Raw genomic sequence first — 57,671 nt, 5'->3', positions numbered from 1 at the left:
CCAACGGTTTGGCAGCCATTTCGACACGCGGCAGGGCCTTGCGGTCCACCTTGCCGTTGGCGTTCAGCGGCAGGCGTTCCAGCAGCATCAGTTGGGCCGGCAACAGGTATTCGGGGACTTCGGCGGCCAGGCTTTCACGCAGACTTTCAACGCCCTGCCCTTCAGCCACGGCCCAGGCCAGCAGCCTCATCGGTCCGTCGCCCTCACGCTCGGCCAAGGCCACGGCATCACGCACGCCGGGCAGGCGCTTGAGCGCCTGCGCCAGTTCGCCCGGCTCGACGCGGTAGCCACGGATTTTCACCTGGTCATCGACGCGGCCGAGGAATTCCACGGCGCCGTGACGGTTCAGGCGCACACGGTCGCCACTGCGGTACAGGCGCTCCCCCTCGATCTCCACGAAGCGTTCGACCGTCATTTCCGGCTGGCCGAGGTAGCCCAGTGCCAGGCCGGCACCGCCGATGTACAGCTCGCCCGCTACGCCCGGCAGCAGGTCACGACCATGCTCGTCGAGCACGCGGATGGCGGTGTTGGCCAACGGCGTACCGATGGGCAGGCTGGCCGCCGGCAGATCATCCACCAGCGACCATTCGTGGGTCAGCGCGCCCACGGTGGACTCGCTGGGGCCGTAGTGGTTGACGATGCGCAGCTTGGGCGAGAGCTCGCGCAGCGCTTGCAGCAGCGCGCGGTCGCAGGCTTCACCACCCACCACCAGCAGGCGGCGCGGTAGCACGGCAGCAGCATTCGGTGCGGCCGCCAGCAAACCGGCGAGATGGCTGGGGACGATCTTCAGCACGTCCACATCCTGCATGAACGCGGCGAAGCGTTCGGCATCCGCCACCGCCTGGGCATCCGCCAGGTGCAGGCGGCCACCGCCGCACAGCGCGCCGAACAGCGTGGTGTGGCCGAGGTCGGCAGCCACCGAGGAAACCATCGCCATGCCCAGGCCCTGGGCGCGGCCCTGGTCCAGTTGCAGACGTTCCAGCACGGCCTGCACGTAGTTGGCCAGCGCGCCGTGGCTGACGCGCACGCCCTTGGGTTGGCCGGTGGAGCCGGAGGTGAAGATCACATAGGCGGCCTGCTGCGGGTCGATCCGGCGCGCGGGCGCGGCAGCGCTGCCCTGTTGCGGGCCGCCGAACGGGATCAGCATGGCCGCTTCGCCGAAGGTTTCCAGCAGCGCAGCCTCACTCAGCAACACGCGGCCGATGCCGTTGTCCTGGATCAGATTACGCAGGCGTTCGGCGGGTTGCGCCGGGTCCAGCGGCACGTAGGTGGCGCCAGCCTTGAGCACGCCCAGCAGCAGGAGCACCCACTGCGCGCTGCGCTCCTGGCAGATGGCGACGCACTCGACCGGCTCCACGCCGCTGCCAATCAGCACATTGGCCAGGCGGTTGCTGCGCGCATCCAGTTCCGCATAGCTGTAGCGCACGCCCTCATCCTGCACAGCGATGGCGTCCGGTTGCGCGACGACCTGCGCGGCGAATAAGCCGAGCACGTCCTGCTGCGGCCACTGGCGCGCCTCGCCACGGCGGCGCGACGCTACCGGGCGCGGCAGCTCACCGAGGGCGCGCTGCGGCTCGGCGCACAGCTGGCGCAGCAGCGTTTCGAACTGGCTGGCGATGACGGCGACGCTGGCATCAAGGAACAGGTCGCGGGCATAGACGAAGCTGCCGCGCAACTCATCGCCCGGCTGGCCGTTGGCGTCCAGCGCCTCGGCCATGTCCAGGGCCAGGTCGAAGCGCGCGCCGTACTGCTCTTCGCTGAACAGTTCCAGCTTCAGCGCGCCGGCATCGGGCAGGCGGCTGACGTCGAAGCCGAAGTTGAACTTCACCTGCACCAGCGGGTTGTAGGCCAGGCTGCGTTCGGGTTGCAGCGCTTCCACCAGTTGTTCGAACGGCAGGTCCTGGTTCGCTTGCGCACCCAGCGCCAACGGCTTGAGGCGGGCCAGTAGCGCGGCGAAGGATTCGTCGTCGGCGAGTTGGAACGGCATCACCTGGGTGTTGACGAAGAAGCCGATCAGCCCTTCGGTTTCCAACTGCTGGCGGTTGGCGATGGGCACCGCGATGCGCAGGTCGCGCTGGCCGCTGTAGCGCTGCATCAGCACGGCATAGGCGCCGAGCAGCAGCATGAACAGGGTGACGTCCTGCTCGCGGGCCAGTTGCTTCAGACGGCCACCCAGCCCGGCATCCAGGCTGAAGCCGAGGCTGCCGCCGCGGTAGCTCTGCAGCGCCGGGCGCGGGCGGTCGGCGGCCAGTTCCAGGACCGGTGTGTCCTGGCTGAGTTGCTCGGTCCACCAGTTCAGCTGACGCCGGCCCTCCTCGCCCGCCAGCAGCTCGCGCTGCCATTGGGCGTAGTCGGCGTACTGCACCGGCAGCGCCGGCAGTTGCAGTGCCTCGCCGGCAGCGAAGGCGCCATAGAGACGGCTGAACTCGTCCACCAGCACGCGGATCGACCAGCCATCGGAGACGATGTGGTGCATCGTCAGCAGCAGCACGTGGTCGGCGTCGGAAAGCTTGATGAGGGTCAGGCGCAGCAACGGGCCATTGCGCAGGTCGAACGGACGCTGCGCTTCCGCCTCGGCCAATTGGCGCGCGGCACCTTCGGCATCGTTTTCGGCGGACAGGTCGACACGCGCCAGGTCCAAAGGCTGGGCCGGCTGGATGCGTTGGAAAGCCTGGCCGTCCACTTCATCGAAGGTGGTGCGCAGGGTTTCGTGGCGCGCCACCAGGGCGTCGAAGGCACGGCGCAGCGCGGATTCGTCCAGTGGACCGCGCAGGCGCAGGGCGCCCGGCACGTTGTAGGCGGCGCTGGCCGGTTCCATCTGCCAGAAGAACCACAGGCGGCTCTGCGCGGCGGACAGCGGCAGAGCGCCGTTGCGTGCCACGGCGCGTAGTTGCGGACGGGCGCTCGGGCTCAAGGCGCTGAGGCGAGCAGCGAATTCGTCCAGACGACTGGCTTCGAACAGATCGCGCAGCGGGACTTCGCAGCCCAGATCGCGGCGCAGGCGGGAGATGACTTGCGTGGCCAGCAGCGAGTGGCCGCCCAGCTCGAAGAAATCATCCTCGCGGCCGATGGCCGGCACGCCGAGCACTTCGGCCCAGACGGCGGCGACACGGCTTTCCAGGCCCTCGCGCGGGGCTTCGGTTGTGCTGGCGGCGTCCTGTGGCTCGGGCAGCGCCTTGCGGTCGATCTTGCCGTTGGCGTTGAGCGGCATTTCGGCAAGGACGAGGATGCGCGACGGCACCATGTAGTCCGGCAGTTGCGCACGCAGCGCGGCTTTCAGGATGTCTTCGGCAACGCCTTCACCCGTCACGTAGCCCAGCAGGCGCTTGCCGCGCTCGCTGTCACGGGCGATCACTGCCGCTTCGCGCACGCCGGGCAGCGCACGCAGGCGGGCTTCGATCTCGCCCGGCTCGATACGGAAGCCACGGATTTTTACCTGCTGGTCGACGCGGCCGAGGTAGTCCAGCGCGCCGTCTTCACGCCAGCGCACGCGGTCGCCGCTGCGGTACAGGCGCAGGCCGTCGGCGTAGGGGTCGGCGACGAAGCGTTCGGCGGTCATGCCGGCGCGCTGGTGGTAGCCGCGGGCGAGGCCGTGGCCGCCGATGTACAGCTCGCCGGCCACGCCACGCGGCAGCGGCTGCAGGCGGTCGTCGAGGATATACAGGCTGCGTTCGCCGACCACTTCGCCGATGGGCGCATACGCCGCGCCGCACGCCGTGCGCGCATCCGCCTTCCAGAGCATCGGGGTGACCACGGTTTCGGTGGGGCCGTAGCCGTTGATCAGGTGTTGCGGTTTCAGCGCCTGGTGCGCCAACTGGTACGCCGCTTCCGGCACCGCGTCGCCGCCGAAGCAGTAGATGCGCATGCTCGGTGCGTGGCCATGCTCTTTATCCAGAGCCGTCGCTTGTTCAGCCAGCTGTTGCAGGTAGGCCGGCGGGAAGGCGGCGACGGTCACTGCATGACGGCGCAGTTGATCGAGCGTCTGCTCGGCGGTCCACAGCGCGTCGTTGCGAATCAACAGGCTGCCGCCGTGGGACAGCGCGGTGAGCCAGCGCTCATGGGCGCCGTCGAAGGCGAAGGACATGAAGATCAGTTCGCGATCGTCGCTGGTCATCGCATAGCGCTGGCCGATGGCGCGGCAGTGCGCGGCGATCTCGCCGTGGGCGACGGCAACGCCTTTGGGCTGGCCAGTGGATCCGGAGGTGTAGATCAGGTAGGCGAGGTTCTGCGCCTGGATGCGCAGCAGCGGGCGCACGGCCAGGGCGTTGGCGAGGTCGGCTTCTTCCAGCACCAGGCGCTCGACGCCTTCGGGCAACGGCAGGCGTTCGGCCAGCGCGGCGTTGGTCAGCAGCAGGTCCACACCGGCGTCCTGCATCAGCCAGGCGAGGCGCTCCTCGGGATAGTCGACGTCCAGCGGCAGGTAGGCGCCGCCGGCCTTCATCACCGCCAGCAGGGCCAGCGGGATATCCACGCCGCGCGGCAGCGCCACGGCAACCCGGCGTTCCGGGCCGATGCCACGCTGGATCAGGCGCTGCGCCAGGCGGTTGGAGCGGTCTTCCAGCTCGGCGAAATTCACCTCGCGTTGATCGTCGATCAGCGCGACCTTCGCCGGATGGCGGCGGGCCTGGGCGGCGATGGTCTCACTCAGCGCCTCGAAGGCCGGCGCATCACCGGCCACGGCGATGCTCCAGTCGCTGGCGGGCAACCAGTCGCGGGCATCAAGCGCGGCGTCGGCATTCATCTGCGGCAAGGCGCGCAGCAGGTCGAGGAAGTGCCCGACGAGGCGCTGCATACCAGTGGCGGCGTAGCGCTCCTTCGCGTAGCAGAAGCTCACGCGCAAGGACTGCTCGCCTTCGCGGACGCGCAGCACCAGGTCGAAGGGGGTTTCCAGGTCAAGCTGTTCCAAAGCTTCCACGCTGACGCCCGGCAGGCCGTTGCCGGCGCGCGGCTGCCACTGGTGGTCGAAGGCCACCTGGCACAGCGGATGGCGTCCGTGGCCGCGCTCGGGCTGCAGGGCTTCCACCAGTTGTTCGAACGGCAGGCCCTGGTGCGCCTGGGCTTGCAGCAGGTCGTCGCGCAGTTGGCGGAGCACGCCGCGCAGGCTGGCGCCTTCGGGCAGCTCGCTGCGCAGCACCAGCAGGTTGACGAAGAAGCCGACCAGTCCCTCGCTGTCGAGCTGCTCGCGGCCTGCCTGGGTCAGGCCGATGCGCAGGTCGTGCTGGCCGCTGTAGCGTTGCAGCAGCAGGTTGTAGGCGCTGAGCAGCACCATCGGCAGGGTGGCGCCGTGGGCCTGGGCCAGACCGCGCAGTTTTCCGGTCAGTTCGGCGTCCACTTCGCGCTCGATCAGCTCGGCGCTCTGGCCTTTTTCACCGGTCGCGAACGGTAGCTCCAGCGGCGAATGCTGGGTGCCCAGGCGTTCACTCCACCAGTCCAGCAGGCGCGCGCCCTCACCCGCTTCCAGCTTGTTCTGCTGGCCGGCAGCGAGATCGAGATACTGGCGCGACAGCGCCGGCAGCGCCGGCTCGCGCTGTTCGACGATGGCGCGGTAGCACTCGGCGAATTCGTCCAGCAGCAGGTTCAGCGACCAGCCGTCGGCGATGATGTGGTGCACGCAGAGCAGCAACGCCTGGCGGCCGCCGCCGAGGTTCTGCAGGCGCAGGCGCAGCAGCGGGCCGGCGGCCAGGTCGAAGGGTTGCGAGGCGAAGGCCTCGGCGTCCTCGCGGGCGGCGATGTCTCGGCGGGCGTTGCCCAGAGCACTGAAGTCGCTCTCGGTCAGCTCGACCTGATTCGCGTCGGACAGGCTCAGCGACACCTCGCCGTCGGCCTGTTCGATAAAACGGCTGCGCAGGGTTTCATGGCGACCCAGCAGCATCGCGAAGGCCTGCTCCACCGCGGGGCGGCGCAGCTCGCCGCGCAGGCTCATGCGCCCGGCGATGTGGTAGACGGCGCTTTCCGGTTCCAGCTTCCAGAGGAACCACAGGCGGCGCTGGGCTGGCGACAGCGGCAGCAAACCGTCACGCGGGACCTGCGGCACAGCCTCGACCTGAGTGGTCGGCAGTGCGGCCAGCGCGGCGACGAAGGCGCCCAGCTCCGGCGCTTCGAACAGCAGGCGCAGTTCCACGGCGCGGCCGAGGCGTTCGCGCAGGCGCGCCATCAGTTGAGTGGCCTTGATGGAGTTGCCGCCCAGGGCGAAGAAATTGTCGTCGCGGCGAATCGCCGGCAGCTCTAGCACCTCGCTCCAGAGTGCGGCGATGGCTTGCTCTTCGGCAGTCAGTGCAGCAACCGGCCTGGCGCTGGCGCCATCGCTGATCGGTTCGCCGGCACGCTGGATGGCGTAGGCCTGCAGGCTGCCATCGAGCAGCTGCGCGCGGCACGCCGAGCGCTGCAGCTTGCCGCTGGAGGTCTTGGGCAATGCGCCCGGCTCCAGCAACGCCACCACCAGCGGCGCCTCCTGGAAGGTCTCGGCCACGGCGGCGGAGATGGCTTTCGCCAGCGCCTCGGCGGAGATCAGCTTGCGCACGCTACGGCCGACTTCGGCGGCGATGCCAATGCCATCGCGGCCCTGGTGTTCGATGGCGAAGGCGGAGACGCGGCCCTTGCGCACCAGGTCCACCTCTTCTTCCACGCAGCGCTCCAGGTCCTGCGGGTAGAGGTTCTGCCCACGAACGATGAGCATGTCCTTGAGGCGGCCGGTAACGAAGAGTTCGCCGTTGTGCAGGAAGCCCAGGTCGCCGGTACGCAGCCAGGTGCGGCCGTCCTTCTCGACGAAGGTGCGCGCGCTGGCTTCCGGGTTGCGCCAGTAGCCCAGCGCGACGCTGGGGCCACTGCTGCAGATTTCGCCGACGCGATCCGGGCCGAGGGTTTCGCCACTCACTGGGTCGACCAGTTGCACGTCGTGGTCCGGCTGGGTGCGGCCGCAGTTGATCAGCGAAGTACCGCGCCCCGGGCGGGCGATGTTTTCACCCAGGGCGTTGAGGTCGACTTCCAGCTGGGCTATGCCTTCGCCACGCACGCCGCCGGTGACGAACAGGGTCGCTTCGGCAAGGCCGTAGCAGGCGTAGAAGGACGAGGCGTCGAATTGCGCCGGGGCGAACCAGGCGGCGAAGCGTTCCAGGGTGTCCGGGCGGATCGGCTCGGAGCCGGAGAAGGCCACGCGCCATTGGCTCAGGTCGAGGCCTTCCAGCGCGGCCTCGTTGACTCGCTCGCAGCACAGCCGGTAGGCGAAGTCCGGGCCGCCGCTGACGGTGCCGCCGAAGCGGGCGATGGCTTCCAGCCAGCGGCGCGGGCGTTCGAGGAAGTAGCGCGGCGACATCAGCACGCACTCGATGCCGCTGTAGATCGGCTGCAGCAGCCCGCCGATCAGGCCCATATCGTGGAACAGCGGCAGCCAGCTGACGATCACGTCGTCGTCACCGATGCCGAAACCGTGACGGATCAACCGCTCGTTGGCGACCAGGTTGCCGTGGCTGACCTGCACGCCCTTGGGTGTCGAGGTAGAGCCGGAGGTGTACTGCAGGAAGGCGATGTCGTCGTCGGCCAGTTCCGGCATCTGCCATTCGACGGCCAGCGCCGGATCGGCCTGGTCTACCGCCAGCAGCAGCGGGCTCTCGCCGTTCTCGCGCACGCAGGCCGGGCGCAGGGCTTCGATCAGCGTGGAGTCGGTGAGCACCAGGCTGGGTTCTGCGTCGTCGAGGATCGAGCGCAGGCGCGCCAGGTGCTGCGGGCGCACCGACTCCGGCGGATAGGCCGGCACGGCGATGATCCCCGAGTAGAGGCAGGCGAAGAATGCGGTGACGTATTCAGGACCGCTGGGCAATAGCAGCACGGCGCGGTCGCCCTGCTGGCCGTGGCGCAGCATCCAGGCGGCCATGGCGCGGGCGCGCTCGTCCAGCTCGCGGAAGCTGATGGGCTGTTCGACATTCTCGGCGATGAATCGCAGGGCAGTCTTGCGCGGCATTTCGCAGGCGCGTTGCAGCAGGGCCTCGACCAGGTTTCCTGCGGCTTCGTAACGGTCGTTCATGACATCACCTGTTCTGGCGGCGAATGGTGGGTATTCGCCGGGAAAAAATTTTCGGGAATGAACCTGAGCGCGCGAGCTAGAGCCAGGCGAGGCGGAAGGCAGACAAAAAAGCGCAGTTCACTGCAGTGAATGAGCATTTTTTGTCTGTCTTCCAACGACGCATGGCCGACGCGCAGCCGCTCAGGCCCCGTGACCTTCGGCCATCGCAACGACTACCTTGCGCGGCCCGCTGAACGGCGAGCGCGCATGCGCCGCCAGCATGTTGTCGAGCATCAGCACATCGCCGCTGGTCCAGGGGAAGCTCACCTTGGCCTCCTCCAGCACGCCGCGGACTTCGTCGAGTACCGAGGGTTCGATGGGGCTGCCGTCGCCGTAGTAGACGTTGCGCGGCAGGTCTTGCTCGTCGACGATTTCCAGCAGGCTCTCGCGCACTTCCGGCGGCAGGTTGGAGACGTGGAACAGGTGCGCCTGGTTGAACCAGACCCAGTCGCGGGTGGTCGGGTGCTGCGCCACTGCCTGGCAGACCTGGCGAGTGCGCAGCTCGCCGTCGTCCTTCCACTCCCAGCCGATCTTGTGAGCCCTGCAGTAGGCCTCGACCACGGCCGGATCGTCGCTGTTGAACACCTGTTCCCAGGCCACATCCAGGCCGTTGCCGAAGTTGCGGGTGTACATCAGCCCGCGCTCGGTGAAGCGTCGGCGGATGCCTTCGTCTACCTGGCGGTAGATCTCGCGGCTGTCGGCGATGGGAGTCTCGCCGCCGCTCTGTGCGGCCTGCACGCAGTAGAACCAGATCTTCATCGGCCACTCGCGGGTGTAGGCCTGTTCGTTGTGCAGCGGGATGTGCTGGTGCGGCGGGTATTCGGTGGAGGTGTACACGCCGCTGGTGACGTTGCTGCGCGGCGTAGAACCGAATTCGTAGTTGAGCAGCGGATGGCCGAAGCCGGCGGCGAACTCGCGGAAGCGCTCCGCCGCACCGACCTGGAAGCCACGGAAGAGAATGCCGGCGCACACCGGCAGGCGCTCTTCAACCAGCGGGCGCAGTTCGGCCAGGGCATCGAGCAGGTCGATACCCTCGCCGCGCGCCTGCACCAGCAACGGCAGGCCGCCGCGCGCTTCAACCAGTGAAGCTATATCGAACAGAGTGGAGGTAGGCATCTGGATTCTCCGCGAGGGGCACTCAGGCCAGCGCTGCGCTGGACGGTTTCCCCGGTTGCTGCAGGCGGCCGAGCATCAGTTCGAGCAGGCGCGCCTCGTCGGTGTTGATGAAGAAGTGGCCGCCTTCGAGCATCTCCAGGGAGAAACCGGCGCAGGTCTCGTCCTGCCAGGCCGACAGCGACTCGACCGAAAGCCGGTCGCCCTTGCCACCGAACACATGGATCGGGCAGGTCAGCGGCGCGCGTCGGCGGTAGTCGTAGCGGCCGCAGAGGAGGAAGTCGGCGCGCATCACCGGCAGGGTCAGGGCAAGCATCTCGGCATCGGCGAACACCGCCGCCGAGGTGCCGCCCAGCCGCCGCATGCGTTCGATCAACTGCGCGTCGCTCTGCTCCTGCGCCAGCTCACGATGGCTGTCGCGGTGTGACGGCGCAGAGGCGGCCGAGGCGAACAGCGCCTGCGGCAGCGGCAGGCCGCGCTCGCGCAGGGCATGGGCCAGTTCGAAGGCCAGCAGACCGCCGAGGCTGTGGCCAAAGATGGCGTAAGGCAGATCCAGGCGTGCGGCGATCTCATCGGCCAGTTGGCTGGCGAGAGCTCGCAGATCGGTCTGCAGGCCTTCGGCGAAGCGCCGACCACGGCCGGGCAACTCCACTGGGCAGACCTCGATCCACTCCGGGAGCTGGCGCTTCCAGCGCGCATAGAGCATGGCGCTGGCGCCGGAGTACGGCAGGCAGAACAGACGCAGCACGGGTCAGTGCCCCGCAGCCTGGCCGTCCATCTTCTGCCGCAGGCTCAGCGGGCGCATATCAGTCCAGTTGGCTTCGACGAAGGCCAGGCAGTCGGCCTTACTCCCCTGCTTGCCGGCCTCACGCCAGCCGGCCGGGACTTCCTTGTAGACCGGCCACAGCGAGTACTGCTCTTCGCCATTGACCAGCACCTTGTACACCGCGTCTTCGCGATCGAAAGCCATTGCTCTTCTCCTCTCTCCAGATGGGGATGCCGACGCAGAGCGGTTACCCCGTTTTTCCAGCTCTGCCATGAAGACGAGGGAGGCAATGAAATAGTTAGTGTTCTCGGATGCGATTAATTCTCATAAGATATGCGCCGGCGAAATTTCCTGGCTTGTCCTTCACCTGTAAGTCGAGAGTTCTGACGAATGGATGCGAATGAAAAAACTTCACACTTGTGTGGGAACCCTGTCCCAGAGCGATAGTCGGAGTCTCTCGAATAAATTGATAATAATTATCATTTGATCTAGATTACCGCCTCAACCCATGTGGACGTCCCCGCCTCCGCCGCCGCATAGGAACACCTTGCATGTCCAAGCCAATGCCCGCCGAGTCGCGCCCCGCTCTCCACGAGCTGTTCGCCACCCACCGGCAGACCTTCATCAATGCGGCCGCACGCATCCTCGGCTGCCGCAGCCATGCCGAAGACGTGGTGCACGATGCGTACATCAAGCTCAATGCGAGCGACCTCACCCCCGGCATCCAGTCGCAGAGCGGCTACCTGATGCGTGTGGTGCGCAACCTGGCCATCGATCTCTATCGCCGTCAGGCGCTGGAGAAGCGCTACTCGGGTAGCGAGGAAGAAGGCATGCACATCGCGACGCCGTCCGCGTCACCGGAAATGGAGCACGAGGACCGGGAGACCCTGGAAGCTATCTCCAGCGCCCTGCAGACGCTGCCCGAGCGCACCCGCTATGCCTTCGAGATGTACCGCCTGCACGGCCGCACGCAGAAGGAAATCGCCGAGGAACTGGGCGTCTCCCCGACCCTGGTGAACTTCATGGTGCGCGACGCGCTGATCCACTGCCGCAAGACCCTCAAGGGCCTGGAAGAAGGCCGCGGCTGATGCTCAGCCTTCCGCCGCCAGAGCGCGGAAGGTCGAGCGATACTGCTCCGGCGTGGTGCCCGACAGCCGCCGGAACATGGCGATGAACGCCGAGGGGCTGCTGTAGCCCAGGTTGAAGGCGATCTGCTGCACCCCCTCCCCCGATGCCAGTGCCTCGATGGCGGCAAGAAACCGCAGGCGCTGGCGCCATTCGCCGAACGACATCCCCAACTCCCGCTGGCAGGCTCGCGCGAGGGTGCGCTCGGTGCTGTGCACGCGCTCGGCCCATTGCGCCAGAGTGCGGTTGTCGCCCGGCTCGGCCTGCAGCGCGGCCAGCACCTCACCCAGCGCGCCGCCGCTGGCATAAGGCAGGTAATCATCATGGGGCTGTGCGGCCTGGAGCTGGTCGATCACCACTTCGGCCAGGCGCTGGTCGGCTGCGCTCTGCGGGATGTTGACCCGGCGTGCGGCAAAGTCGGAGAGGATCGCCTTGAGGATGTCGCTGATCGCCAGAGTGCAGGGATTCTGTGGCAGCTTGCGCGCCAGTTCGGCGGACACGTACAGCGAGCGATAGACGATGGCCTGCCGGTTGTAACAACTGTGTAAACGCCCCGGCGGCACCCATACCGCGTACTGCGGCGGCGAGAGAAAGCGCTGGCCGTCCACTTCCAGCTCCATCACCCCGTGGGAGGCGTAATTGAGCTGGCCCCAGGCGTGGCGGTGGCTGGGCGAGTGAGTCCCGGCGTCGAACTCGTCGTAGCGAAAGTACAGATCGGCGGGCAGGCGGTCGATGTCAGGAAGGGGAAGCGGCAGTACGCGGGTCATGTCCGAAAGCCGGGGTGGATTGTCTTATTTTCATTATACGTCTGGATTCGGACGAGCGGAGAATATGCACCGTTATCCCCGGAAGCGTTTCCCATGAATTACCTGTTCCCCTTGCTGGCCGTGGTCATCTGGTCCGGCAACACCGTCGTCAACAAGCTCGCCGTAGGGCAGATCGCCCCCGCGGAAATCGGCTTCTTCCGCTGGCTGCTGGCCGGCGCGCTGCTGACGCCCTTCCTGCTGCGCGCCACCCTTGCCCACTGGCCGGTGATCCGCGCCAACCTGGGCAGGATCGTCACCCTCGGCCTGCTCGGCATGGCGGTCTACCAATGCCTGGCGTACTACGCCGCCGCGCTGACCTCGGCGACCAACATGGGGATCATCCTGTCGCTGATGCCGCTGATGTCCCTCGCCCTGGCATCGATCCTGCTGCGCCACAGGATGAGCGCCACCGCGCTGCTCGGCGCGCTGGTGTCGCTGGGCGGCGTGCTGCTGGTGATCACCCAGGGCAACCCACAACAATTGATCAGCCACGGCGTGAACCTGGGCGATGGCATGATGATCGTCGCCACGGCGGCCTATGGGGTGTACGGCGTGCTGCTGAAGAAATGGAACCTGCCGCTGCCGCCGCTGCTGATGCTCTACCTGCAGGTGCTGGTGGCCATCGTTGCGCTGGCCCCGCTGTATATCGCTTCGCCGCACCACGGCCTGACCACGGCCAACCTGCCGCTGGTGCTCTATGCCGGGCTGCTGGCTTCCATCGTCGGTGCGCTGGCCTGGATGCAGGGCGTACAGCGCATGGGGCCGAGCCGAATGGCGCTGTTCTTCAACCTGCTGCCGGTGTTCACCGCCGCCATCGCCGCCGTGGTGCTGGGCGAGCAACTGACCAGCTATCACCTGATCGGTGGCGCGCTGATCCTGAGCGGCGTATTACTGGCCGAGCTGTGGCGGCCGCGGGAGAAACCCGTCACGGCCGCCAGCGCTCGCTGAATCAGGCGTTGTCACGCAACTCGGCCATCAGCGTCGCCACCAGCTGCGCCGCCGGCATCTCCCGTGACAACGGCGCGCCCTGCCCGGCCCATTGCACGGCGAAGTCGGTATTGCCCTTGGCGTTCGCTGCAGCCGTCAGCGCCTTGGCCGCGTCATAGGTGATGGGGTAGTCAGGCAGCGCCGGCGCATCGGCGCTGCCCAGGTCAGTGAACAGCCGATTCACCATCCCGCGAGCGGCGCGGCCGGAAATCGCCGCCGTCACCTCGGTGCGTTCTCCTCGCTCGCCACGCAGCGCTGCCTTGAATGCGGCGTTGGCCGAAGACTCGTCGGCAGCTATGAACGCGGTGCCCATCTGCACGGCCTGGGCGCCCAGTTCGAACACCGCGCGCATGCCCTGCCCATCCATGATTCCACCTGCCGCGATCACCGGCAGGCCTGTGCCTTTCACCAGCGTGCGGACCAGCGCGAAGGTGCCGATGCGCGCGTCCTTCTCCGGCTCGAACACGCCCCGGTGGCCACCGGCCTCATAGCCCTGAGCGACGATCGCATCGATGCCCGCTGCCTCGATGGCGCGGCCCTCTTCCAGGCAGGTGGCAGTCGCCAACAGGCGGATGCCGGCGGCCTTCAGGCGATCGATCCAGCTCTGCGGCGGCAGGCCGAAGTGGAAGCTGACCACGGCCGGGCGCGCCTCGATGAGGAACTCCAGCATGTCCGGATCGGCCAGGAAGCTGCGATAGATCTCGGTGATCTGCTGCGGCGGCTGCGCATCGAACTCGGCGAACAGCGGGCGCAGGTGCTCCAGCCAGGCCGCCTCGCGCGCCGGATCGGCCACCGCCGGGCGGTGGCAGAACAGGTTGAGGTTGAGCGGCTTGTCGGTCAGCGCGCGGGTCTGCTCCAACAGGGCGCGGGCCTGCGTCGCGTTGCTGGCGCCCAGGCCGATGGAACCCAGGCCGCCGGCATTGGAAACCGCCGCGGCCAGCGCCGGGGTGGACACGCCAACCATGGGTGCCTGGATGATGGGGAACTGGATGCCGAGCAGGTCGGTGATGCGCATGACGGGGTCCTCAACGTCAGGGTCGGCGAAGTCGCCGTTTGGCCTGTAATGGCTTGACTTAACATCTCATAAAGAGAATATTCGTCGCAACATATTCTCTATTGAAGATTAATCATGGATCTCTCCAGCCTGGAAATCTTCCGTTGCGTGGCCGAGGAACAGAGCGTCACCCGCGCCGCGGCCCGCCTGCAGCGCGTGCAATCGAACGTCACCACGCGCATCCGCCAGCTCGAGGAAGACCTTGGCGCGGCGCTGTTCCTGCGCGACGGCAAGCGCATGACGCTGACCGACCAGGGCCGCGACTTTCTCCGCTACGCCGAGCAATTGCTCGCCCTCGCCACCGAAGCCCGCCAGTCGCTGCACCCGAGCAGCGCCACCGGCAGCCTGCGCCTGGGCAGCATGGAAGCCGCCGCCGCCAGCCGGCTACCGGAAATCCTGGCGCGCTTTCACCGGGCCTATCCCGACGTGGAACTGCACATCACCACCGGCCACAGCCAGAAGCTGATCAATGAAGTGCTGAACCGCCAGCTCGACTGCGCGCTGATCTCCCATCCGGACATCCTCCACGCCGAACCCGGCTTCGAATCGCTGCTGGAGCGCGGCCTGTGCGCCGAACCGGTGTTCCGCGAGGAGTTGCTGCTGGTGCTGCCTGGCGACCATCCACCGGTAACCCGGCCCGAGGATGTGCAGATCCGCACGCTGGTGGGCTTCGCCCGCGGTTGCACTTACCGGCAGTTGCTGGAGCGCTGGTTGAACGGAGCGTCGCTCGCCGTGCAGGAGGTCGGTTCGTACCATGGCATCCTCGCCTGCGTTAACGCCGGCTCCTGTTTTGGCGTGCTGCCTCGTTCAGTGCTGGAGCTGCATCGGGATATGCCGGCCCTGCAGGTGGTGCCGCTGCTGGAAGTGGACACCTTGCTGATCTGGCGCGAAGGCTACGCCACCGGCGCCTTCCAGCGCTGGCGGGAAGCCCTCGAGGCACGCCCGTGAGCCGCACCCGCCGCCTGCCCGCGGCGCTGTCGGCAGCACTGATCCTTGCCGTGGGCATGGGCTTTGGCCGGTTTGCCTTTACCGGGCTCTACCCGCTGATGGTGCGCGACGGCGTGCTCAGCGTCACCGGCGGCTCGCTGGCGGCCTCGGCCAATTACGCCGGCTACCTGCTGGGTGCGCTGCTGCTGGCGCGCAGCCACGAACGACATGCTGCACGCATCTGCCTGATCGCCCTGGTCGGCACCTTGGCCGCCCTCGCCGCCATGGCCATTCCGGCACCCGTCTGGTTTGCCGTCGGCGTGCGCCTGCTGGCGGGCGTGCTCACGGCCATGGTGCTGGTCAGCGCGGCGCAATGGTTGTTGCAGAGCATGGGCGAAAGCCATGGCGCTCCGATGATGTTCGCCGGCGTGGGCGTCGGCATCCTGGTCTCGGCGGAACTGATTGCCGCCGGCAATGCCTTCGGCCTGGGCAGCGCCGCGATCTGGTGCGTGTTGGCGCTGGCCGGGCTGGTGCTGTCGCTGCTGGCCACCCCCGCGCTGGGCCGCGCAGCACCGACTTCGCCGCAGCAGACAACGAACGGTACGGGGCCGATGCCCGAGCTGTCCGCGTTGATCATCCTGCTGGTCTACGGCCTGGCCGGCTTCGGCTACATCATCACCGCCACTTACCTGCCATTGCTGATGAAGAGCGGCCTGGGCGCCATCGACCCGCTGCAGGTCTGGGCCGCCTTCGGCCTGGGTGCGGCACCGTCGTGTTTCCTCTGGCATCGGCTGCACCTGAGGCTCGGCGGCCGTCGCGCATTGGCGTTGAACCTGCTGGTGCAGGCCATCGGCGTGATGCTGCCGGCACTGGGCGAGTCCGCTTTCCTTTATCTGGGCAGCGCGGTGCTGGTGGGTGGCAGCTTCATGGGCACCGTGACCATCGCCATGCCGGCGGCCCGCGCGGTGGCCGCGCAGGTGCGCTTCAACATGCTGGCGGCGATGACGGCGCTGTATGGCGTCGGGCAGATCGCCGGGCCACTGGCCGCCAGCGCCCTGCGCGGGTTGACCGGCAGCTTCATTCCGGCCCTGGGCGCCGCCGCCAGCGCCCTGCTGATCGGCGCGCTGTGCTGCCTGCCACTGCGCCGGACTGCCCTTTGCAGGAGCGAGCTTGCTCGCGAACAACCTCAACACCACCGCTGCCTGTAAATCTGTTCGCGAGCAAGGACTGGGCGTCCCCCTCGGTCCGGCAGGCAAGGCACCCGCTCAGGCCGGCGGCGGCTGGCGGAAGGACACGCCCAGGCGGTTCCACACGTTGATGGCGCCGATGGCCACGGTGAGGTCAACCAGTTCGCGCTCGCTGAACTGCTCGCGGGCGAGCTGGAAGACCTCCAGTGGCACCTTCGATTCGGACAGCAGCGTCACCGACTCGCTCCAAGCCAGCGCCGCGCGCTCACGCTCGGTGAAGAACGGCGATTCACGCCACACACTGACGGCGAACAGGCGCCGTTCGGTCTCGCCATTGCGGCGCGCTTCCATGGCGTGCATGTCGGCACAAAAGGCGCAGTTGTTCACCTGCGACACGCGCAGGCGCACCAGCTCCAGCAGTGGCTTCTCCACCGACAGCTCGAAGATGGCGGCTTCCAGCGCCAGCACTGCCTTCAGCGCTTCCGGCGAGGCAGTGTAGTAATCCAGACGCGGCTCCATGACGGGAACTCCAGACGATGACCTGGCCATTGTGCGCCGGCGCCTCGCCCTGAGAGGTGGCCAATCCGTGGAAATTGCACCGCGCAACTTCACCACGGCCAATGCCGGCGCTACGCTTGCGCGACCGCCCTGCCCCGGAGTTCGCCCTTGGAGCTGCACCTGATCATCCACGGCCAGAAAGATCTCGCCGGGCAACTCTATCGCCAGCTGCGCGAAGCCATCGACTCCGGCCGCCTCGCCGCCGGCACCCGCCTGCCGCCCAGCCGCCTGCTGGCCGAGCAGTTGGGTATCTCGCGCAAGACCATCTCCGACACCTACGCCCAGCTCACCTATGAAGGCGTGCTGGTGGGCAAGATCGGCAGCGGCACCTTCGTCAACACGCACCTGCCGCGGCATGACCGGCGCCAGGATGGCGTGCGCTTCGCCAGCCAGGAAAACATCGAGCGCTGGTGCAACCTCGACACTCGCCTGCGTCACCCCGGCGCCGCCGGCACGGCGAAGGCCGACTTCATCGGCGGCGCCACCACCCAGTTGCAGTTCCCCCAGGAAGAATGGCGGCGCTGCGTGAACCATGCGCTGCGCCAGATGGCCGGCATGCGCGGGCACTACAGCGCCCCCGAAGGCATCGCGCCGTTGCGCGATGGCATTGCCCGGCACATCTCCTATGCACGCGGGGTGAACTGCCAGCTGGACGACGTGATGGTCTGCAATGGCGCGCAGCAGGCGCTGGACCTGCTTGCCCGCATCATGCTGCGGCCGGGTGACAGAGTCGCGATGGAAGACCCCGGCTATACCCCGGCGCGGCTGATCTTCCAGACCCTGGGTGCCGACGTGGCCAGCGTGCCGGTGGACGCCGAGGGCATCTGCGTTGACCTGATTCCCGAAGGCACGCGGATGATCTACACCACCCCGTCGCACCAGTTCCCGCTGGGCATGCCGATGAGCCCGGCGCGCCGCGAGGCGCTGCTGGCGCGGGCGCTGGAGCTGGGTGCGCTGGTGATCGAGGACGACTACGACAGCGAGTTCCGCTACGAAGGCCGGCCCACCGATGCGCTGCAGAGCCTCGACCGGCACGGCGTGGTGGCCTACATCGGAACGTTCTCCAAGGTGCTGCTGCCGGAGCTGCGCCTGGGCTATCTGATCCCGCCGCCCAGCCTGTTCCCCGCGCTGGTGCGCGCCCGGCAGATCAGCGACTGGCACAGCTCGACCTTGCCGCAATGGGCGCTTTCCAAGTTCATCGCCGAAGGCTATTTGCTCAAACACATCCGCCGTTGCCACGGTATCTACGCCGGGCGCCGCGAACGGATACTCGCGCGGCTGACCGGCGACCTGGCACCCTGGCTGGAGGTGGTGCCCTCGGTGGCCGGCTTTCACCTCACCGCGCTGCTGCGCCAGCCGACCAACGTGGCGCTGCTCACCGAGCTGGCGCGCAAGGTCGAAGTCGGCCTCTACGGCCTGGCGCCCTTCCACCACCAGGTGCCGGTGCGCGACGGCCTGCTGCTGGGCTTCGGCGCCATCGACACGCTGGATATCGACCCGGCGCTGGACAAGGTGCGCGACCTGCTGCAGCAGTTGGGCTGACGCCAAAACCCAATTCCCAGGGAGCGTAGGAGCAACTGTCTTTTCCTGGGGAGTCCGTACCAATGCATCCCCCTCACCCCAGCCCTCTCCCTCAGGGAGAGGGGGCCGCCCGAGCCAGCTGACGCTGAGGTTTCATCCTGCACCGAACGGTCCCCTCTCCCTTTGGGAGAGGGTTAGGGTGAGGGCCGACCCAAGCGCAGAAGCATCTCGTAGGAGCGGACTCTGTCCGCGATCGATTTCCGACCATTCCAGGCCCGCCGGTAGCACATCGCGAACGAAGTCCGCTCCTACGCTCCCGATAGCATCGCAGCGCGCAGCGGAAGGATTGGTCCAACGGTTTTCCCGGGAATTGGCAGTTCATGCGCAGGCGGTGCGGCCGTAACCTTCCAGCGTCGGTTTTGAAAGCCGGTTCCGGCCTTTACCGGATGCCGGCGCCAGGGCCCAATGGCCATCCATTGCAGAAGGAGCCCCGCCATGTCCCCGTCCGCCATTGCCATCGTCCGCGTCCAGGCATTCCCCGGCCAGGCCAGCGCGCTGGGTTCCTACCTGGGCGAGCTGCTCGAACAGGTGCGCCGCCAACCGGGCTGTCAGTCCGGCGAGCTGCAGGCGCTGGCCGCCGACCGCTGGCAGGTATCGACCTGCTGGGCCAGCCAGGCCGAGCTGGAGGCACACCTGTCCGGCCCGAAGGCTCAACAGTGGCTGGGCCAGCTCGGCAGTGGTGAACTGGCGCTGGGGCTGGAGTTCGAGAGCCACAGCGTCGAGTGATTCAGAACGGCGAGCGCACCACGCCGCCGTCCACCCGCAATGCCGCGCCATTGGTGGCCGACGAGGCCTCGGAGCAGACGTAGACCACCAGGTTGGCCACCTCTTCCGGGCGCGCGAAGCGCTGCAGCAGGGAGCTGGGCCGCGCACTGCGGAAGAACTCGGCCTCGAACTCCGCGAACGGCTGGCCGCCGGAGAGTTTCTCGACGAATTCGTTGACGCCCTCCGAGGCGGTCGGCCCCGGCAGCACCGCGTTCACTGTCACGCCGGTGCCCGCGCAGGTCTCCGCCAGCCCGCGGGACAGGCTGAGCTGGGCCGTCTTGGTGACGCCGTAGTGGATCATCTCCACCGGGATCACCATGCCACTCTCGCTGCTGATGAATACCACCCGGCCCCAGTTCTTCTGCTTCATGCCCGGCAGGTAGGCGCGGGACAAACGGACACCGGAGAGCAGGTTGACGTCGAGGAAGCGCACCCAGTCCTCGTCCGGGATGTCCTCGAAGGGCTTGGGGTCGAAGATGCCGAGGTTGTTCACCAGTACATCCACCGCCGGATAGCGCTTCACCAGCGCAGCAACCTGCTGCGGATCGGAAAGATCGCCGGCGAATCCTTCCACCTTGGCGTCCGCCTGAGTGGAGCGGATGCGCCCCAGCGCCTCGTCCACGGAAGCCTGGCTGCGGCCATTGACGATCACCCTCGCCCCTTCGCGGGCCAGGCCCTGGGCAATGGCGAAACCGATGCCCTTGGTCGAACCGCTGACCAAGGCGAGCTTGTCGGACAAATGCAGGTTCATGGGGTGTCTCCGGGGCGGAAGTATGGGGCGGGCGCGACATCGCAACCTGGGCCCGTGGACGGATCAGGATAGATGAAGGCCCGCAAGGCGCAGGCCTCAGTGGTCGGAAGGCGTTTCAGGCTTCGCCGGCGCTGCGTGCCAATGCTCCCTGGGGACCCATTTCGCTTCCTGCGGATCGCCCAGGTAATGCGGCGACATGATCTGCACGCCGTACTCGTTGAACACGTCCTGGATATTCGCGTGCAGTACGCTCAGCAGCAGTGCGCGCGGTCGCGGCTCGCTGGGGATGGCCTGGGCGACCAGGCGGTATTCGGGGTAGAAGTCCGACAGCGCGGTCTGGAATACCTGCGGCGCCGGGGTTTGCAGGATCCCGTCGGTGCGCCGCGCCGCTTCGATCAGCATCGCCTCCACCTGCCGCCACGGGGTGTCATAGCCAATGGTGACCACGGTATCCACTACGTAGCCTTGGCCCTGGACGATGCGCGAATAGTTGCGTGTCACGGAGCCGGTGATCATCGAATTGGGCAGCGTCAGCACCTCGCCCAGGCCGGTGCGGATGGTGGTATTGAAGACACCGACCTCGGTCACAGTGCCTTCGTTGTCGCCAATGCGGACGAACTCGCCCACCCGCAGCGTGCGCGAATAGGTGAGGATCAGTCCCGAGGCAGCCTGGCCTATCACACTGGACGCACCGAGGGAAATCATCAGGCCGACCAGCACCGACAGGCCCTTGAAAGCCTCGGTGCCGGAGCCGGGCAGGTATGGGTAGGCCATGACAATGGCGAACAGCCAGATCGCCAGGGAGGTCAGCCGCGTGGTCGGCTGCAGGGTTTCCTCGGTCAGCCAGCGCAGGTTGCCCGGCCTTGCCATGCGTTGCAGCACATGACGGGAGAAGCCGCTGATGGCGCGGGCGATGATCAGGATGCACAAGGCGACTGCCAACCCCGGCAGCGCATCCAGCATGCCGTTGATCAGGTACCGCGCGAGGTTGACCAGATGCACATTGAGGCTCTCGCCCCAGGGCCGGGTATAGGGGAAGCGCGACAGCACGAAGCTCAGCCACTGGTAGCTGAAGAGGAACACCAGCAGCCAGTAGACCAGCCAGATCAACCGGCCCACCAGGTAATAGAGGTAGCGGCTGCCCAGCAGGGGTGTCTGGCCGACCTTGAGACGGCCGCTGTGCCGGCTCATCACGTCGGGCAGGCGATCCAGCAGTTTGCCCCGCACATAACCGACGCCGCGCAGCAGCAACAGGTAGGCCAAGGTGGCCACCGCCGCCAGTCCCAGCGCGCTGAGCAGATAGCGCACGCTGCCCGCTTCGCGATTCTCGGCCACCGCGAGGCGCAGGTTGCCCGCGGCCGCCTCCGCGGCGGCACGCACCGAACTGCCCGGCGGGTCGACATCCTCGGGCGAAACGATAAAGGCTCGGCTATAGCCGAGCAGGACCATGTAGCTGTCCTGGATCGGGTCGAGATTCACCTTCAGCTCATCGCCACCCTGCAGGGCTTCCTCGATGGTCGCCTTGGCGCGGTGCGCACGCACCTGCGGTGACTCGCCGAGCAGCGTGGCGCGGAACACCAGGATGCGGCGATTCTCGACTTTCAGCTCCGCCGCGGCATCGTCGGCAGCGCGGACCGCCGTAGCCGGCATTTCGGCGGCGACGCTGGTCTGCCCCCACACCCCTGCCAGCCATACCAACAGCAGACATCTGCCCAGCATTTTCCCCATCCCCAACCCCCGGCGCTCCGGCGCCCTGTTCCGGTCTCTCATGGTCCGCTCGCTGAAGCGTAGCCAAAGTCGGAATAGGCGTCTGACGGACGGCGAAATGCCACTCTGCCAGACCATTCATCCGGAAGCCGCGTACAGCGTAGGAACCAGCGATGGGCTGTAAGACTCCTGTTACTTACCTGTCGCTTATGTCGCTGTTCTGCTTGCGATAATTCGGAATGGTACTAGCGTCAATTGCGTAAGCAGATATGCGTAGGACTGCTTTTTCTCTCGATATTGATCAGCCGGAATTAGGGAAATGCAGGCCAAGTATCGTTCGAAGCTTTTCCAGCCCGCCACCCACGCGCTCGCGCTGGAGCAACGCATTCTTTTCGATGGTGCCGCTGCGGCCGCCGTCGACCAGCAGCACCACGACTCCAGTACGGGAGCCGAGGCCAAGGACACGGCCAAGCCGGCCACGGCTGTCGAGGCTCGGGCCCAGGCGGCGGCGCCCGCGCAGGCCGCGCCGCGCAACCTGGTGGTCATCGATGCTCGCCTGGAGAACCGTGACCAGCTGGCCGCCAACCTGCCGGTGGGCACCACCGCCCTGGTAGTGGATGCCGGCCAGGACGCCATCGCGGCAATCAGCAGCGCGCTGGCGCAACTGGGCAAAGTCGACTCGATCCAGATCTTCTCCCACGGCGCCACCGGCCAGTTCACCCTCGGCAACCAGACCTTCACCCGCCAGAGCGTCGATCAGCTCGGCGATCGCCTCAGCGCCTGGCGCGGCGAACTCAATGCAGGGGCGGATATCCAGTTGTACGGCTGTGACGTGGGTTCGGGCAGCGCCGGTCAGGCGCTGGTCAACGAACTGGCGCGCTGGACCGGCGCGGATGTCGGCGCCTCCAGCAATGCCACCGGCGCTACCCGCGCCGGCGGCGACTGGAACCTGGAAGTGCGCGCAGGCGATGTCGACAAGACCATCGCCCTGAGCGCCAGCACCCTGACGGACTTCCAGGGCCTGCTGGCCAATGCCAGCCCCACCGTAGCCATGGGCAGTGGCGGCGCGGCGGTGCGCCTGGGCGATACCTTCACCTTCGACGTCATCTTCAGTAACCCCTCCACGCAGGTCGGCTACGCCCCCTACATCGACCTGTTCATGCCGGCCACCGGCCGCGACGGCAACGACGGCGCCACCTTCGTTTCCGCCAGCTACCTGGGCCAGTCCGTGAAGAGTTTCGTCGTCACCTTCGACGGCAGCGGCAACGCCACCCATCCACTGGCCAAGGACGCCAATGGCAACGCCCTGGTGATCAACGCCGCCAGCGTCGGCATGAAGCCGGGCGACCAGATGGTGGTGCTGCAATTACCCTACGCCAGTGTCACCGTCGGCCAGCCGGCCATCGACATCCAGGTCACCGCGCAGTTGAGCAACCTGGCCGATACCAGCTATTCCGACGGCGCGCCGAACCTCACCATCAACGCCCGCGGCGGCTTCGAATACGGCAACGACTCGCTGAACAACCCCGCGCAGGATCCGACCCTGGTGGAAGCCGCGCTGCACAGCTTCGTGGTCACCCCGACCCTGCTGTCGGTCACCCAGACGGTGGATATGCCCGAGGGCGAAACCGTCACCGGCCCGAACTTCACCCGCACCGAAACGGTCACCGTGACCCCGGCCCCCGGCCAGACCCTGACCAACGTGACGGTCACCCAGACGGTACCCGACCAGGTACATGTCAGCTCCATCACCCCCGGCGCTGGCGGCACCCTGTCCTCGATCACCCTGCATGACGGCACCGTGCTGACCGACCCGGCGCTGATCGCCGCGGCCCTGAACAATCCCAATGCCTTCGTCGCCAGCTACACCATCCATTACGACACCCTGAGCGCCGCCAGCACCACCTCGGTCGGCTTCTACGTCCCGGAGATCGACGCCGCCGGGCGGCCGGTGCTCGATCCGACAACCGGCAATCCGCGCACCATAACCTTCGGCACCGCGACCGTGAGCGGCGACTGGAATCCGCTGGACCCGCGCGACCGCCCGATCGACCCGGACGGCTACCCCTTTACCGTGACCGGCAACGGCGCGGGTGTCGCCTTCGTCGCCAAGTCCATCACCCTGCTCAAGACGGTGAACCTGCAGACCGATGTCGGCACCCCCGGCATCACTCCCGGCGATACCCTGCGCTACACCATGGATGTGGCCATTTCCGACTTCTACGCCTTCGGCAAGAACATCCTCGGCCAAGGCCGCTTCACCATCACCGACCAACTCAGCGACGGCCAGACCTTCTCCGCCGCCAACGCGCCAAGCATCGTCATCCAGCAACACGGTGGATCGCAGGTGATCCCGGTGATCTACACCGCCACGGTGAACGCCGATGGCAGTACCACGCTGGTCTTCGATATCGGTGCCTCCATTGCCGCCGCCGTGCAGGGGCCGGGGCTCTACGCGCTGTTCGGCGATCTCTGGGACGGCGACATCCAGGAAGGCGCCACGCGGTTGTCCGTCGTCTATGACGCGATCATCGACACCACCTACACCTCCGACCACCCGCCCCACGACCAGCTCAACGAGGGCGACAGCGTCAGCAACAATGCGCTGGTGGATGCCACCGTGCTACGCGACGCGCTGAACACCGGCGGCGAGCAGACCGACGGCTCCAGCACCACCAGCACCATCAAGACCTCCAACATCGATATCCAGCTCACCCAGGTCAACGGCGGCGCACCGCCGGGCAACGGTGAGCTGCGCCCTGGCGACGTGGTGACCTTCACCATCACCTATGACCTGCTGGTGGCCGATTACGAGAACTTCACCCTGACCGCCTACCTGCCGCTGCCGCTGCTCGCCTCGCAGGTCACCGAGTGGACCCAGGGCACCGGCGTGGGCCAATGGACCTTCGGCGCCGGCAACACCATCGGCGATGTACCGGACAGCGTGCGTACCGGTGCCGGCAATTCGATCATCTTCAACTTCGGCAACTACGCTTCCGGCGGCCTGAATGGTGGCCGGGTGCAGGTGCAGTTCACCATGGTCGTGGGCGACCAGCCCTTCGCCGACCAGCGCGAACTGGACGTCCTGGCGCAATCCAGCCAGACCACCACCATCGACAAGACAGTGCTGATTTCCTCGGATGTGGCGGTCATCGAGTCGGTGGCCGAACCGGTGCTGGATATCAAGCACGGCGTGGTTTCCAGCACCAATGGCACGGTCACCGGCACCACCGGCACCTGGGCCCAGCCGGGTACCACGGGAGTACCCTTCAGTGGCAGCGTCACCAGCCTCGCGGCGGTGGACGGCAACGTCAGCGGCATCGACGGCGCCGACACCCTGCGCCTGGCCACCGCGATCAAGAATACCGGCGGCGGCGGCGCTTTCGACGTCGCCACCAGCATCACGCTGCCCGGCGGGCTGGCCTTCGTCGGCGGCAGTCTCGCGACGGCCAACCTGCAGATCCATCGCGGCGACGGCACCCTGCTGGTGCTGGGCGTCGACTACAGCGTCAGTGGCAACAGCATCACCTTCCTCGACGCCAATAACCAGGCCACCCTGCTCGCCGGCCGCGCCGGCACCGCCAACGATGTCTCCGGCGCCAACGTCGTGGTGATCACCTACGACGTTACCGTGGACAACGCCATCCTCGCCTCGCGTACGCTGCAGACCAGCGCCGCGCTGACCAACTATGCCAGCGTGAACGGCGGCCAGGACTTCACCCCGGTGGACATCGTCGAGGTCGCCAACCAGCAGGTGGCGGCGCCGACCATCACCAAGACCTACCAGAACGGCAGCCTAACCGACGACGACTCCAGCGCCGGCCACACCAGCGGCAGCAACCTGGTGATCGGCGAGAAGATGACCTACGACATCGTCGTCACGCTGCCCGAAGGCGGCACCGCCAACCTGCGTCTTTCCGACCTGATCCCGCCCGGCCTGCGCCTGGACCTCTCGGCCTTCGGCGGCGCCGGCTACCAGATCATCACCACGGTCGCCGGTAGCGGCGCACTGGGCCAGGACTTTGCCGGCAACGTCAATGTGCTTACCTTCAGCGGCGACGGCAGCGATGGCGGCGACCTCAACCTGGTGTTCAGTGCCGCCGGCTCCACGGCAGACAACAACGTCGCCAACAACGCCTTTGTCATCCGCCTGGTGCTGGTGGCGAGCAACGTGCAGGGCAACCAGCAGGGTGTGACCCTGAACAACGGCGCGCAGATCACCTACAGCGACCCCGATGGAGATACGCCCAACGGCGCCACGGCGGTGGATCGCACAGTCACCAGCGCGCAGCAGCCCTCGGTGAGCATCGTCGAGCCGACCCTCACGGTGACGCAGAAGGTCAACTCCACCCCCACCTTCGGCGGTTTCGACGAAGGCGATACGGTCACCTTCGACATCACCATCGAAAACACGTCCGGGATCAATGCCTTCGACCTCAGCCTGCTGAACATCCTGCCCACGCAGATGGACAACATAGTGATCACCGGCATCGTCTACAGCGGCGGCGCCACAAACAATACCGGCGTGGACTTCATCATCCAGAACGGCCAGCTGGTTACCGCCAATGGCGCGAACATCGACATCGCCAACGGCGGCAAGATCGTCATCTCCCTGTCAGGCGTGGTGAACGCCACGGCAGCCGGCCAGGCGGTCATTTCAAACAACGTCGTGGTGCGCTGGACCAGCCTGGACGGCCTGAGCAACACCACCGACACCGGCGCCGGCGAACGCGGCGGCGACGATGGACTGCTCAATTCCGGGGTGCTCAACGACTACCGGCAGATCAACACACTGTTCATTCCCGTCACCAACGGCATCCAGGTCTCCCGCGTCGGCGGCCTCGATGCCACGCCACCGGCCACCAATTCCTCCGGTGCCACTGACACCGCCGGCCTGGAGGAAACCGTGGTGGTCGGCGAGATCATCCGGTACCGCGTGGCAGTCGTGGTACCCACCGGCGACAACCCCAACTACCAGATCCGCATCGAACTGGCTCCCGGCCTGGAATTCATTCCCGCCGATCTCAACAATATCCTGATCGCCCTGGGCTCCAGCGCCATCGGCGGGCTTAGCACCGACGCCACCGACCTGATCAGCGGCGGTACCCTGGGCATGGTCGGCAACCAGAACAGCGAGGTGTCACTACCGATCCACCCTGACCTGTCCGGCGACAAGCCCACCGGCATATTCAACATCAACAGCGGGCGCCTGCAGATTTCCCCTGATGGCCGGACCATCACCTTCAACCTGGGCAACCTGACCAACACCGAGGTGAACGATGGCGATATCGAAGGCGTGATCCTGGAATTCAACGTCCGGGTCGCCAACATCGCCAGCAACCAGTCCGGAGCCCAGTTGGGCATGAATGTGTTCGAACACGTCGGCGCCGGTGCCGGGGTCGATCGCGGCCACAGCGCCACGATCTTCGAGCATGTGGTGGAGCCGAGCTTCACCGGCATGGATAAGTCGGTCATCGACATCGCCGCCGGCAGTGTGGCGGGCACGACCAACGCCACCGTCTCCGTCAGCTTTACCCAGAATGGCGAAGTACCGGCCTACAACGTCGTGCTGCGCGACCAGTTCCCCAGCGGCAGCGACTACGCGATCCAGAGCATCGTCATCAACGGTACCAGCTACACCACCGGCAACCTGCCGGCGGGCGTCACCGCCAGCGTGGTGGGCGGCCAGGTGGTGCTCAACTTCGACCAGCTGAACGTCAACGACAAGGTGCAAGTGGTCTACAGCGTCACGCTGCCCAACACCATCGTTCCCGACGATGCCAACAGCTCCGCGGTGCTGACCTGGACCAGCCTGCCCACCAGCTTCGAGAACGCCGGCTGGGGCGGCTCGCGGCCACTGACCGCCGGCGGCGTCGATGGCGAACGCACCGGCCAGGACGGCGTCGGCGGGCTGAACAACTACATCCTCAGCGACGGCGCCGGCATGGGCGTGGTGCGGGGCACCCTGTGGGATGACACCCGGTCGGCCACCAACAGCGTGACGCCTGACGGCCCCGGCCTGGGCGGCATCGGCGTGACCCTGACCTGGGCCGGCGACGACGGCGTGTTCGGCAACGCCGACGACCGTACCTTCAGCACCACGACGGCCGCCGACGGCACCTACCAGTTCGCCATCCTGCCCTCGGGCAACTACCTGGTGGCCGTGGCGCAGAACTTCGCCCAGGCCAGCAACAACCGCTTCCACGTTCGCGTGGATACCGACACCGGAACGGCCACCGTCGGCCTGGGCAACATCAACCTGAACCTGGGCGAAGGCGCCATCGGCATCGCCAATGCCGGCTACGTGCATATCAACGAAGCGCCGATCAACACCGTCGCCGACCAGCATGGCCAGGAAGACACCGTACTGCACATCGTCGGCCTGGCCACCAGCGACGTGGACGTCAATGCCGGCAACGCCAACGGCGTCATGACCGTGACCCTCACCGTGATGCACGGGGTGCTCTGGCAGACAGGGACGGCACCGGGCCCCAACGACACGCCGCCCGCGGGCGCCGGTCGCAGCCTCGTGCTCACCGGCACCCTGCAGCAGATCAACGTGCTGCTCAGCCAGATCTACTACAAGGGCGACCAGGACTTCAACACCGGCAGAAACGTCGAAGTCCTGACCATGGCCACCAATGACCAAGGCAATTTCGGCGACGCGGACAACGATGGCATTCCCGGCGAAACAGTCGAAGACGCGCTGGTGGCCATCAACACGATGAACATCGTCATCGACCCGGTGAACGATGCGCCTGTGGCCCACCCCGACCTCGCCATCGCCATCGAAGCCGGCGGCCTGAACAATGCCGACCCGGGCGTCGACCCGACCGGCAACGTGCTGGACAACGACACCGACGTCGACATCGCCACCAACGGCGACGTGCTCAAGGTCACCCGCGTGGAGAACTCCATCGGCGGTTTCGCGACCGTGGCGGCCTCCGGCGTAACCCCCCTTGCCGGCCGCTACGGCACGCTGTACATCACGGCCACGGGTGGCTTCCAGTATGTGGTCGACAACACCAACGCCGCGGTACAGGCCCTGCGTAGCGCCGGCGACGTGCTGCGCGACTCCTTCGGCTACTTCATCACCGATAGTGGCGGCCTCGGCAGCTCGACGTCCCTGACCATCGACATCCACGGCGCCAACGATACCCCGATTGCGCATAACGACGCCGGCACTGCCGTTGAGTCCGGCGGCACCAACAACGGCAGCCCCGGTGCGGATGCCATCGGCAACGTGCTGCTCAACGACACCGACGTGGACTCCACGGTCTACGGCGAGACCAAGGCCGTCAGCCTGGTGCGCTACGACGGCATCGGCGGCGGGCGCATCTTCCCGGTTGCTCCCGGCGCGCCGGCGACGCTGCCGGTCCTCTATGGCAGCCTGACGATGAACGCCGATGGGTCCTACCGCTACGTCGTCGACAACAGCAATCCTGTGGTCAATGCGCTGTCGCCCGGGGAAACCCTCACCGAGGTGTTCACCTATCAGGTCACCGACAAGGGTGGCCTGAGCGCCATCGCCACTCTGACCATCACCATCCAGGGCGCCAACGATGCCCCGGTGGCCGTGGACGACCACAACACCGCCACCGCAGGCGCCAGCGACGGCAGCCCGGCGCCGGTCAACGCCAGTGGCAACGTGATCACCGGCGCTCCGGGCACCGGCGTGGACACCGACGTCGACAACGCGGACAAGCCCAATGCCGACAGGCTCCGGGTTGATGGTGTGCGCTCCGGCCTGGAAACTGCCGGCGGCACGCTGACCACCGTCGCCGGGACGATCAGCATCACCGGCACCGCCGCACGGCTGGCCAACGGCACGATCATCAGCGGCAACTTTGGCCAGCTCACCATCGGCGTCGATGGTACCTACCTCTTCGAGGTGAACAGCGCCGACCCGGCCATCCGCGCGCTCACCGCCAACCAGTCCCTCGACGTGGTGTTCACCTACCGCATCCACGACAGCGGCGGCCTGACCGACCTGGCGCAACTGGTAATCAGCGTGACCGGGGTGAACGACCCACCCATCGTGCAACCGGTAGTGATCCACGCCACCGAGGCCGGCGGGCTGCTCAACAACGTTCCGGGCCTGGACCCAACTGGCAGCATTCGTGGCTCGTACACCGATCCGGATGGCGACGTCCTCACCATCACCGCGGTGGTCAGCCCCAGTGGCGCCAACGGTACCGTGGGAGCAGACCTGGCCGGCAATCACGGCACGCTGCTGCTCAATGCCGATGGCAGCTACCGCTTCCTGGTCAACAACCTCGACCCGGCGGTCCAGTCGTTGCGCACCTACAACGACACACTGACCGAGGTCTTCACCTACACCGTCAGCGATGGCCAGGGCAAATCCGTCACCCGAACCTTCACGGTGATCATCCACGGGCAGAACGACACTCCCATCGCCGCCGACGATACCGGCACCGCCATCGAAGCTGGCGGCACACTCAATACCACCCCTGGCGCTCCCGCTACCGGCAACGTTCTGCCCAACGACCTGGACGTGGACGGTGCCGCCTACGGCGAAACCAAGGTGGTCGATGCCGCACGCACCGGCGCCGAAGCCGCCGGCGGTACGCTCATCGACCTTGCCGCCAGCGGCGGCGTGATTGCCGGCAGCTATGGCACCCTGGTGCTCAATGCCAACGGCACCTACACCTACACGGTGAACGACAGCCTCGCCGCGGTGCAGGCACTCAAACTCGGCGACAGCCTGGTGGAAACCTTCACCTACCGCATGCACGATTCGGCGGGCGCCACGTCCATTGCCCAACTGACCATCACCATCGAAGGCCGCTACGACGCTCCGGTGGCCAACGACGACATCAACTACGCCGTGGCCAACCTCGACGGCAGCGGCGGGCGCAATCCTACCGGCAATGTCATCACGGGCTTGGGCGCACTGGGCGTCACGCTCGGCGCCGACACCGATGTCGATGCCGGCGACCACCTGGTGATCACCGGCATCGGAATCGGCGCCGAAAACCGCAATCCTCCGCTGACGCCGGTGCCCGCGGGCACCACCGGCGCCAATGGCCATACGATCCAGGGTCTGTTCGGCACCCTGGTGATCGGCGCAGACGGCAGTTACCAGTACTTCGTCGACAGCACCAATCCCACCATCGTCTCGCTCGGACCGCTGGCCTTCGCCATCGAGGCGTTCACCTATCAGGTGACCGATGACGGTGGCCTCAACGACCAGGCAACACTGTTCATCATCATTCGCGGGCGCAACGACCCACCCGTGACCGAGCCGGACTTCGGAACTGCCGTGGAGGATGGCGGCCTGCACAACAACGTGCAGGGCAGCAACCCGTCCGGCAACGTCCTGGCCAACGACACCGACCCGGACACCATCACCAGCATTCCCCAGGACGTGATGCACGTGGTGGCGTTCTGGACCGGCGACCGCCCGCTGCCGGCCGACGCCAGCGCACCCGGACAGACACTGCGCGGCCAGTACGGCACGCTGACGCTGAACCAGGACGGCAGTTGGAGCTATGAGCTCGACAATACGCTGCCTGAGGTCGAAGCCCTGCGCGCCAGCGGCCAGACCCTGCAGGACAAGTTCACCTACCTCGGCGCGGACATCTGGGGCGGCGCCACGCCCGGCCTGCTGACCATCACCATCGACGGCCGCAACGACACGCCCATCGCCAGTGACGATACCGCCACCGCCGTCGAGGCTGGCGGCGTGAACAATGGCACCCCCGGCGTCGACCCGCGCGGCAACGTGCTGGATAACGACACCGATGTCGATGGCGTGCAGTACGGAGAGACCAAGACCGTGGTCCATTACACCGGCGAGAATGGCAACACCGTCAGCGCCGGCCAGGTGCTCCAGGGGCTCTACGGCAAACTGACGATCAACGCCGACGGCAGCTACCAGTACGTCGTGGACAACGCCAACCCGACGGTGCAAGCCCTGCGCACCGCCGGCGAAACCCTTCGCGAAGTGTTCACCTACCGCATGCGCGACACTGCCGGCGCAACTTCGGACGCCCGCCTGACTGTCACCATCCGGGGCGCCGACGACAACCCGGTAGCCCGCGACGACAGCAATGTTGCCAGCGACGAAACCCCGGCGCCGCAGGCCAGCGGCAATGTGCTGCCCAACGACAGCGACGTGGATGGCGGCGACCAGCTGACCGTCACCGGCATCCGCACCGGCGAGGAAACCGCCAGTGGCACAGCCGGTGTCATCGGCCAGCCCATTGCCGGTCGCTACGGCACGCTCGTATTGAATGCCGACGGCAGCTACACCTACACCATCGACCTGAGTAATCGCGAAGTCCTCGCCGCTGCGGGCCTGGGGCAGATCCTCAAGGACTATTTCACCTACACCATCAGCGACCTGGCCGGCCTTACCGACCAGGCGCAGCTGACCATCACCCTGAACATCGCCACGCCCTACATCCCGCCGGGGCCGCACTTCGACCGCTTCGGCGACGACGGCTACCCGCGTGATCGGATACCCGACGTCGACCCGGCGATCTTCGTGCAGCCGGTGGTCGAGCGCATCGACGAGCGCCTGTCGCTCTCCGGCTGGGGCGCCGACGGCAGCAACGTCGAGTTCTTCGCCACGCCGGAGATCGAAAGCCCGTCGCTGGGTGCGCAACTGGGCCAGGTGAAGGGCCAGTTCGTCGCCCGCGCCGTCGCCGAAAGCCGCCGTGCGGCAGCCCTGGACAACAACTGGGTCGATGGCCGCCACGGCGTCATCAGCCTGAGCGCCGACGGCCTGCTGCCCGATCCCTCGCTGTGGGCGCCCTTCCCCGCCGACATGGTGGGCAAGGCGGAAAAACCCGCGCAGACCGCACCGGGCTTCCGTGCCCAGCTGCGTGAGGCCGCCCAGCGCCGGAGCGGTGGCCAATGAGGAACATGCGACCCATTCAGATCGATCAAGGACAGAACATGCCCGCCTATGCACTGAAATGCCTGAGCGCCACCATCACCGTGAGTATTCTGCTCAGCGCCTGTTCGGCGTTCGAGCCCAAGCCTTACACCGAGGAGGAAATGCGCCAGCGGGTGATCGAGGACCAGGCACGGATGTACAAGGAGCAGGAACCGGTCGGCGGGCCGATCACCTTCTACGAAGCCTCCGCGCGCGCGTTGAAGTACAACCTCGACTACCGCCTCAAGCTGCTGGAAAGCGCGCTGGCCTCCGACCTGCGCGACGTCACCAGCCACGAGATGCTGCCGCGGGTGGTCGCCTCCGCCGGCTATGCCGGGCGCAACAACGACTCGGGCGGCACCTCCATCGGCATCGAGGACCGCCAGGTCAGCTTGCGGCCCTCGACGTCCGAGGAGCGCTACCGCCAGCTCTACAGCCTCGGCCTGTCCTGGAGCCTGCTGGACTTCGGCGTCGCCTACTACCGCACCCAGCAGAAGAACGACCAGATGCTGATGGCCGAGGAGCGCCGCGAGAAGGTCGCGCAGAACGTCCTGCAGGACGTGCGCAACGCCTACTGGCGCGCCCTGGGCGCCCAGCGCCTGCTGCCGGAAGTGGACGGCCTGCTGATGCGCACCCACCGCGCCCTGACCTCCGCCCGCGAGGCCGAAGGCAAGGGCCTGCTGCCGCGCCAGGACATCCTCGCCTACCAGCGCGCCCTGCTCGACTCGGTATACATGCTCACCGTGCGCCGCCAGGACCTGGAATTCGCCCGCGCCGAGCTGGCCGCGCTGATGTCGCTGCCGCCGAACACGAAAATGGTCCTGGCCGACGTCGGCGAACAGCCGCTGCCGCTGGTGACCAACAACATCGACCAGCTGGAACGGCTCTCCCTGGAGCGCCGCCCGGAAATCATGGAGGAGTGGTACCGCAAACGCGTCGACATGAACGACCTGAAGATCGCCAAGGCCCAGCTGTGGCCCAACGTGAGCTTCAACTACGGCTACGAGTACGACTCCAACAAGTACCTGTACAACAACGACTGGAACCAGACCGGCATCAACGTCTCGATGAACCTGCTGCGTCTGGCGCAGTACCCGGACATCAAGGCCGCCGAGGCGAGCCAGGAGAAGACCGACGACATGCGCCGCACCGCGCTGTCCATGGCCATCCTCACCCAGGTCCGGGTCGGCCTGCTGCGCTACCAGCTGGCGCGCCAGGAAGTGGAGTTCGCCGACGAGAGCCTGCGCGTCGACCAGAGCCTGCTCAGCTATGCGCAGTCCGCCCGTGGCGCCGCCCTGGGCAGCGAGCTGGAGCTGATCCGCGCCGAGGGTCGCTACCTGCTCTCGCGCTACCAGCGCGAGGCCGCCTACTCCGATGCCCAGGCCGCCTGGGGCCGCCTGTACAACTCGGTGGGCTTCGAGGTGATGCCCAAGGAGATCGAGAACCACGACGTGAAGACACTGGCCCGCGAGATCCAGCGCACCCTCGAACAGCAGACCAGCACCAACCTCCTCGCCAGCAGCACCCCGAGCAGTCAACAAGGAAGCGCCAATGCCGCACCTGCGCAGTAAACCGTCGTACCTGCTTCTCCCGTTGTGCCTGATGTTCCTGCAGCCGGCGCTGGCCGACGATGCCACCAGCGGCCTGCCGCCACTGCCCGACAGCCAGGACCCCGGCGCCATCCGCGTGCTGCTGGTCTCCGCCCTGGAAACCACTCTCTCAGCGCAGATGAACGGCACCCTTGGCGCGCTCAAGGCCAATCTGGGCGACAAGGTCGCCAAGGACACCGAGCTGGCCCAGCTCAACTGCGTCGAAGTCAACGCCCGCGCCAAGGTCGCCGCCGCCGAGCTGAACATGGCCCGCGCCAACCTCGCCGCCAAGCAGAACCTGCGCAAGCTCGACGCGGTGGGCGACCTGGAGGTCGCCATGGCCAATACCGAGCTGCAGAAGGCCGACGGCGCTCTCACCCTGGCGCGGGCGCAGGCCGGTTACTGCCTGGTCGATGCGCCCTTCTCCGGGCGTATCGCCAAGGTCTACGTCAAGCCGTACCAGACGGTTTCCGCCGGCACGCCGCTGTTCGACCTGGTCAGCGATGGCGCGCTGAAAGTGCGCCTCAACGTGCCCTCCTCGATGCTGCCCAACCTGCGCCCGGACATGCCGCTGGAGGTGGACATCCACGAGACCGGCAAGCACTACCCGGCCAAGGTCAGCGTGATCAACGCACGCGTCGACGCCGTGGCGCAGACCGTGGAACTTGAGGCGAAGCTGGATGCCAGCTACCCGGAACTGATCGCTGGCATGAGCGGGGTCGCGCGCTTCCCCGAAAGCCATGAGTGAGCTGCTGCCGCCACCCCAGCTGCTGCTGAGCCTGGCCAATGTACGCGACAGGGCGCTGGCGGCCGACTCCCTCGGCGGCCTGGCCTTCAGCATCGCCAACGACCTGTTTCCGTTGCTGCGCTTCCACCAGGCGCTGGTGTTCGCCTGCCACGACACGCGCAACGAACTGCTGGCGGTGTCCGGCCTGGCCAAGCCCACCGAGGATTCGCCCTACCTGGTCTGGCTGGAACGCGCCAGCCGCTGGGTTGCCACGCAATTGCCCGACGCCACGCCTGCCTGGCTGGCCCGTGACGCCACTGCGCCGCCGGCGGATATCGCCGAAGGCTGGGGCGAATGGTGGCCGGCCGGCCTCTGGTGCGTGCCGCTGCACGACCGTGCGGGCAAACGCCTGGGGCTGGTGCTGTTCCTCCTCGACGAAGCACCGGCGCGCAACCTGCAACCGCTGCTGCAAGGCATCTGGCAGACCTGGGCGCACGCCTGGGCCTCCTTCGGTCCGCGCAGCAAACTGCGCTACTGGCGGCCCAGCAAACGCCAGGTGCTGGTCGCCGTCATCGCGCTGGCCGCGCTGCTGCTGATCCCGGTGCGGCAGACGGCACTGGCACCGGCGGAGGTCGTCTCGCGCAACGCCCAGGTGATCAGCTCGCCGATCGATGGGGTCATCGTCAAGATGCTGGTTCGCCCCAACCAGAGCGTGGAGGTCGGTACTCCGCTCTTCGAGCTGGACGAAACCACCCTGCGCAGCCGCGCCGACGTGCTGAGCAAGGAAGTCGCGGTGGCCGATGCCGAGCTCATGGCCGCCAGCCAGCGGGCCTTCGACAATCCGCAGAGCAAGAGCGAACTCACGGTGCTCGATGGCCGCGCCCGCCAGCGCCGGGCCGAACTGGCCGCCGTGCAGGCGCAGCTCGCACGCACCCGCGTGCTCGCTCCGCGTGCCGGCGTGGCCGTGTACAGCGACCCCAACGACTGGCTGGGCAAACCGGTGGTCACCGGCGAGCGCATCCTGCAGATCGCCGACCCGAAGGCGCCGGGCATGCGCATCCAGCTGCCGGTCGCCGACGCCATAGCACTGGAGCCGGGGGCGAAGGTGGCGCTGTTCCTCACCGCCTACCCGCTCGACCCGCTGCATGGGGAAATCCTCGACACCAGCTACCAGGCCAAGCCCAGTGAAGAAGGCGTGGCCTCCTACCGCCTGCTGGCCAGCGTGCAGGACGCGCCGCCCCACGCCCGGCTTGGCCTGCACGGCACCGCCAAGCTCTATGGCGAACGTGTGGTGCTCGGTTACTACCTGCTGCGGCGGCCCCTGGCTTCGCTGCGCGCCTGGACAGGCTGGTAGCCTCGATGGAGATCGCCGCCGAAGACCTGCCCACCCCGCCCTTGCGTGACGACCTGCGCCTCGACGAAGCAGCCCCCGGCCCGGACGGCGAGCCGGTGTGGGTGATTCACGACAGCGTGCTCAACCGCTTCTACCGCATCGGCTGGCTGGAGTTCGAATGCCTGCTGCGCTGGGAGCAGACGCCCCGGCAGATCAGCGAGCAGATCGCCGAGCAGACCGCGCTCAAGCCCGAGGCCGAGCAGGTGCTGGGCTTTCGCCAGTTCCTCGAACAGCACCAGTTGCTCCGCCCCGGCGCCGAAGCCCTGGCGCGGCTCCAGGCTCGCAGCGAGGGCGGCTCCTGGATGAGCTGGAACTGGTGGCTACACCACTACCTGTTCTTCCGCATCCCGCTGATTCGCCCGCAGCGCTTCCTGCGCGCCATCGCCGGCAGCCTCGACTGGCTGTTCAATTGCTACGTGGCGATGCTGGTGCTGCTCCTGAGCCTCGCCGGCATCGTGCTGGTGACGCACCAGTGGGACACCTTCACCCATGACGTGGTGGAGTCCTTCTCCTTCGAGGGGCTGCTCAGCTTTGCCGCCGCCCTGGTGGTGGCCAAGACGCTCCACGAACTGGGCCACGCGCTGGTGGCGACGCGCCTGGGGTTGAAGGTGGCGCACATGGGCATCGCCTTCGTGGTGATGTGGCCGATGCTCTATACCGATACCGGCGAGAGCTGGAAGCTGCGCAGCAACCGCCAGCGCCTGGCGATCGCCAGCGCCGGGATCATCACCGAACTGGGGCTGGCCGGCCTCTCCACACTGGGCTGGGCGCTGGCCGATCCGGGCCCGTTGCGCAATGCGCTGCTGTACCTGGCGACCACCAGCTGGGCGCTGTCGCTGGCCCTGAACGCCAGCCCCTTCATGCGCTTCGACGGCTACTTCATCACCTCCGACCTGCTCGACTTCCCCAACCTGCACGAGCGCGCCGGCGCCCTGGCCCGCACGACACTGCGGCGCAACCTGCTGGGGCTGGACGAGCCCTGGCCGGAGCATTTCCCGACCGGCAAGCGCCGGGCGTTGGTGGCCTTCGCCTTTGGCACCTGGGTCTACCGCCTGCTGCTGTTCCTCGGCATCGCCGTGGCGGTCTATTACTTCTTCTTCAAACTGCTGGGGATCTTCCTGTTCGCCGTGGAAATCAGCTGGTTCATCGTTCAGCCCGTGTGGCGCGAACTCAAGGTCTGGTGGCAGCGCCGCGCGGAAGTGAAGCCGCGCCGCAAGCTGGTCTTTCTGGCCGTGCTCGGCGGCGTGCTGCTCCTGCTCGCCATCCCATGGCGCACCCAGGTGCACGCCATGGGCGTGGCCCGCGCGGCGCAGCAACTGCACGTCTATGCCCCCTTCCCGGCACTGCTGCGCGACCTGCGCCCTGGCGGCGCGGTCGGCCAGGGGGAAACGCTCGCGGTGATGGAAGAGCCCGACATCGCCGCCAAGGTGCGCGGCAGCGAAGCCGGCATCCGTGGCTACCAGGGCCGCCTGGCCGGCATGCTGGCCGACCCGTCCGGCCTCGCCGAGGAAGCCGTCACCCGCCAGCGCCTGGGTGTGGAGTACCAGCAGGCACGGGCCGCCCGCAATGAAATGGCGCGGCTGAACCTCCAGGCGCCCTTTGCCGGCCAGTGGCGGGACGTCAACCCGGACTGGAAACCCGGCCAGTGGATCAATACCCGCGAGCCCATCGGCGTACTGGTGGACCCGCGGCACTGGCTGGTGGATGCCTACGTCAAGCAGGACGAAGTGCAGCGCCTCACCGACGGCGGCCGCGTGCGCTTCTACCCCGAGGGCGTGCCCAGCCCCATCGAAGGCCAGGTGGTGCTGATCGGCACCACGCGCATCAGCCAGCTGGAGCAACCGATGCTCGCTTCGCGCTACGGCGGCCCGCTGAACGTCAACCCGCAGGGCGATACCCTGGTGCCCAACCCGGCGCTGTTCCATGTGCTGGTGAAGCTCGATGGCGCGCCGCCGGGCCTGCACGAGACCCGCGGGCACCTGCAGATCGAGGGCGCCAGGCGCAGCTGGCTGGGCGAAGGTTTCACCCGCCTGCTGGCGGTCGCCCTGCGCGAAAGCGGGTTCTAGCAGCCACCCTGCGGGAACGGGTCACCGCCGTGATCCGCCCGCAGGGACGAGCCCCGCTCCGGCGCCAGCGCGTCAATCCTTCGCCATCCCGAAGCAATGCCGCGCCTGCGGGAACTGCCGCTCGCGCACCTCGCGGGCAAAGCGTTGCGCCGCCGCCGAGATCAGCTCGTCCACCCGCACATACTGCTGCGCGAAGCGCGGAATCTGTTCGCCGGAAAGCCCCAGCATGTCCTCGCTCACCAGCACCTGCCCGCAGCAGGCAGGGGACGCGCCGATACCGATCACCGGGATCTCCAGCCGCTCGCAGACCTGTCGCGCCAAGGGTTCCAGCACGCCTTCGAGCACCACGCTGAACGCCCCGGCGGCTGCCACCGCTTCGGCATCGCGCAGCACCCGAGCCGCACCGGCTTCTTCCTTGCCCTGCACCTTGAAGCCGCCCAGGGCATTGACCTTCTGCGGCATCAGGCCGATATGCGCCATCACCGGAATGCCACGCTCGACCAGGAACGCAATGGTCTCGGCCATTTCCGCACCGCCCTCCAGCTTCACGGCCTGCGCGCCGCTTTCCGCGAGCACCCGCGCGGCGGCCAGGAAGGCCTGCTGCGGCGAGGCCTGGTAACTGGCGAAAGGCAGGTCCACCACCACGCAGGCGCGCTGGGAGCCACGGGCCACCGCGGCGCCATGGGCGATCATGGTGTCCAGGCTGACGGCCAGCGTGTCCGGCAGGCCGTAGAGCACCATGCCCAGCGAATCGCCCACCAGCAGTACGTCGACGTGCGGGTCGAGCAAACGCGCCATGGGTGCCGAGTAAGCCGTCAGCACGACCAGGCTGCCGGGCTCGCGGCGCTGGCGAATCTCCAGGGTGGACAGGCGTTGTTGCGGGCGATGGCTGCTCATGCGGTTTCCTCTTCACGGGCTGATATTGATCGGGGAAGACGCTACCATCGGCATCAAGTGGCCCACTTCCGTGAGAGAGACAAGCTATGCCGTCGACGGGACAGGTTCCTCTGGCGCTTCCCGGCTTCGCCGCCCTGCCCCGGCCGGTCTGGCTGCGCGCCTTCGACATGCCGGCCGGCCACAGCGTGGAGCCGCATACCCATCCCTGGGGCCAGCTGATGTACGCCGCCAGCGGAGTGCTGGAGGCCAGCACCGAGCAGCATGCCTGCCTCATCCCGCCCCGGCGCGCCATGTGGCTGCCAGCGGGGGTCACGCACAGCGTACGGGCACGCACCGCCGTGGTGTTCCGCAGTTTCTACCTGGCCCCGGAGATCGCCGCCGGGCTGGGGCCGTGCCGCGTCGTGGAGATTTCGCCACTGCTGGACAACCTCATCCAGCGCGCCAGCGAATTCGCCAGCGACTACCCCGACGAAGGGCCGGAAGCCCGGCTGATGCAGGTGCTGGTGGATGAGCTGCACAATGCGCCGGACTCCGGCCTGGACCTGCCGCTGCCGCGCGATGCCCGCCTGCGGCGGGTCACCGATCACCTGCAGGAACACCCCGGCGAGCGGCTGGGCATCGAAGACTGGGCACAGCGCGTCGGCGCCTCGCGGCGCACCCTGGCGCGGCTGTTCCGCGACGAGACCGGGCTGTCGTTCCGCGAGTGGCGCGAGCGGGTACGGCTGCTCGCGGCGCTGCCGAGGCTGGAACGCGGCGAGTCGGTCACGCTGATCGCGGGCGAGTTGGGCTATGAATCCACCTCGGCCTTCATCGAACTGTTCCAACGCCAGCTCAGGACCTCGCCAGGAGCCCTGGCGCGGCAGATGCGTGCGGGAAGCTGACACGAACCAACATGAGTAAATCTTATGTTCATCACGAGAACATTGAGTTTGTCTCATGAAGGCGCGCCACGGAGAATTTCCCCATCGTTGATTCAATGGAGAGATTCACATGGCGTTCGCACACAACCTCGGCTTCCCCCGCATCGGCCGCGACCGCGAGCTGAAGAAGGCGCAGGAAGCCTTCTGGAAAGGCGAACTGGATGAAGCCGGCCTGCGCGCCGTCGGCCGCGAACTGCGCGCCGCCCACTGGCAGGTGCAGAAGAACGCCGGCATCGAATTGCTGCCGGTGGGCGACTTCGCCTGGTACGACCAGGTCCTGGCCCACTCGCTGACCTTCGGCGTGATTCCCGAGCGTTTCCGCGACCGGGGCGATGCCAAACCGACGCTGCAGACCCTGTTCGCCATGGCGCGCGGCGCCGTGGCGACGGACTGCAGCACCGGCTGCTGTGGTGCCCATGCCCAGCCCCTTCTCGCACAAGAGCTAACCAAGTGGTTCGACACCAACTATCACTACCTCGTCCCTGAATTCAGCGCTGAACAGCAGTTCGCACTGAGCTGGGAGCAACTGTTCGAGGAAGTGGACGAAGCCCACGCCCTCGGCCACACGGTGAAACCTGTGGTGATCGGCCCGCTGACCTACCTCTGGCTGGGCAAGACCAAGGGCAGCGACTTCGACAAGCTCGACCTCGTCGAGCGCCTGCTGCCGCTCTACGGCCAGATCTTCCGCCGCCTCGCCGCGCAAGGCGTGGAGTGGGTGCAGATCGACGAGCCGATCCTCGCCCTCGACCTGCCGCAAGCCTGGAAGAACGCCTTCGAGCGCACCTACAACCTGCTGCAGAGCGAGCCGCTGAAGAAGCTGGTTGCCACCTACTTCGGCGGCCTGGACGACAACCTGGGACTGGCCGCCGGCTTGCCGGTGGATGGCCTGCACCTCGATCTGGTGCGCGCTCCCGAGCAGTTCCCGAGCATCCTCGACCGCCTGCCGGCCTACAAGATTCTCTCCCTCGGCGTGGTCAACGGCCGCAATGTCTGGCGCTGCGACCTGGAGAAAACCCTGGACGTACTGCGCTACGCCCATGACCGTGTCGGCGAACGCCTGTGGGTCGCCCCCTCCTGCTCGCTGCTGCACAGCCCGGTGGACCTGGAGCGCGAGGACAAACTGGATACCGAGCTGAAGAGCTGGCTGGCGTTTGCCGTGCAGAAGTGCGCCGAAGTTGCGCTGCTCGCCCGCGCCGTCAATGAACCGCAGGCGCCGGATGTCCTTGCCGCCCTGGAGCAGAGCCGCGCCGTGCAAGCCAGCCGGGCCGCCTCGCCGCGCATCCACAAGCCGCAGGTGAAGGCCCGCCTGGCCGCCGTGAATGCCGCCGACAGCCAGCGCCAATCGCCCTTTGCCCAGCGCATCGTCAAGCAGCGCGCCGGCCTGGACCTGCCGGACTTCCCCACCACCACCATCGGCTCTTTCCCGCAGACGGCCTCCATTCGCCTCGCGCGGCAGGCGTTCAGGCAGGGCAAACTGAGCGCCGCCGACTACACCGAGGCGATGCACAGCGAAATCCGCCATGCCGTGGAAATCCAGGAACAACTGGGCCTTGACGTACTGGTACACGGCGAGGCCGAGCGCAACGACATGGTCGAGTACTTCGCCGAGCAACTCGACGGCTACCTCTTCACCCGCTTCGGCTGGGTGCAGAGCTACGGCTCACGCTGCGTGAAGCCGGCCGTGATCTTCGGCGACCTCAGCCGCCCGCAACCGATGACCGTGGAGTGGATCCGCTACGCCCAGAGCCTCACCGCGAAGGTCATGAAAGGCATGCTGACCGGCCCGGTGACCATGCTGATGTGGTCCTTCCCGCGCGAGGATATCTCTCGCGAGGAGCAGGCACGCCAGTTGGCCCTGGCGATCCGCGACGAAGTGCTCGACCTGGAGGCCGCCGGCATCCGCATCGTGCAGATCGACGAAGCCGCGTTCCGCGAAGGCCTGCCGCTGCGCCGCAACGACTGGGGCGGCTACCTGGCCTGGGCCACCGAAGCCTTCCGCCTGTGCGCCTCCGGCGTGCGCGACGAAACGCAGATCCACACCCACATGTGCTACAGCGAGTTCAACGACGTGATCGAGTCCATCGCCGCCATGGACGCCGATGTGATCACCATCGAGACCTCGCGCTCGGACATGGAGCTGCTGGAGGCCTTCGAGAAGTTCGAATATCCCAACGAGATCGGCCCAGGCGTCTACGACATCCACTCGCCGCGCGTGCCGGGCAAGGACGAGATGGTCAAGCTGCTGCGCAAGGCGGCACAGCGCATCCCCGCCGAGCGCCTGTGGGTCAACCCGGACTGCGGCCTGAAAACCCGCGCCTGGCCGGAAACCGAGGCGGCGCTGGTGAACATGGTCGCGGCCGCCCGCGAGCTGCGCAAGGACCTGGCGCTGCTAGGCTGAACGCGAGTCGATGACGCCCCGTAGGGCGCATAACGCCCCAGGCGTTATCCGCCACGACGGATACCCCGTACCGGGTTATCCGCCCTACGTTACTGCTACCGCGTCGGTCCGGTAGATGAGCGCGTCGCCGGACAGGCGTAGTCTTGAAGCCCTTCGATCCACGGCACGCAGGACCAGACATGAAGCAGCTGCTCATCATCGGCATCGGCGCAGGCGACCCCGAGTACCTCACCGTCCAGGCCATCAACGCGATGAACCGCGCGGACGTGTTCTTCCTCATGGACAAGGGCGCGAGCAAGGACAAGCTGAACCGGCTGCGCCGCGACATCCTGCTACGCTACGTCAACCACTCCGACTACCGCATCGTCGAGGCCGACAGCCCCGAGCGCGTGCGCGAAGGCGACTACACCGGGCAGGTGCGCGACCTCAACCACGCCAAGCAGCAGGTTTTCGAGCGCCTGATCAGCGATGAACTGCCGGAGGGACAGTGTGGCGCCTTCCTCGTCTGGGGCGACCCATCGCTGTACGACAGCACCCTGCGCATCCTCGATGCGATCCTACGCCAGGGGCGCGTGCAGTTCGACTACGAGGTCATCCCCGGCATCACCAGCGTTCAGGCCCTCGCGGCGCGCCACCGGGTGCCGCTCAATGCCATCGGCCAGTCGGTGCAGATCACCACCGGTCGGCGCCTGGCCGAAGGTTTCCCGGACAACGCAGAGAGTGTCGTGGTGATGCTCGACGCCGAGGACGCCTACCGCCAACTGGAGGACCCGCAGCTGGAAATCTACTGGGGCGCCTACGTCGGCACGCCCGATGAAATCCTCCGCAGCGGCAGGCTCGTCGAGGTTGCTGAAGACATCCAGCGCACCCGCCGGGCAGCCCGCGAGGCCAACGGCTGGATCATGGACACCTACCTGCTGCGGCGCGCGCCGAAAGGCGATTGAGCGACCACGCAGGGCGGATAACCTCTGCCGGGGTTTGCGCCCTGCGGTTCCGGGCAGGCTCGAAAAAAGCGACTAGAGTGACTTCCGTTGTGTCGCCAACACCCGCCGGAGCGCACCGCTCATGCCGCATGCCACCCTCTCCCGCTTCATCGACCAGGCCACCCGCCTGAGCCGCGAGGAATCCGAACCCTGCCAGTGCGTGGCCTCGCTGGCACCCTTCATGATGGAACTGCTCGCCCATGCCGGTGACTTCCTCGAAGCGCACCACTACCAGAGCGACGCGGCCCACTATGCGCGCAACCTGATCTACCAGTCGCCGGACGACAACCTGTCGCTCTATGCCCTGGTCTGGTCCCCGGGCCAGTGGACGCCGGTTCACGACCACGGCAGCTGGGGTGTGGTCGGCATTGTCGAAGGCGTGCTGGAGGAGCGCAGCTACGTCTGCCTCTCGGCCGACCGCTCGCGAGACGACGGCATCGAACTGGTCAAGGGCGGCATGATCCTGCTGCCACCGGGTGCGGTGACCAGCTTCGTGCCCAATCCCGACCACATCCACGTCACCGGCGTCCCAGCCGACCGCACACGGGCAGTCAGCCTGCACCTGTACGGACGGATGATGAACAACTACCACATCTACGATGTCGAGGCCGGCACACGGCACTTCGTCGAGGTGGAGCACAACGGTTGAGCCGCCTTACAGCGTCCTGATCGACGTACTGATCGCCCTGGCGCACTCAATGGCCGCCGGCGCCAGGCGGCGCTCGGCATCCTCGCGACTCCAGCGGCTGGTGGGCGCCACCACGTGTACCGAGGCCACCGGGCGGCCCTGACTGTTGCGTACCGGCGCAGCCACCGCCATGTCCCCCAGGAACAGTTCCTCGCTGTTGATCGCATAACCCTTGCGGCGAATCTCGGCGATCTCGGCGAGGATTTCCTCCAGCGAAGTGCGGGTGTACTGGGTGTGGCTGGACAGATCGCTGTCCCGCAGCAGCTCCAGCACCTCGTCGTCGCTCAGCGCACTGAGGAAGGCCCGGCCCGAGGCGGTGCAGTACATCGGGATGCGGCTGCCGATGGGCAGGTGGATCGGGATGAATTTCGGCCCCACGAAGCGCGCCACGTAGAGCATGTCGGTGCGCACCGGCTCGGTGAGGTTGGTGGTTTCGCCGGTGGTCTGTGCCAGCTCCGCGAGGAAGGGGTTGGCGACGTCCACCAGGGTGTCGGCGGCGAGGTAGTTGTAGCCGATCTCCATCACCTGCGGGGTCAGCTGGAAGCGCTTGGTCTGGGGGTGCTTGCAGACATACCCCAGCGCTTCGAGCGTATGGATCATCCGCTGCGCGGAGCTCTTGGTAATGTCGGCGGCCTCCGCCACTTCCGCCAGGTTCATGGTGCGGCTGCGCGCGTTGAAGGCACGCAGCACGGCCAGGCCCTTTTCCAGCGACTGGTTGAACAGGCTGTTTTCGTTGTCGCTCATGTCTCGTCCTTGCGAAGGATCAGGTTCTTATTAGATCTCAAATATCGATATGCGATATTTATAAATCTCTTTACGATTTTTGTAAATCATTTATATTGCGACCAATGCCTCCTGCCGATACTCGAGGCTATCCATAACGCATAAAGACAACAAACCGCGTCAAATGGGAGTTCATCCATGCATCCTCGCCTCCGCGTGTTTTCCTGCGCCCTCGCGCTCGTCGCCAGCTGCGCCGCATCCCTGGCCGCCCAGGCCGAACCTCTGAAAGTCGGCGCCACCGCCACCGGCGTTCCCTTCACCTTCCTCGACGTCAAGACCAACAGCATCCAGGGCATGATGGTCGACTCCGCGCAGGCCGTGGCCAAGGCCGGCGGCTTCGAAGTGGAAATCGCCCAGACCACCTTCGCCGCACTGATCCCCTCGCTCACCGCGAAGAAGATCGACCTGATCTCCGCCGCCATGCTGCGCACTCCCGAGCGGGAGAAAGTGGTGCAGTACTCCGACCCGGTGTTCGAGTACGGCGAAGGCCTGGTGGTACGCGCCGACGACGACAAGGCCTACACCAGCATGGATGACTTCAAGGGCGAGATCGTTGGCGCCCAGGTTGGCACCATCTTCATCGACAAGCTCAACCAGCGCGGCATCTTCAAGGAAGTGCGCGGCTACGACTCCCTCGCCGACCTCACCCGCGACCTGGCCCTGGGGCGCATCAAGGCCGGCTTCGGCGACCACCCGATCCTCGCCTACCAGATGGCCAAGGGCAGCCTGAAGAAGGTGCGCCTGGTGGACAGCTACCAGCCGCAGATCAAGGGCGAGGTCTGCCTGATCCTGCGCCAGGGCGATCCGGCTCTGCTCGCCCAGGTGAACAAGGGCATCGCCAGCATCAAGGCCGACGGCACCCTCGCCGGCATCATCGACAAGTGGCACCTGGACTGACGGTCGCCCTTCTCGCGCGCCTCCTGCGCCCGGCCACGGGCGCTCTCTGATTTACGCTCACGGACACTTCCCATGTTTCTCCAGAATGCTCTGGACTTCCTGCCCATTCTCCTGAGTGGCGCGGTGGTCACCGTGCAGGTCACGATTGCGTCGTTCCTGCTCAGCTCGCTCATCGGCCTGGCCTTCGCCCTGATGATGGTGTCGAAGATTCGCGCCGTGGCGCTATTCGGCATCTCCGTGGTCAACGTGATCCGCGGCCTGCCGATCATCGTGCAGCTGTTCTACATCTACTTCGTGCTGCCGGACTTCGGCGTGCAGCTCAGCGCCATGCAGGCCGGCATCATCGGCCTGGGCATCGCCTATTCGGCGTACCAGGCGGAGAACTTCCGCGCCGGCATCCAGGCCATCCAGCAGGGGCAGATCGAAGCCGCCGAATCCCTCGGCATGCGCGGCCCGATGATCATGCGCCGAGTGGTGCTGCCGCAGGCCTTCCGCATCGCCCTGCCGCCCTACGGCAACACCCTGGTGATGATGCTCAAGGACTCCTCGCTGGTGTCCACCATCACCGTGGCCGAGATGACCCGCGCCGGCCAGCTGATCGCCTCCTCGACCTTCGAGAACATGACCGTCTACACCCTGGTGGCCCTGCTCTACCTGGCCCTGAGCCTGCCGCTGTCGTACGCCCTGCGCCGCCTCGAAGCGCGCATCGCCACGAGGAAGAAAGCATGATCCGCATCCAGTCGCTGCACAAAAGCTACGGCAGCACCCGTGTCCTCGAAGGCATCGACCTGTCCGTGGAGAGCGGCCAGGTGGTGTGCCTGATCGGCCCGTCCGGCTCGGGCAAGTCCACCCTGCTGCGCTGCATCAACGGCCTGGAGACCTACGAGGGTGGCGACATTCTCGTGGGCCAGGAGCGTGTCGACCGCCACGCCAACTCCATCCACGAGATCCGCACCCAGGTGGCGATGGTCTTCCAGCGCTTCAACCTGTTCCCCCACCGCACCGCGCTGCAGAACGTGATGGAAGGCCCGGTGTACGTGAAGAAGGAACGCCCGGGCGAGGCCCGCGAGCACGCCCGCGCGCTGCTGGAAAAAGTCGGCCTGAGCCATCGCATGGATGCCTACCCGGACGAACTCTCCGGCGGCCAGCAGCAGCGCGTCGCCATCGCCCGCGCCCTGGCCATGCGGCCCAAGGCAATCCTCTTCGATGAACCGACCTCGGCGCTGGACCCGGAGCTGGTCGGTGAGGTGCTGGCGGTGATGCGCAAGCTCGCCGACGAAGGCATGACCATGGTCGTGGTCACCCACGAGATGGGCTTCGCCCGAGAAGTGGCGGACAAGGTGTGCTTCCTCTATGGCGGGCGCATCGTCGAGGAAGGCGCGGCCAAGGACGTGCTCGGCGCGCCGAGCCAGCCGCGCACCCAGGAATTCCTCCGCCGCCTGCTCAACACCGACGGAGGCCAGGCATGAACGCCCAGCCCCTGGCACTGCCACCCTCGCTCTGGGCGGCCACCGCGAACGCCGGCCCGGCAACACCGGCGCTGGCTGAAGACAAGCAGGTCGACGTCGCCATCGTCGGCGCCGGCTACACCGGTCTGGTCACGGCGCTGCACCTGGCCCGCAATGGCGTGCGCGTCTGCGTGCTGGACGCCGGCGAGCCCGGCTGGGGCGCTTCCGGGCGCAACGGCGGGCAAGTGATTCCCGGCCTCAAGCATGACCCCGACGACCTGCGCCGGATGTTCGGCGGCGACAAGGCCGAGCGCCTGATCGAAGTTGCCGGGGGCGCTGCCGATGAAGTCTTCGCGCTGATCCGCCGCTACGACATCGACTGCGAAGCCACCCGCAAGGGCTGGATTCAACCGGCCGCCTCCCCGGCCGCCCTGCGCGCCATCGAAAAACGCGCCGAGCAGTGGCGCCAGCGCGGCGTGCCGGTGGAGATGCTCGACAAGAGCTGCGTCGCCCAGCGCATCGGCAGCAACGACTACCTTGGCGCCTGGGTCGACCCGCGCGCCGGCAGCGTGCAGCCGCTGAGCTACGTGCGTGGCCTGGCCCGCGCTGCGCTGGCCGAAGGTGCCGCGATTCACGGCCACAACCGCGTGACCGGGCTGCGCCGCCACGGCAGCGGCTGGCAGCTCAGCACGGCCACCGGGCACAGCGTGACTGCCGAGCGCGTTGTCCTCGCCACCAACGGTTATACCGACGACCTGTGGCCGAAGCTGCGGCAGACGGTGATCGCCGCCAACAGCTTCATCGTCGCCACCAAACCCCTGCCGGAGAACCTGCGGCGCAGCGTGCTGCCGGGTGGCGAGGTCTGCTCGGATGCGCGTCGCCTGCTGCTGTACTTCAAGCAGGACGCCCGCGGCCGGCTCTTGCTGGGCGGCCGCGGGCCGTTCGCCGAGCCGCGCTCGTCCGGTGACTGGCTGCATCTGAAGCGTTCGCTGCTGGGGCTGTTCCCGCAGCTGGCCGAGGTCGAGTTCGAGTACCAGTGGAGTGGCCGCGTGGCGCTGACGCCGGACTTCATGCCGCGGCTGCACGAACCGGCGCCGAACCTGAGCATCCTGCTGGGCTACAACGGCCGCGGCATTGCCATGGCTTCCGCCCTGGGCCGCCACCTGGCAGAGCGCCTGCTGGACCGCGAGAAGGACTTCCCCTTCCCGGTCACGCCGGTGCGGCCGATCCCCTTCCACGGGCTGCAGCGCCTCTATCTCGGCGTCGGTATCGCCTGGTACCGGCTGCTCGACGCGGTCCTCTGACCGAGCCCGGCCTGACGCCTGCGTCAGGCCGGGCCTCCCTCCTGCATGGCCGCCAGGTACGCACGCGGCGGCTGCCCGGTGTGCTCGCGGAAGCAGCGGTAGAACACCGACAACGAATTGAAGCCCACCGCGAACGCCAGTTCGTCGATGCGCGCCGCCGGCTCCTCGCGCAGGCGCTCCAGCAGGTGGCCGATGCGCGCCTGGTTCAGGTAGCGGTAAAAGCTCTGCCCGAGCACCTGGTTGAGCAGGTAGGAAATCTGGTTGCGCGTGTAGCCGGTGGCCCGTGCCAGGCGCTCCAGGTCCATCTCCGGATCGAGATAGGGATGGGCGCTGCCGAAGTAGGACTCGATATCCAGCAGCATCTTCCCCACCTGCGCGGAGTTCAGACCGAGGCGGCGCTGGTCCTTGACGCCCTCCTCGCGCTGCTCGCGCACGGGCGTGGCGTACTCATGGACACGCCAGATCAGCCCATCGCGCACGGTGATCGCCTCGCTGGCGCGGAACGAGGCCAGCCGGCTGCTGCGCCGCAGCGTCAGGCGCGAGCGGTACTGGATGAACGCGGTGTCGCCATCGGCACGGATCTGGTCGATATGCTCGATGTGATGCTGCGGGCTGCGCGGCATCGCCGTGCGGATGTAGCCGGGCAGCTCGCTGGCGGGGATTTCCAGGTCGTTGTAGAAGTCGCAGTACTGCACCTGCGGATGGAACATCGCCAGCACGCCTTCGACGTCGCGATTCATCCAGCACCGGTGGTAGCGCGTGACCACTTCGCGGGTGCGCTCGGTTTCTTCATTCATGGTTTTCCCTCCGCCCAGGCCCGCAGCGTAGGGCGCGAGGATCGCGCTGCACAGTGCCGCGGGTCCGCAGCAGCATCGCCGATTCCGCCCGTGCACGGAAGAACGACGCAAAACCGCGCCACGCCTAGTTTTCGGCCAGGGCCGAAAACAACAGAACAAGGCCCGATTCCCACCTGCCGATCGCATGGGCGCTGCGCAAGCCGGCGCCCTCAGGAGTGAAGATGAACAAGCGTGCTTTGGGTTGTCTGGCCGGCCTGCTGGCCGGTGTCGCGTTGCCGGTAATGGCGGCGCCGCAGGAAGTGCATTTCGCCAACTGGGCCGACTACATCGGGCCGACCGTGCTGCAGGACTTCCAGAAGGAAACCGGAATCAAGGTGGTGCTCGACGCCTTCGAGTCTGACGAAGTGCTGGAAGCCAAGCTGCTCACCGGGCATTCGGGCTTCGACGTGGTGGTGCCCTCGGCGGACTTCCTCGCCCGCCAGCTCAAGGCCGGCGTCTACCGCCCGCTGGACGACGCGCTGCTGCCCAACCGCAAGAACCTCGACCCCGACCTGCTGGCCCGCGTCGCCCTGTCCGACCCCGGCAACCGCTTCGCCGTGCCTTACCTCTGGGGCACCGTCGGCGTGGGCTACAACCCGGCGAAGGTCAAGGCCGCGCTGGGCGCCGACGCGCCGCTGGACTCCTGGGACCTGGTGTTCAAGCCGGAGAACCTCGCCAAACTCAAGGGCTGCGGCGTGGCCTTCCTCGACTCGCCGGCGAAGATCCTGCCGCTGGCCCTGCACTACCTGGGCAAGGACCCGAACAGCAACAACCCGGCGGACTACGAGGCGGGCACCAGGCTGCTGGAAAGCCTCAAGCCCTCGGTGACCTACTTCAGCTCGACCAAGTACATCGCCGATCTCGCCAACGGCAACGTCTGCGTGGCCATCGGCTTCTCCGGCGACGTGCTGCAGGCGCAGAAGAGCGCCCAGGAAGCTGGCGGTTCGGTGCGGGTGGAATACAGCGTGCCGAAGGAAGGCACCAACATCTGGTTCGACAACCTGGCCATCCCCAAGGATGCACGCAACCCCGAGGGCGCCCACGCATTCATCAACTACCTGATGCGCCCGGACGTGATCGCCAGGACCAGCGACTACCTGCACTACGCCAACGCCAACGTGCCGGCCAAGGCGCTGATGGACCAGAAGGTCCGCGAGAACCCGGCGGTCTACCCGAATGCCGAACTGGTCAAGGGCATGTATGTCAGCCTGCCGCCGAGCCCATCGATCCTGCGCCTGATCACCCGCGACTGGAGCCGGATCAAGTCCGGGGTCTGATTCCCGAACCGCTCCTTTTACACCAGCAGCCCCGGTCGCCACGGCGTCCGGGGCTTTCTGCATTGGAAGCAGGCGCTTTTTTGCAGCGATTCCCAAGCCTTGCGGAAAGTGGATAGAACACACTCCCGCCTCCAGCCGACACTAGTCTCGCCTGGCAGCAAGATGCTGTGCGTGCATCCATTACAAAATCAAAACCGAGGCTTGTATGACCACCCCCGCCGAGCAACTGGAGCAACGGCTGAAGCAACAGAAAATCACCGAAGTCGAATGCGTGGTGAGCGATCTCACCGGCATCGCCCGCGGCAAGATTTCTCCCACCAACAAGTTCCTCGGCGAGGGGGGCATGCGTCTCCCCGAAAGTGTTCTGCTGCAGACGGTCACCGGCGATTTCGTCGATGACGACGTCTATTACGACCTGCTCGACGAAGCGGACATCGACATGGTCTGCAAGCCCGACCCGGACGCCATCTTCCTGGTGCCCTGGGCGCTGGAGCCGACCGCGATGGTCATCCACGACACCTTCGACAAGGTCGGCAACCCCATCGAACTGTCCCCGCGCAACGTCCTCAAGCGCGTACTCAAGCTCTACGCCGACAAGGGCTGGAGCCCGGTGGTGGCGCCGGAGATGGAGTTCTACCTGACCAAGCGCAGCAGCGACCCGGACTTCCCGCTGGAAGCCCCCGTGGGCCGTTCGGGCCGCCCGGAAAGCGGCCGCCAGAGCTTCTCCATCGATGCCGCCAACGAATTCGACCCGCTGTTCGAGGACGTCTACGACTGGTGCGAACTGCAGGGCCTGGACCTCGATACGCTGATCCACGAGGACGGCCCGGCGCAGATGGAAATCAACTTCCGTCACGGCGACGCGCTGAGCCTGGCCGACCAGATCATCGTGTTCAAACGCACCATGCGCGAAGCCGCACTCAAGCATGACGTCAGCGCCACCTTCATGGCCAAGCCGATCACCGACGAGCCCGGCAGCGCCATGCACATTCACCAAAGCGTGCTGGACATCGCCACCGGCAAGAACATCTTCGCCGCTGAAGACGGCTCCATGAGCCAGCTGTTCCTGCACTACATCGGCGGCCTGCAGAAGTACATCCCGAAAGTGCTGCCGATGTTCGCGCCGAACGTGAACTCCTTCCGCCGCTTCCTGCCGGACACCTCCGCGCCGGTGAACGTCGAATGGGGCGAAGAGAACCGCACCGTGGGCCTGCGCGTCCCCGCTGCTCCGCCGGCCGCCATGCGCGTGGAAAACCGCCTGCCGGGCGCCGACGCCAACCCCTACCTGGCACTGGCTGCCAGCCTGCTCTGCGGCTACCTGGGCATGATCGAGCAGATCAACCCCAGCGCCGCCGTCCAGGGCCGCGCGTACGAGCGCCGCAACCTGCGCCTGCCGATCACCATCGAGGACGCACTGCAGCAGATGGAAGACTGCGCCGTGCTCAAGGAATTCCTCGGCGAGAAGTTCGTGCAGGGCTACGTGGCGGTGAAGCGCACCGAGCACGAGAACTTCAAGCGGGTGATCAGCTCCTGGGAGCGTGAGTTCCTCCTGCTGAGCGTCTGACCCTTCTCAACCGACTTCACAACAACAATTCGGGAGTCCCCATGAGACTGCTGCGCACCCTTGCGCCCTTCGCCCTGGCCGCCATTGCCTCGGCCGCACACGCTGAACCGACGGTCAGCATCTACAACTGGACCGACTACATCGCTCCGGACACCCTCGCCGGCTTCCAGAAGACCACCGGGATCAAGCCGGTGTACGACGTCTTCGACTCCAACGAGACCCTGGAAGGCAAGCTGCTGGCGGGCCGCTCGGGCTACGACGTGGTGGTGCCGTCCAACCACTTCCTGACCCGCCAGGTGCAGGCCGGCGTGTTCCTCGAACTCGACCGCAGCCAGCTGCCGAACTGGAAGCACCTGGACCCGACGCTGCTCAAGCTGCTGGAACAGAACGACCCGGGCAACAAGCATTCGGTACCCTACCTGTGGGGCACCAACGGCATCGGCTACAACGTCGCCAAGGTCAAGCAGGTACTGGGCGTCGACAAGATCGATTCATGGTCGGTGCTGTTCGAGCCGGAGAACATCAAGAAGCTCAGCACGTGCGGCGTGGCCTTCATGGACTCGCCCGACGAGATGATCCCCTCGGTGCTCAACTACCTCGGCCTGGACCCCAACAGCACCAACCCGGCGGACTACCCGAAGGCCGAGGCCAAGCTGGTGGCGGTGCGTCCGTACGTCACCTACTTCCACTCCTCGAAGTACATCTCGGACCTGGCCAACGGCAACATCTGCGTGGCCTTCGGCTACTCCGGCGACGTGTTCCAGGCCGCCGCACGGGCCAAGGAAGCGAAGAACGGCATCGAGATCGCCTACAGCATTCCCAAGGAAGGCGCGAACCTGTGGTTCGACCTGATGGCGATTCCCTCGGATGCGACCCATCCGGAACAGGCCCTGGCGTTCATCAACTACATCCTCGATCCGAAGGTGATCGCCGGCATCAGCGAGTACGTCGGCTACCCCAGCGCCAATGCTGACGCCAAGACCCTGCTGCCCGAGGAAATGCAGAACAACCCCGAGGTCTACCCGAGCCAGGCCGTGCTCGACAAGCTGTACATCGCCAAGGCGCCGCCGCCCAAGATCATGCGCCTGATGACCCGCAGCTGGAGCAAGATCAAGTTCAACCAATGATGCGAGAAAGTCCCATGAAGCACACCGAGGAGCACGCCGCGTCCTATTACGCCGCGACCGCCCGCGACCGTCAGCAGTACCCTTCCCTCACCGGGGATGTGCGGGCAGACGTCTGCGTGATCGGCGGCGGCTTCACCGGCGTGAACGCAGCCCTGGAGCTGGCCCGGCGTGGCCACTCCGTGGTGCTGCTGGAAGCCCGGCGCATCGGCTGGGGCGCCAGTGGGCGCAATGGCGGGCAACTGATCCGTGGCATCGGCCATGACGTCAGCGGCTTCGCCAAGTACGTCGGCGAGGAAGGCGTGCAGTATCTGGAGCAGGCAGGTGTCGATTCGGTGGCCCTGGTCGCCGAACGCATCCGCGAGCTTGCCATCGAGTGCGACCTGCGCTGGGGCTTCTGCGAGCTGGCCAATACCCCGGCGCAATATGCCGCCATGGTCCGCGAGCAGGAATCGCTGAGCGCTTCGGATTACCCGCACGAAACCCGGCTGGTACCGCCGGAACGCATGCGCGAAGTGGTCGCCAGCGACTGCTACGCGGGCGGGCACATCGACATGGGCTCGGGCCACCTGCACCCGCTCGACCTGGTGAAGGGCGAGGCCCGGGCGGCCAAGTCCTTCGGCGCGCAGATATTCGAGCAGAGCCCGGTGCTGCGTATCGAGCACGGTGCAACCGCCGTCGTTCACTGCGCCCAGGGCCGCGTGCTGGCGAACACGCTGGTACTCGGCTGCAATGCGCACCTGGAGGAGCTGGAACCAAAGCTGACGGGCAAGGTGCTGCCTGCCGGCAGCTACGTGGTGGCCACCGAGCCGCTGTCCGAGGAACTGGCGGCTCAGTTGATCCCGCAGAACATGGCGCTGTGCGACCAGAAGGTGGGGCTGGACTACTACCGCCTGACGGCCGACCGCCGCTTGCTGTTCGGTGGCGCCTGCCACTACTCCGGGCGCGACCCGGCGGACATCGGCGCCTACATGCGGCCGAAGGTGCTCAAGGTGTTCCCCCAGCTGCAACAGGTGAAGCTCGACTACCAGTGGGGCGGCATGATCGGCATCACCGCCAATCGTTTCCCGCAGGTCGGGCGGCTCAAGGCCCATCCCAATGTGTACTTCGCCCAGGGCTATTCCGGCCACGGACTGAACGTCACGCACTGGTCGGCCAAACTGCTCGCCGAAGCCATCCACCAGGGCGAGAGTAAGGGGTTGGACCTGTTCAGCGCCGTCCCCCACCTGACCTTCCCCGGCGGCAAGCTGCTGCGTTCGCCCCTGCTGGCGTTGGGCATGGCGTGGTATCGGGTGCGCGAGCTGATCGGCTGATCAATCGCGCTGCTGTAAACGAAAAGCCCCCGATTCGGGGGCTTTTTCTGTGATCTCTGCACGTCTCGGCCGTGGGGCCACTGTCCGCGATGGCTCAGCTACCGCTGCGTTGCAGGCAATGGGAGCAGGCCCGGCCGCCCAGTTTGGCCGTCGTCTTCGGATACTCGCCGAACAGCGCGAAATAGGACTGGGAAAACCGCCCCAGGTGCCAGAACGACCATTTCATCGCCACCTCGGCCACGGTCATGCCGGATTCGGCGGCAGCCAGCAGGTCGCGGCGCGCGGCGTTCAGGCGGCGGTTGCGCAGCCAGACGATGGGCGGGATACCGGCGTAATGCAGGAACGACTGCTGCAGCGTGCGTGGCGAGACGCCCGCCTTGGCGGCGAGGTCGGCCATGCCGAACTGCTCGTCGGGGCAGTCGTTCACCACTTCCTTGACCCGCTGCACGACGCGCTTGGCCTGGACGATGGAGCGCGCGCGACGCTCGCCATCCAGGGGCGCCTCGCACAGCAGCGAGAAACAGTTGGACACGATGCTCTGCGCCACGCCCGGTGCATCCATCGGATCATCGCCCGTCGTCGCGCCGGTCAGGAGGTTGCTCAGCGAGGTTGCCACCGACTGGCAGTGGCCCGAGCGCAGCGGCGTCAGCACCAGGTCGGCGAAGGCATCCGCCGGCTGGCCCCAATGCGCGGACTCCTTGATCACCACCGCCACCTCGCGGTAGTTCTCCGGGGTGACCCAGGCGTTGCGGGTTTCCCCGTCGAGCAGGTAGAGCGCGTTGTCGGACATGTCGAAGCTGAACACCAGCGCACCGGGCGGGGCATGGAATTCCTGCTCCACGCGCAGGTTCATCTGCTCCTCGTAGAGCTCGATCCCCTCGACCTCGGCATGCAGGATGCGCCCGGCGAAGCGCCCGGCGGACATCTGCGTGTACTGCTGTTCCCAACCAGGAATGGCTATTCGCTGCTGATCTACTTCTTGTGCTTCGACAACCCGGATCGCCATACCCAGCCCTGCTGGTTTTTTCAGATGGGGAAGGCTACCAACCGGCGTATACCGCGTGCAAGACGGGTTCAGCTGTCAATGGTCGGGGCAGCGTATTGCCGCAGAGCCGGAGCCCTGTGAAAACAGACAAGAAAACGAGGCGCCTGAGCGCCCCGTCATTCTTTCGAGCTTCCTGCAAGGATCCCTCCCGCCGAGTTTCCAGCGGGAAGGATCCGCCGATTTACCAGTTGTAACCCACCCCCGCACCGAGGGAGAAGTTGCTCTGGGTATCGACGCTACCGCCGACCTTGGTCGTCCACTTGCCGTCGTTGGAGACGTGCGATACGCCCACCGACACGGCCGACTGGCCATTGAAGTTGCCAATACCGGCGGCGGTGGTGCTACCGCCGTTGCTCATCGGTTGCGGCAGGCTGGCGATGGCGATGGCACCGGCGATGCCGGCACTCAGGCGGTCGTCCTGCTCCTTCAGATCATTGCGCAGGCTGTTGAACTGCGAGTTGGTCTGCCCCGCAAGGCTGCCCAGCGCATCCTCCACCTGGCCGACGTTGACGGCGTCGGTACGCTCCACGCCTGCCGCCACGTGGGTGATCTGGCGCTCGTTACCGGCGCTGCCGACGGCGACACTGTTGTCGCGCTCGGCTACCGAGTTGGCGCCGACGGCCACCGAGTTCCTGCCTTTGGCCTTGGCGTTGGAGCCCACCGCCGTGCTGCTGGCACCCGAGGCCTCCGCCCCCGGGGCGACAGCGACAGCGTTGGTACCGGTGGCGGTCGGCTTCTGCAGCTTCGCGGTATTGTTCACCGCGCCCATACTGCTGACGCTGTCTTCGACCTGAGTAACCCGGTTGTCGACCTTGGCGATACTCTCATCGACATTGGCGACGCTCCCGGCGATCCCTTCGACCCGGCTATCGGTGTAGGACTTCGATGCAGCCACTGCCCCATCCAGCTGACGCAGGTTGACGGCGTCGCCGGCTTCCTGGGCATCAGCCACGTTACTGATGGTGCGGGTCTCGCCAGTTGCAGCATTGCCGACGGATACCGTGCCCACGACCTTGTCGTTGCTCGCTCCCGAATACTGCCCGACGTAGGCCTCGGCCGGCGCACCGCGACCGCCGTCGCTCGCCCCCTGCCCCAGCGCCACGCTGCCCTTGGCCGAAGCTTCGGCGCCCTCACCCAGCGCGACCGAACCGTCGCCGCTGGCCTTGGCATTGCCGCCGACGGCGATCGCATTGGCGCCGCTGGCCACCGAATCGGCCAGACTCGACGAGGTGTGGAAGTACTTGATGCCACCGCCGCTGACGATGTTGTTGACGCTGCTTTCCAGGCCGGTGACGCGACCGTCGATCACGGCGACCTTGTTGTTGGTATCGAACAGCTGCGCACCGTTGACCGCATCGGTGCTGTCTTCGGACAACTGGCCGGCCTTGACGTTGGTCAACTGGACGCTCTTGCCGGTACTCCCGAGAGTCACCTTGTCGTGCGCCGCCGAGTCGTAGACCAGGGCATCGGACAGCGTGCCGCTCATGCTGGCGAGGGTGGTATTGATGCCACTGATATCCGTGGTGTTCTGGGTGACACGGCCATCCAGGCCGCTGATCGCCACCGTGTTGCCGGCGATATCAGCGGTGTTCTGGGTGGTACGGGTATTCAGGTCACCGATCGAGGCCGTGTTGCCGGCGATATCCGTAGCGTTCTGCTCGACCCGCTGATTGGTGTTGAACAGCTGGCCACCATTCACGGCCTCCTGGCTGTCGGCGGCCACGGTGCCATCGGCCACGTTGATCAGCTTGCGCGCACCGGCAGTGCCGAGGAAGTCGACGGCGGCGCCATCGCTGTCCTTGCCCACAGTGAGGTTTTCACCGGCGGCGGACTGCTGGACCATGCCGATGGTGCCGCTGCTGAGGTTGGTGGTGATGCTGGTGATATCGCCTTCGACGTTGTTCATGCGGCCGTCGAGGTTCGTCACGCTGCCTTCGACGTTGGTCACGCGGCTGTCGATGCCGGTGATCGCTGCGGTATTGCCAGCGATTTCAGCAGTATTCTGCGCCACGTTCTGGTTGGTGCTGAACAGCTGGCCGCCATTCACCGCTTCCTGGCTATCGGCGGCCACGGTACCGTTGGCAACGTTGATCAGCTTGCGCGCACCGGCAGTGCCGAGAAAGTCGACGG

At 66.7% G+C, this 57,671-nt stretch carries 37 protein-coding genes (1 of these 37 running past the window's edge); 23 read left to right on the top strand and 14 right to left on the bottom strand.

Translation table 11 applies throughout. The annotated features are described in order from the left end of the window. The 4 genes from PNI01S_RS25735 to PNI01S_RS25720 form a co-directional block, all read right to left on the bottom strand. A protein-coding gene (locus tag PNI01S_RS25735) for a non-ribosomal peptide synthetase (protein ID WP_084359682.1) crosses the window boundary here: on the bottom strand, positions 1-8,020 show its 5' portion. It extends 4,760 nt beyond the left edge of the window; 8,020 of the gene's 12,780 nt are visible here — the first part of the coding sequence; the start codon lies at positions 8,018-8,020; its stop codon lies beyond the left edge, outside the window. Positions 8,021-8,200: 180 nt separating this feature from the next. Continuing rightward, the gene (locus PNI01S_RS25730; protein ID WP_065084379.1) at positions 8,201-9,175 is read right to left on the bottom strand and encodes a TauD/TfdA family dioxygenase; all 975 of its coding nucleotides are present in this window, start codon (positions 9,173-9,175) and stop codon (positions 8,201-8,203) included. Positions 9,176-9,197: 22 nt separating this feature from the next. Continuing rightward, positions 9,198-9,920: a thioesterase II family protein gene (locus tag PNI01S_RS25725; RefSeq protein ID WP_065084378.1), complete on the bottom strand. Its 723-nt coding sequence runs from the start codon at positions 9,918-9,920 to the stop codon at positions 9,198-9,200. Between the two features lie 3 nt (positions 9,921-9,923). Next, positions 9,924-10,142, bottom strand: coding sequence for an MbtH family protein (locus PNI01S_RS25720; RefSeq protein WP_024764718.1), 219 nt, complete (start codon positions 10,140-10,142; stop codon positions 9,924-9,926). A 347-nt stretch (positions 10,143-10,489) separates the two neighbouring features. On the opposite strand from PNI01S_RS25720, the gene PNI01S_RS25715 reads away from it, so the two are divergent. Next, positions 10,490-11,026 (top strand): RNA polymerase factor sigma-70, encoded by a 537-nt coding sequence (locus PNI01S_RS25715; RefSeq protein WP_065084377.1) that lies wholly within the window; start codon positions 10,490-10,492, stop codon positions 11,024-11,026. 3 nt (positions 11,027-11,029) lie between these two features. On the opposite strand, the gene PNI01S_RS25710 is transcribed toward PNI01S_RS25715, so the two are convergent. Beyond that, entirely contained in the window at positions 11,030-11,830 is an 801-nt protein-coding gene (locus PNI01S_RS25710; protein ID WP_024764716.1) for an AraC family transcriptional regulator, read from the bottom strand. Between the two features lie 93 nt (positions 11,831-11,923). On the opposite strand from PNI01S_RS25710, the gene PNI01S_RS25705 reads away from it, so the two are divergent. Then, a complete protein-coding gene (locus PNI01S_RS25705) occupies positions 11,924-12,817 on the top strand; it encodes a DMT family transporter (RefSeq protein ID WP_037018628.1) in 894 nt (297 codons plus the stop codon). Between the two features lies 1 nt (position 12,818). On the opposite strand, the gene PNI01S_RS25700 is transcribed toward PNI01S_RS25705, so the two are convergent. Next, positions 12,819-13,871: an NAD(P)H-dependent flavin oxidoreductase gene (locus PNI01S_RS25700; RefSeq protein ID WP_065084376.1), complete on the bottom strand. Its 1,053-nt coding sequence runs from the start codon at positions 13,869-13,871 to the stop codon at positions 12,819-12,821. A gap of 114 nt (positions 13,872-13,985) precedes the next feature. On the opposite strand from PNI01S_RS25700, the gene PNI01S_RS25695 reads away from it, so the two are divergent. Beyond that, positions 13,986-14,858: a LysR substrate-binding domain-containing protein gene (locus PNI01S_RS25695; RefSeq protein ID WP_037010613.1), complete on the top strand. Its 873-nt coding sequence runs from the start codon at positions 13,986-13,988 to the stop codon at positions 14,856-14,858. Further along, complete coding sequence (locus PNI01S_RS25690; protein ID WP_024764714.1) at positions 14,855-16,045, top strand: YbfB/YjiJ family MFS transporter; 1,191 nt, start codon at positions 14,855-14,857, stop codon at positions 16,043-16,045. Before PNI01S_RS25695 ends, PNI01S_RS25690 begins: the two co-directional genes overlap by 4 nt. 57 nt (positions 16,046-16,102) lie before the next feature. Here the strand turns inward: PNI01S_RS25690 and PNI01S_RS25685 are convergent, their stop codons facing one another. Further along, positions 16,103-16,543, bottom strand: a complete 441-nt coding sequence (locus PNI01S_RS25685) for a carboxymuconolactone decarboxylase family protein (RefSeq protein ID WP_024764713.1) — start codon at positions 16,541-16,543, stop codon at positions 16,103-16,105. A gap of 147 nt (positions 16,544-16,690) precedes the next feature. On the opposite strand from PNI01S_RS25685, the gene pdxR reads away from it, so the two are divergent. Continuing rightward, on the top strand, positions 16,691-18,124 hold the full coding sequence (pdxR, locus tag PNI01S_RS25680; protein WP_024764712.1) for a MocR-like pyridoxine biosynthesis transcription factor PdxR: 1,434 nt from the start codon (positions 16,691-16,693) through the stop codon (positions 18,122-18,124). A 474-nt stretch (positions 18,125-18,598) separates the two neighbouring features. Continuing rightward, on the top strand, positions 18,599-18,889 hold the full coding sequence (locus tag PNI01S_RS25675; RefSeq protein ID WP_024764711.1) for a putative quinol monooxygenase: 291 nt from the start codon (positions 18,599-18,601) through the stop codon (positions 18,887-18,889). 1 nt (position 18,890) lies between these two features. Here the strand turns inward: PNI01S_RS25675 and PNI01S_RS25670 are convergent, their stop codons facing one another. After that, positions 18,891-19,679: an SDR family NAD(P)-dependent oxidoreductase gene (locus PNI01S_RS25670; RefSeq protein ID WP_024764710.1), complete on the bottom strand. Its 789-nt coding sequence runs from the start codon at positions 19,677-19,679 to the stop codon at positions 18,891-18,893. 96 nt (positions 19,680-19,775) lie between these two features. Then, positions 19,776-21,329: a mechanosensitive ion channel family protein gene (locus PNI01S_RS25665; protein WP_052239104.1), complete on the bottom strand. Its 1,554-nt coding sequence runs from the start codon at positions 21,327-21,329 to the stop codon at positions 19,776-19,778. A 376-nt stretch (positions 21,330-21,705) separates the two neighbouring features. Between PNI01S_RS25665 and PNI01S_RS25660 the strand changes: the two genes are divergently transcribed. Genes PNI01S_RS25660 through PNI01S_RS25640 form a run of 5 tightly spaced genes read left to right on the top strand, consistent with a single transcriptional unit; the run spans position 21,706 to position 38,064 of the window. Further along, positions 21,706-32,271 (top strand): VCBS domain-containing protein, encoded by a 10,566-nt coding sequence (locus PNI01S_RS25660; protein WP_084359681.1) that lies wholly within the window; start codon positions 21,706-21,708, stop codon positions 32,269-32,271. A gap of 38 nt (positions 32,272-32,309) precedes the next feature. Next, on the top strand, positions 32,310-33,860 hold the full coding sequence (locus PNI01S_RS25655; RefSeq protein WP_024764709.1) for a TolC family protein: 1,551 nt from the start codon (positions 32,310-32,312) through the stop codon (positions 33,858-33,860). Further along, positions 33,841-34,626: an efflux RND transporter periplasmic adaptor subunit gene (locus PNI01S_RS25650; RefSeq protein WP_084359680.1), complete on the top strand. Its 786-nt coding sequence runs from the start codon at positions 33,841-33,843 to the stop codon at positions 34,624-34,626. The genes PNI01S_RS25655 and PNI01S_RS25650 overlap by 20 nt, the downstream gene beginning before the upstream one ends. After that, positions 34,619-35,959, top strand: coding sequence for an efflux RND transporter periplasmic adaptor subunit (locus PNI01S_RS25645; protein WP_065084371.1), 1,341 nt, complete (start codon positions 34,619-34,621; stop codon positions 35,957-35,959). The genes PNI01S_RS25650 and PNI01S_RS25645 overlap by 8 nt, the downstream gene beginning before the upstream one ends. A 5-nt stretch (positions 35,960-35,964) precedes the next feature. Then, positions 35,965-38,064: a site-2 protease family protein gene (locus tag PNI01S_RS25640; RefSeq protein ID WP_084359679.1), complete on the top strand. Its 2,100-nt coding sequence runs from the start codon at positions 35,965-35,967 to the stop codon at positions 38,062-38,064. 72 nt (positions 38,065-38,136) lie between these two features. Here the strand turns inward: PNI01S_RS25640 and panB are convergent, their stop codons facing one another. Next, a complete protein-coding gene (panB, locus tag PNI01S_RS25635) occupies positions 38,137-38,961 on the bottom strand; it encodes a 3-methyl-2-oxobutanoate hydroxymethyltransferase (protein WP_084359678.1) in 825 nt (274 codons plus the stop codon). An 86-nt stretch (positions 38,962-39,047) separates the two neighbouring features. On the opposite strand from panB, the gene PNI01S_RS25630 reads away from it, so the two are divergent. From PNI01S_RS25630 to PNI01S_RS25615, 4 genes are all read left to right on the top strand, one after another. Further along, positions 39,048-39,842 carry an AraC family transcriptional regulator gene (locus PNI01S_RS25630; protein WP_024767246.1) on the top strand — a complete coding sequence of 265 codons (795 nt, stop codon included), beginning with the start codon at positions 39,048-39,050 and terminating at the stop codon, positions 39,840-39,842. A 109-nt stretch (positions 39,843-39,951) separates the two neighbouring features. After that, a complete protein-coding gene (gene metE, locus PNI01S_RS25625) occupies positions 39,952-42,279 on the top strand; it encodes a 5-methyltetrahydropteroyltriglutamate--homocysteine S-methyltransferase (protein ID WP_024767245.1) in 2,328 nt (775 codons plus the stop codon). 179 nt (positions 42,280-42,458) lie between these two features. Continuing rightward, positions 42,459-43,223 carry a precorrin-6A synthase (deacetylating) gene (gene cobF, locus PNI01S_RS25620; RefSeq protein WP_084359677.1) on the top strand — a complete coding sequence of 255 codons (765 nt, stop codon included), beginning with the start codon at positions 42,459-42,461 and terminating at the stop codon, positions 43,221-43,223. Positions 43,224-43,344: 121 nt separating this feature from the next. Further along, complete coding sequence (locus PNI01S_RS25615) at positions 43,345-43,911, top strand: cysteine dioxygenase family protein (protein WP_084359676.1); 567 nt, start codon at positions 43,345-43,347, stop codon at positions 43,909-43,911. Between the two features lie 6 nt (positions 43,912-43,917). Here the strand turns inward: PNI01S_RS25615 and PNI01S_RS25610 are convergent, their stop codons facing one another. Then, positions 43,918-44,694, bottom strand: coding sequence for an IclR family transcriptional regulator (locus tag PNI01S_RS25610; protein WP_037010593.1), 777 nt, complete (start codon positions 44,692-44,694; stop codon positions 43,918-43,920). 177 nt (positions 44,695-44,871) lie between these two features. Between PNI01S_RS25610 and PNI01S_RS25605 the strand changes: the two genes are divergently transcribed. The 4 genes from PNI01S_RS25605 to PNI01S_RS25590 all read left to right on the top strand — a co-directional run bounded on the left by PNI01S_RS25605 (position 44,872) and on the right by PNI01S_RS25590 (position 48,382). Beyond that, complete coding sequence (locus tag PNI01S_RS25605) at positions 44,872-45,630, top strand: ABC transporter substrate-binding protein (RefSeq protein ID WP_054907100.1); 759 nt, start codon at positions 44,872-44,874, stop codon at positions 45,628-45,630. Between the two features lie 72 nt (positions 45,631-45,702). Further along, the gene (locus tag PNI01S_RS25600; RefSeq protein ID WP_038803618.1) at positions 45,703-46,359 is read left to right on the top strand and encodes an amino acid ABC transporter permease; all 657 of its coding nucleotides are present in this window, start codon (positions 45,703-45,705) and stop codon (positions 46,357-46,359) included. Further along, complete coding sequence (locus PNI01S_RS25595; RefSeq protein WP_024767240.1) at positions 46,356-47,099, top strand: amino acid ABC transporter ATP-binding protein; 744 nt, start codon at positions 46,356-46,358, stop codon at positions 47,097-47,099. Before PNI01S_RS25600 ends, PNI01S_RS25595 begins: the two co-directional genes overlap by 4 nt. Next, positions 47,096-48,382 (top strand): NAD(P)/FAD-dependent oxidoreductase, encoded by a 1,287-nt coding sequence (locus PNI01S_RS25590; protein WP_084359675.1) that lies wholly within the window; start codon positions 47,096-47,098, stop codon positions 48,380-48,382. Before PNI01S_RS25595 ends, PNI01S_RS25590 begins: the two co-directional genes overlap by 4 nt. A gap of 23 nt (positions 48,383-48,405) precedes the next feature. Here the strand turns inward: PNI01S_RS25590 and PNI01S_RS25585 are convergent, their stop codons facing one another. Next, positions 48,406-49,179 (bottom strand): AraC family transcriptional regulator, encoded by a 774-nt coding sequence (locus PNI01S_RS25585; protein WP_084359674.1) that lies wholly within the window; start codon positions 49,177-49,179, stop codon positions 48,406-48,408. Positions 49,180-49,400: 221 nt separating this feature from the next. On the opposite strand from PNI01S_RS25585, the gene PNI01S_RS25580 reads away from it, so the two are divergent. The 4 genes from PNI01S_RS25580 to PNI01S_RS25565 all read left to right on the top strand — a co-directional run bounded on the left by PNI01S_RS25580 (position 49,401) and on the right by PNI01S_RS25565 (position 54,496). Then, complete coding sequence (locus tag PNI01S_RS25580; protein ID WP_084359673.1) at positions 49,401-50,495, top strand: polyamine ABC transporter substrate-binding protein; 1,095 nt, start codon at positions 49,401-49,403, stop codon at positions 50,493-50,495. A 205-nt stretch (positions 50,496-50,700) separates the two neighbouring features. Further along, positions 50,701-52,059, top strand: a complete 1,359-nt coding sequence (locus tag PNI01S_RS25575; protein ID WP_084359672.1) for a glutamine synthetase family protein — start codon at positions 50,701-50,703, stop codon at positions 52,057-52,059. Positions 52,060-52,100: 41 nt separating this feature from the next. Then, positions 52,101-53,186, top strand: coding sequence for a polyamine ABC transporter substrate-binding protein (locus PNI01S_RS25570; RefSeq protein ID WP_024767285.1), 1,086 nt, complete (start codon positions 52,101-52,103; stop codon positions 53,184-53,186). Between the two features lie 14 nt (positions 53,187-53,200). After that, a complete protein-coding gene (locus PNI01S_RS25565) occupies positions 53,201-54,496 on the top strand; it encodes an NAD(P)/FAD-dependent oxidoreductase (protein WP_024767286.1) in 1,296 nt (431 codons plus the stop codon). A gap of 94 nt (positions 54,497-54,590) precedes the next feature. Here the strand turns inward: PNI01S_RS25565 and PNI01S_RS25560 are convergent, their stop codons facing one another. Together PNI01S_RS25560 and PNI01S_RS25555 are read right to left on the bottom strand one after the other, a co-directional pair. After that, positions 54,591-55,421 carry a helix-turn-helix domain-containing protein gene (locus PNI01S_RS25560; protein WP_256576727.1) on the bottom strand — a complete coding sequence of 277 codons (831 nt, stop codon included), beginning with the start codon at positions 55,419-55,421 and terminating at the stop codon, positions 54,591-54,593. A gap of 301 nt (positions 55,422-55,722) precedes the next feature. Then, the coding region (locus PNI01S_RS25555; protein ID WP_084359671.1) for a YadA family autotransporter adhesin at positions 55,723-57,671 on the bottom strand (1,949 nt) is incomplete at its 5' end.

The organism is Pseudomonas nitroreducens NBRC 12694 (assembly GCF_002091755.1).
Classification (GTDB): Bacteria; Pseudomonadota; Gammaproteobacteria; order Pseudomonadales; family Pseudomonadaceae; genus Pseudomonas; species Pseudomonas nitroreducens.
The sequence above is the reverse complement of the archived record's forward strand: the minus strand, read 5'-3'. Positions and strand labels throughout refer to the sequence as shown.

What these genes read in the sequence shown, in the direction of transcription:
- PNI01S_RS25695 (WP_037010613.1), top strand. Translation starts at nt 13,986, where the DNA reads ATGGATCTCTCCAGCCTGGAAATCTTCCGTTGCGTGGCCGAGGAACAG.
- PNI01S_RS25715 (WP_065084377.1), top strand. Translation starts at nt 10,490, where the DNA reads ATGTCCAAGCCAATGCCCGCCGAGTCGCGCCCCGCTCTCCACGAGCTG.
- PNI01S_RS25605 (WP_054907100.1), top strand. Translation starts at nt 44,872, where the DNA reads ATGCATCCTCGCCTCCGCGTGTTTTCCTGCGCCCTCGCGCTCGTCGCC.
- PNI01S_RS25720 (WP_024764718.1), bottom strand. Translation starts at nt 10,142, where the DNA reads ATGGCTTTCGATCGCGAAGACGCGGTGTACAAGGTGCTGGTCAATGGC.
- PNI01S_RS25575 (WP_084359672.1), top strand. Translation starts at nt 50,701, where the DNA reads ATGACCACCCCCGCCGAGCAACTGGAGCAACGGCTGAAGCAACAGAAA.
- PNI01S_RS25665 (WP_052239104.1), bottom strand. Translation starts at nt 21,329, where the DNA reads ATGCCGGCTACGGCGGTCCGCGCTGCCGACGATGCCGCGGCGGAGCTG.
- PNI01S_RS25590 (WP_084359675.1), top strand. Translation starts at nt 47,096, where the DNA reads ATGAACGCCCAGCCCCTGGCACTGCCACCCTCGCTCTGGGCGGCCACC.
- PNI01S_RS25700 (WP_065084376.1), bottom strand. Translation starts at nt 13,871, where the DNA reads ATGCGCATCACCGACCTGCTCGGCATCCAGTTCCCCATCATCCAGGCA.
- PNI01S_RS25570 (WP_024767285.1), top strand. Translation starts at nt 52,101, where the DNA reads ATGAGACTGCTGCGCACCCTTGCGCCCTTCGCCCTGGCCGCCATTGCC.
- PNI01S_RS25585 (WP_084359674.1), bottom strand. Translation starts at nt 49,179, where the DNA reads ATGAATGAAGAAACCGAGCGCACCCGCGAAGTGGTCACGCGCTACCAC.
- PNI01S_RS25650 (WP_084359680.1), top strand. Translation starts at nt 33,841, where the DNA reads ATGCCGCACCTGCGCAGTAAACCGTCGTACCTGCTTCTCCCGTTGTGC.
- metE (WP_024767245.1), top strand. Translation starts at nt 39,952, where the DNA reads ATGGCGTTCGCACACAACCTCGGCTTCCCCCGCATCGGCCGCGACCGC.
- PNI01S_RS25675 (WP_024764711.1), top strand. Translation starts at nt 18,599, where the DNA reads ATGTCCCCGTCCGCCATTGCCATCGTCCGCGTCCAGGCATTCCCCGGC.
- PNI01S_RS25595 (WP_024767240.1), top strand. Translation starts at nt 46,356, where the DNA reads ATGATCCGCATCCAGTCGCTGCACAAAAGCTACGGCAGCACCCGTGTC.
- PNI01S_RS25685 (WP_024764713.1), bottom strand. Translation starts at nt 16,543, where the DNA reads ATGGAGCCGCGTCTGGATTACTACACTGCCTCGCCGGAAGCGCTGAAG.
- PNI01S_RS25565 (WP_024767286.1), top strand. Translation starts at nt 53,201, where the DNA reads ATGAAGCACACCGAGGAGCACGCCGCGTCCTATTACGCCGCGACCGCC.
- PNI01S_RS25580 (WP_084359673.1), top strand. Translation starts at nt 49,401, where the DNA reads ATGAACAAGCGTGCTTTGGGTTGTCTGGCCGGCCTGCTGGCCGGTGTC.
- PNI01S_RS25640 (WP_084359679.1), top strand. Translation starts at nt 35,965, where the DNA reads ATGGAGATCGCCGCCGAAGACCTGCCCACCCCGCCCTTGCGTGACGAC.
- PNI01S_RS25645 (WP_065084371.1), top strand. Translation starts at nt 34,619, where the DNA reads ATGAGTGAGCTGCTGCCGCCACCCCAGCTGCTGCTGAGCCTGGCCAAT.
- PNI01S_RS25600 (WP_038803618.1), top strand. Translation starts at nt 45,703, where the DNA reads ATGTTTCTCCAGAATGCTCTGGACTTCCTGCCCATTCTCCTGAGTGGC.
- PNI01S_RS25630 (WP_024767246.1), top strand. Translation starts at nt 39,048, where the DNA reads ATGCCGTCGACGGGACAGGTTCCTCTGGCGCTTCCCGGCTTCGCCGCC.
- cobF (WP_084359677.1), top strand. Translation starts at nt 42,459, where the DNA reads ATGAAGCAGCTGCTCATCATCGGCATCGGCGCAGGCGACCCCGAGTAC.
- panB (WP_084359678.1), bottom strand. Translation starts at nt 38,961, where the DNA reads ATGAGCAGCCATCGCCCGCAACAACGCCTGTCCACCCTGGAGATTCGC.
- PNI01S_RS25560 (WP_256576727.1), bottom strand. Translation starts at nt 55,421, where the DNA reads ATGTCCGCCGGGCGCTTCGCCGGGCGCATCCTGCATGCCGAGGTCGAG.
- PNI01S_RS25615 (WP_084359676.1), top strand. Translation starts at nt 43,345, where the DNA reads ATGCCGCATGCCACCCTCTCCCGCTTCATCGACCAGGCCACCCGCCTG.
- PNI01S_RS25670 (WP_024764710.1), bottom strand. Translation starts at nt 19,679, where the DNA reads ATGAACCTGCATTTGTCCGACAAGCTCGCCTTGGTCAGCGGTTCGACC.
- PNI01S_RS25610 (WP_037010593.1), bottom strand. Translation starts at nt 44,694, where the DNA reads ATGAGCGACAACGAAAACAGCCTGTTCAACCAGTCGCTGGAAAAGGGC.
- PNI01S_RS25705 (WP_037018628.1), top strand. Translation starts at nt 11,924, where the DNA reads ATGAATTACCTGTTCCCCTTGCTGGCCGTGGTCATCTGGTCCGGCAAC.
- PNI01S_RS25655 (WP_024764709.1), top strand. Translation starts at nt 32,310, where the DNA reads ATGCCCGCCTATGCACTGAAATGCCTGAGCGCCACCATCACCGTGAGT.
- PNI01S_RS25710 (WP_024764716.1), bottom strand. Translation starts at nt 11,830, where the DNA reads ATGACCCGCGTACTGCCGCTTCCCCTTCCTGACATCGACCGCCTGCCC.
- PNI01S_RS25660 (WP_084359681.1), top strand. Translation starts at nt 21,706, where the DNA reads ATGCAGGCCAAGTATCGTTCGAAGCTTTTCCAGCCCGCCACCCACGCG.
- PNI01S_RS25730 (WP_065084379.1), bottom strand. Translation starts at nt 9,175, where the DNA reads ATGCCTACCTCCACTCTGTTCGATATAGCTTCACTGGTTGAAGCGCGC.